Source organism: Martinezella calliandrae (assembly GCF_030272695.1).
Taxonomy (GTDB): domain Bacteria; phylum Pseudomonadota; class Alphaproteobacteria; order Rhizobiales; family Rhizobiaceae; genus Rhizobium; species Rhizobium calliandrae.
Window position 1 is genome coordinate 1 of the sequence record NZ_JARFYN010000003.1, and the last position, 56653, is coordinate 56653.

At 59.8% G+C, this 56653-nt stretch carries 56 protein-coding genes (1 of these 56 cut by a window edge); 19 read left to right on the forward strand and 37 right to left on the reverse strand.

Annotated features, from left to right (window positions below):
• Window positions 1–155 precede the first annotated feature (155 nt).
• On the reverse strand, window positions 156–1100 hold the full coding sequence (locus tag PY650_RS02930) for a nucleoside hydrolase (RefSeq protein ID WP_285877573.1): 945 nt from the start codon (window positions 1098–1100) through the stop codon (window positions 156–158).
• Window positions 1101–1327: 227 nt separating this feature from the next.
• Between PY650_RS02930 and PY650_RS02935 the strand changes: the two genes are divergently transcribed.
• Entirely contained in the window at window positions 1328–1759 is a 432-nt protein-coding gene (locus tag PY650_RS02935) for an Hsp20 family protein (protein ID WP_285877574.1), read from the forward strand.
• 45 nt (window positions 1760–1804) lie between these two features.
• The gene (locus tag PY650_RS02940; RefSeq protein WP_285877575.1) at window positions 1805–2062 is read left to right on the forward strand and encodes a BQ00720 family protein; all 258 of its coding nucleotides are present in this window, start codon (window positions 1805–1807) and stop codon (window positions 2060–2062) included.
• Window positions 2063–2267: 205 nt separating this feature from the next.
• On the opposite strand, the gene trmB is transcribed toward PY650_RS02940, so the two are convergent.
• The 20 genes from trmB to mutS all read right to left on the reverse strand — a co-directional run bounded on the left by trmB (window position 2268) and on the right by mutS (window position 24066).
• The gene (trmB, locus tag PY650_RS02945) at window positions 2268–2969 is read right to left on the reverse strand and encodes a tRNA (guanine(46)-N(7))-methyltransferase TrmB (RefSeq protein ID WP_285877576.1); all 702 of its coding nucleotides are present in this window, start codon (window positions 2967–2969) and stop codon (window positions 2268–2270) included.
• Entirely contained in the window at window positions 2966–4219 is a 1254-nt protein-coding gene (metK, locus tag PY650_RS02950) for a methionine adenosyltransferase (protein ID WP_285877577.1), read from the reverse strand. The genes trmB and metK overlap by 4 nt, the downstream gene beginning before the upstream one ends.
• A 187-nt stretch (window positions 4220–4406) precedes the next feature.
• Complete coding sequence (locus PY650_RS02955) at window positions 4407–4826, reverse strand: helix-turn-helix domain-containing protein (protein ID WP_120706223.1); 420 nt, start codon at window positions 4824–4826, stop codon at window positions 4407–4409.
• 151 nt (window positions 4827–4977) lie between these two features.
• Window positions 4978–6576: an apolipoprotein N-acyltransferase gene (gene lnt / locus PY650_RS02960; RefSeq protein WP_285877578.1), complete on the reverse strand. Its 1599-nt coding sequence runs from the start codon at window positions 6574–6576 to the stop codon at window positions 4978–4980.
• Window positions 6577–6655: 79 nt separating this feature from the next.
• Entirely contained in the window at window positions 6656–7837 is a 1182-nt protein-coding gene (locus tag PY650_RS02965; RefSeq protein WP_285877579.1) for a hemolysin family protein, read from the reverse strand.
• 25 nt (window positions 7838–7862) lie between these two features.
• On the reverse strand, window positions 7863–8369 hold the full coding sequence (ybeY, locus tag PY650_RS02970; RefSeq protein ID WP_285877580.1) for an rRNA maturation RNase YbeY: 507 nt from the start codon (window positions 8367–8369) through the stop codon (window positions 7863–7865).
• Window positions 8369–9427, reverse strand: a complete 1059-nt coding sequence (locus PY650_RS02975; RefSeq protein WP_285877581.1) for a PhoH family protein — start codon at window positions 9425–9427, stop codon at window positions 8369–8371. Before PY650_RS02975 ends, ybeY begins: the two co-directional genes overlap by 1 nt.
• 30 nt (window positions 9428–9457) lie before the next feature.
• A complete protein-coding gene (gene miaB, locus PY650_RS02980; RefSeq protein WP_285877582.1) occupies window positions 9458–10870 on the reverse strand; it encodes a tRNA (N6-isopentenyl adenosine(37)-C2)-methylthiotransferase MiaB in 1413 nt (470 codons plus the stop codon).
• Between the two features lie 60 nt (window positions 10871–10930).
• Window positions 10931–11728, reverse strand: a complete 798-nt coding sequence (gene olsA, locus PY650_RS02985; protein ID WP_285877583.1) for a lyso-ornithine lipid O-acyltransferase — start codon at window positions 11726–11728, stop codon at window positions 10931–10933.
• Between the two features lie 30 nt (window positions 11729–11758).
• Window positions 11759–12187: a Fur family transcriptional regulator gene (locus PY650_RS02990; RefSeq protein ID WP_285877584.1), complete on the reverse strand. Its 429-nt coding sequence runs from the start codon at window positions 12185–12187 to the stop codon at window positions 11759–11761.
• A 38-nt stretch (window positions 12188–12225) separates the two neighbouring features.
• The gene (locus tag PY650_RS02995) at window positions 12226–12720 is read right to left on the reverse strand and encodes a GNAT family N-acetyltransferase (RefSeq protein ID WP_285877585.1); all 495 of its coding nucleotides are present in this window, start codon (window positions 12718–12720) and stop codon (window positions 12226–12228) included.
• Window positions 12721–12722: 2 nt separating this feature from the next.
• Window positions 12723–13379 carry a tRNA (adenosine(37)-N6)-threonylcarbamoyltransferase complex dimerization subunit type 1 TsaB gene (gene tsaB / locus PY650_RS03000; protein WP_285877586.1) on the reverse strand — a complete coding sequence of 219 codons (657 nt, stop codon included), beginning with the start codon at window positions 13377–13379 and terminating at the stop codon, window positions 12723–12725.
• A 124-nt stretch (window positions 13380–13503) separates the two neighbouring features.
• On the reverse strand, window positions 13504–14070 hold the full coding sequence (locus PY650_RS03005) for a NifU family protein (RefSeq protein ID WP_285867997.1): 567 nt from the start codon (window positions 14068–14070) through the stop codon (window positions 13504–13506).
• A 131-nt stretch (window positions 14071–14201) separates the two neighbouring features.
• A complete protein-coding gene (locus PY650_RS03010) occupies window positions 14202–14693 on the reverse strand; it encodes a universal stress protein (protein ID WP_104821831.1) in 492 nt (163 codons plus the stop codon).
• 73 nt (window positions 14694–14766) lie between these two features.
• Window positions 14767–15831, reverse strand: coding sequence for a tryptophan--tRNA ligase (gene trpS / locus PY650_RS03015; protein ID WP_285877587.1), 1065 nt, complete (start codon window positions 15829–15831; stop codon window positions 14767–14769).
• A gap of 111 nt (window positions 15832–15942) precedes the next feature.
• Window positions 15943–16335, reverse strand: a complete 393-nt coding sequence (locus PY650_RS03020; protein ID WP_285877588.1) for a VOC family protein — start codon at window positions 16333–16335, stop codon at window positions 15943–15945.
• 79 nt (window positions 16336–16414) lie between these two features.
• The gene (gene murJ / locus PY650_RS03025; protein ID WP_285877589.1) at window positions 16415–18019 is read right to left on the reverse strand and encodes a murein biosynthesis integral membrane protein MurJ; all 1605 of its coding nucleotides are present in this window, start codon (window positions 18017–18019) and stop codon (window positions 16415–16417) included.
• Complete coding sequence (locus tag PY650_RS03030; RefSeq protein WP_285877590.1) at window positions 18016–20931, reverse strand: [protein-PII] uridylyltransferase; 2916 nt, start codon at window positions 20929–20931, stop codon at window positions 18016–18018. Before PY650_RS03030 ends, murJ begins: the two co-directional genes overlap by 4 nt.
• A gap of 156 nt (window positions 20932–21087) precedes the next feature.
• Complete coding sequence (locus PY650_RS03035) at window positions 21088–21381, reverse strand: hypothetical protein (protein ID WP_285877591.1); 294 nt, start codon at window positions 21379–21381, stop codon at window positions 21088–21090.
• 27 nt (window positions 21382–21408) lie between these two features.
• Window positions 21409–24066, reverse strand: coding sequence for a DNA mismatch repair protein MutS (gene mutS, locus PY650_RS03040; RefSeq protein WP_285877752.1), 2658 nt, complete (start codon window positions 24064–24066; stop codon window positions 21409–21411).
• Window positions 24067–24263: 197 nt separating this feature from the next.
• Between mutS and PY650_RS03045 the strand changes: the two genes are divergently transcribed.
• Both PY650_RS03045 and PY650_RS03050 read left to right on the forward strand, forming a co-directional pair.
• On the forward strand, window positions 24264–26552 hold the full coding sequence (locus PY650_RS03045) for an NADP-dependent malic enzyme (protein WP_285877592.1): 2289 nt from the start codon (window positions 24264–24266) through the stop codon (window positions 26550–26552).
• A 78-nt stretch (window positions 26553–26630) separates the two neighbouring features.
• Window positions 26631–28040, forward strand: coding sequence for an adenylate/guanylate cyclase domain-containing protein (locus PY650_RS03050; protein WP_285877593.1), 1410 nt, complete (start codon window positions 26631–26633; stop codon window positions 28038–28040).
• Window positions 28041–28075: 35 nt separating this feature from the next.
• On the opposite strand, the gene olsB is transcribed toward PY650_RS03050, so the two are convergent.
• The 5 genes from olsB to PY650_RS03075 all read right to left on the reverse strand — a co-directional run bounded on the left by olsB (window position 28076) and on the right by PY650_RS03075 (window position 34057).
• Window positions 28076–28954: a l-ornithine N(alpha)-acyltransferase gene (olsB, locus tag PY650_RS03055; protein ID WP_432761481.1), complete on the reverse strand. Its 879-nt coding sequence runs from the start codon at window positions 28952–28954 to the stop codon at window positions 28076–28078.
• 232 nt (window positions 28955–29186) lie between these two features.
• Window positions 29187–31475 (reverse strand): ATP-binding protein, encoded by a 2289-nt coding sequence (locus PY650_RS03060; RefSeq protein WP_285877594.1) that lies wholly within the window; start codon window positions 31473–31475, stop codon window positions 29187–29189.
• A 55-nt stretch (window positions 31476–31530) separates the two neighbouring features.
• Window positions 31531–32034, reverse strand: a complete 504-nt coding sequence (gene lspA, locus PY650_RS03065; RefSeq protein ID WP_285877754.1) for a signal peptidase II — start codon at window positions 32032–32034, stop codon at window positions 31531–31533.
• Window positions 32035–32045: 11 nt separating this feature from the next.
• A complete protein-coding gene (locus tag PY650_RS03070; protein ID WP_285877595.1) occupies window positions 32046–32906 on the reverse strand; it encodes a TrmH family RNA methyltransferase in 861 nt (286 codons plus the stop codon).
• A complete protein-coding gene (locus PY650_RS03075; RefSeq protein WP_285877755.1) occupies window positions 32903–34057 on the reverse strand; it encodes a class I SAM-dependent methyltransferase in 1155 nt (384 codons plus the stop codon). The genes PY650_RS03070 and PY650_RS03075 overlap by 4 nt, the downstream gene beginning before the upstream one ends.
• A gap of 114 nt (window positions 34058–34171) precedes the next feature.
• Here PY650_RS03075 and PY650_RS03080 point away from each other — a divergent pair, with 114 nt between their 5' ends.
• Both PY650_RS03080 and PY650_RS03085 read left to right on the forward strand, forming a co-directional pair.
• Window positions 34172–34624, forward strand: a complete 453-nt coding sequence (locus tag PY650_RS03080; protein ID WP_285877596.1) for an SRPBCC family protein — start codon at window positions 34172–34174, stop codon at window positions 34622–34624.
• An 87-nt stretch (window positions 34625–34711) separates the two neighbouring features.
• Window positions 34712–35110, forward strand: a complete 399-nt coding sequence (locus PY650_RS03085; protein WP_432761482.1) for a GNAT family N-acetyltransferase — start codon at window positions 34712–34714, stop codon at window positions 35108–35110.
• Between the two features lie 29 nt (window positions 35111–35139).
• Here PY650_RS03085 and PY650_RS03090 read toward each other — a convergent pair whose 3' ends face one another.
• The 3 genes from PY650_RS03090 to sppA all read right to left on the reverse strand — a co-directional run bounded on the left by PY650_RS03090 (window position 35140) and on the right by sppA (window position 36911).
• Window positions 35140–35472 carry a LapA family protein gene (locus PY650_RS03090; protein ID WP_285877598.1) on the reverse strand — a complete coding sequence of 111 codons (333 nt, stop codon included), beginning with the start codon at window positions 35470–35472 and terminating at the stop codon, window positions 35140–35142.
• Between the two features lie 156 nt (window positions 35473–35628).
• Window positions 35629–35934: an integration host factor subunit beta gene (locus PY650_RS03095; protein WP_004120746.1), complete on the reverse strand. Its 306-nt coding sequence runs from the start codon at window positions 35932–35934 to the stop codon at window positions 35629–35631.
• A 26-nt stretch (window positions 35935–35960) separates the two neighbouring features.
• The gene (sppA, locus tag PY650_RS03100; RefSeq protein WP_285877599.1) at window positions 35961–36911 is read right to left on the reverse strand and encodes a signal peptide peptidase SppA; all 951 of its coding nucleotides are present in this window, start codon (window positions 36909–36911) and stop codon (window positions 35961–35963) included.
• 328 nt (window positions 36912–37239) lie between these two features.
• Here sppA and lptC point away from each other — a divergent pair, with 328 nt between their 5' ends.
• The 6 genes from lptC (at window position 37240) to ptsN (ending at window position 42538) form a co-directional block, all read left to right on the forward strand.
• Entirely contained in the window at window positions 37240–37926 is a 687-nt protein-coding gene (gene lptC / locus PY650_RS03105) for an LPS export ABC transporter periplasmic protein LptC (protein ID WP_285877600.1), read from the forward strand.
• Complete coding sequence (locus PY650_RS03110) at window positions 37923–38585, forward strand: LptA/OstA family protein (RefSeq protein ID WP_285877601.1); 663 nt, start codon at window positions 37923–37925, stop codon at window positions 38583–38585. The genes lptC and PY650_RS03110 overlap by 4 nt, the downstream gene beginning before the upstream one ends.
• Window positions 38586–38631: 46 nt before the next feature.
• A complete protein-coding gene (gene lptB / locus PY650_RS03115) occupies window positions 38632–39411 on the forward strand; it encodes an LPS export ABC transporter ATP-binding protein (protein WP_285877756.1) in 780 nt (259 codons plus the stop codon).
• A gap of 193 nt (window positions 39412–39604) precedes the next feature.
• Window positions 39605–41161, forward strand: a complete 1557-nt coding sequence (rpoN, locus tag PY650_RS03120; RefSeq protein WP_285877602.1) for an RNA polymerase factor sigma-54 — start codon at window positions 39605–39607, stop codon at window positions 41159–41161.
• 250 nt (window positions 41162–41411) lie between these two features.
• A complete protein-coding gene (gene hpf, locus PY650_RS03125) occupies window positions 41412–41987 on the forward strand; it encodes a ribosome hibernation-promoting factor, HPF/YfiA family (RefSeq protein ID WP_285867978.1) in 576 nt (191 codons plus the stop codon).
• Between the two features lie 86 nt (window positions 41988–42073).
• Entirely contained in the window at window positions 42074–42538 is a 465-nt protein-coding gene (gene ptsN / locus PY650_RS03130; RefSeq protein WP_285877603.1) for a PTS IIA-like nitrogen regulatory protein PtsN, read from the forward strand.
• A gap of 86 nt (window positions 42539–42624) precedes the next feature.
• On the opposite strand, the gene grpE is transcribed toward ptsN, so the two are convergent.
• Window positions 42625–43266 carry a nucleotide exchange factor GrpE gene (gene grpE / locus PY650_RS03135; RefSeq protein WP_285877604.1) on the reverse strand — a complete coding sequence of 214 codons (642 nt, stop codon included), beginning with the start codon at window positions 43264–43266 and terminating at the stop codon, window positions 42625–42627.
• 221 nt (window positions 43267–43487) lie between these two features.
• On the opposite strand from grpE, the gene PY650_RS03140 reads away from it, so the two are divergent.
• The gene (locus PY650_RS03140; RefSeq protein ID WP_285877605.1) at window positions 43488–43922 is read left to right on the forward strand and encodes a GFA family protein; all 435 of its coding nucleotides are present in this window, start codon (window positions 43488–43490) and stop codon (window positions 43920–43922) included.
• A gap of 46 nt (window positions 43923–43968) precedes the next feature.
• On the opposite strand, the gene hrcA is transcribed toward PY650_RS03140, so the two are convergent.
• Complete coding sequence (hrcA, locus tag PY650_RS03145) at window positions 43969–45057, reverse strand: heat-inducible transcriptional repressor HrcA (protein ID WP_285877606.1); 1089 nt, start codon at window positions 45055–45057, stop codon at window positions 43969–43971.
• Window positions 45058–45229: 172 nt separating this feature from the next.
• Between hrcA and rph the strand changes: the two genes are divergently transcribed.
• The 4 genes from rph (at window position 45230) to hemW (ending at window position 48440) form a co-directional block, all read left to right on the forward strand.
• On the forward strand, window positions 45230–45946 hold the full coding sequence (rph, locus tag PY650_RS03150) for a ribonuclease PH (RefSeq protein ID WP_285877607.1): 717 nt from the start codon (window positions 45230–45232) through the stop codon (window positions 45944–45946).
• Between the two features lie 208 nt (window positions 45947–46154).
• Window positions 46155–46571 carry a VOC family protein gene (locus PY650_RS03155; RefSeq protein WP_285877608.1) on the forward strand — a complete coding sequence of 139 codons (417 nt, stop codon included), beginning with the start codon at window positions 46155–46157 and terminating at the stop codon, window positions 46569–46571.
• A gap of 11 nt (window positions 46572–46582) precedes the next feature.
• Window positions 46583–47227, forward strand: a complete 645-nt coding sequence (gene rdgB, locus PY650_RS03160) for an RdgB/HAM1 family non-canonical purine NTP pyrophosphatase (protein WP_285877609.1) — start codon at window positions 46583–46585, stop codon at window positions 47225–47227.
• Window positions 47228–47246: 19 nt separating this feature from the next.
• Window positions 47247–48440: a radical SAM family heme chaperone HemW gene (hemW, locus tag PY650_RS03165; RefSeq protein ID WP_285877610.1), complete on the forward strand. Its 1194-nt coding sequence runs from the start codon at window positions 47247–47249 to the stop codon at window positions 48438–48440.
• 87 nt (window positions 48441–48527) lie between these two features.
• On the opposite strand, the gene PY650_RS03170 is transcribed toward hemW, so the two are convergent.
• On the reverse strand, window positions 48528–49454 hold the full coding sequence (locus PY650_RS03170; RefSeq protein ID WP_285877611.1) for a DMT family transporter: 927 nt from the start codon (window positions 49452–49454) through the stop codon (window positions 48528–48530).
• Window positions 49455–49610: 156 nt separating this feature from the next.
• On the opposite strand from PY650_RS03170, the gene gcvA reads away from it, so the two are divergent.
• Window positions 49611–50495 carry a transcriptional regulator GcvA gene (gcvA, locus tag PY650_RS03175; protein WP_285877612.1) on the forward strand — a complete coding sequence of 295 codons (885 nt, stop codon included), beginning with the start codon at window positions 49611–49613 and terminating at the stop codon, window positions 50493–50495.
• Window positions 50496–50512: 17 nt separating this feature from the next.
• Here gcvA and PY650_RS03180 read toward each other — a convergent pair whose 3' ends face one another.
• The 5 genes from PY650_RS03180 to mutM form a co-directional block, all read right to left on the reverse strand.
• The gene (locus PY650_RS03180) at window positions 50513–51595 is read right to left on the reverse strand and encodes a saccharopine dehydrogenase family protein (RefSeq protein ID WP_285877613.1); all 1083 of its coding nucleotides are present in this window, start codon (window positions 51593–51595) and stop codon (window positions 50513–50515) included.
• Window positions 51596–51730: 135 nt separating this feature from the next.
• Window positions 51731–53284, reverse strand: a complete 1554-nt coding sequence (gene dnaA, locus PY650_RS03185; RefSeq protein ID WP_285877614.1) for a chromosomal replication initiator protein DnaA — start codon at window positions 53282–53284, stop codon at window positions 51731–51733.
• Window positions 53285–54164: 880 nt separating this feature from the next.
• Window positions 54165–54440, reverse strand: a complete 276-nt coding sequence (rpsT, locus tag PY650_RS03190) for a 30S ribosomal protein S20 (protein ID WP_285877615.1) — start codon at window positions 54438–54440, stop codon at window positions 54165–54167.
• Between the two features lie 192 nt (window positions 54441–54632).
• Window positions 54633–55406: an enoyl-CoA hydratase gene (locus PY650_RS03195; protein ID WP_285877616.1), complete on the reverse strand. Its 774-nt coding sequence runs from the start codon at window positions 55404–55406 to the stop codon at window positions 54633–54635.
• Window positions 55407–55423: 17 nt separating this feature from the next.
• Window positions 55424–56314: a bifunctional DNA-formamidopyrimidine glycosylase/DNA-(apurinic or apyrimidinic site) lyase gene (mutM, locus tag PY650_RS03200; RefSeq protein WP_285877617.1), complete on the reverse strand. Its 891-nt coding sequence runs from the start codon at window positions 56312–56314 to the stop codon at window positions 55424–55426.
• A gap of 246 nt (window positions 56315–56560) precedes the next feature.
• Here mutM and ubiE point away from each other — a divergent pair, with 246 nt between their 5' ends.
• Window positions 56561–56653 carry the beginning of a bifunctional demethylmenaquinone methyltransferase/2-methoxy-6-polyprenyl-1,4-benzoquinol methylase UbiE gene (ubiE, locus tag PY650_RS03205; RefSeq protein ID WP_285877618.1) on the forward strand. Its footprint extends 684 nt past the window's final position, so only the first 93 of its 777 coding nucleotides appear in the window; it begins with the start codon at window positions 56561–56563; its stop codon lies beyond the right edge, outside the window.

Sequence of the window (56653 nt, forward strand, 5' to 3'; positions counted from 1 at the left end):
CGGTCGCCCTTCCGCAGTTGCGCTTCTCTTCGCTCGCCATGACCAGCTCACGGTGGGACTTCCACCCACAAGAATGCGCCCATGCTGGACGCACCAACATAAAGGCCGCCGGAGCAATCCGGCGGCCTCTCCATTTTTAAGCTAAAGCGCAAACGTCAGATGCGCGCAAAACGCTCGGTCAGCAGCGCGAAGAAGCCGTCGGCGTCGACGAAACGCATGACCTTGGCGTTGTGCTTACGGTCGGTAACGTGCCACCAATCGACGACAGTCATGCCAACGGTAAGTTCGGACGTCACCTCAATCTCGACGTTGCAATCGCGGCCCTTGAACAATTCCGGCTTCAGCAGATAGGCAATGACGGTCGGGTCGTGCAGCGGACCGCCATCTGAGCCGTATTTTTCGATGTCGAAGCGCTCGAAGAATTCCAGCATCTCGACCATGGCCTTGGCGGGGGCGGAGCCGATTGCGGCGATGCTCGCCACGCGATCCTTGCGGGTCAAAAGTTGATGGGTGACGTCGAGCGGCATCATGACGATAGGCACACCGGAGCGCAAGACGATATCGGCAGCCTCTGGGTCGACATAAATATTGAACTCGGCGGCCGGCGTGATGTTGCCGCCCTCGAAAAAGCCGCCGCCCATCATCACCAGCTCGCGGACACGGGCGACGATCTCGGGCGCCTTCTGGAAGGCGAGCGCAATATTGGTGAGCGGGCCGAGCGTGCAAAGCGTGACCGCGCCCGCCGGCTCGTTACGCAGGGTCTCGATGATGAAATCGACAGCATGGCCAGGCTGAAGGTCCATCGTCGGCGCCGGCAGGTCAGGGCCGTCGAGGCCGGTCTTGCCGTGGACATGTTCGGCGGTGACCAGCTTGCGCTTGAGCGGCGCTTCGGCGCCGGCGAAGACCTTCACATCACGGCGATTGCAGAGCTCACAGACGATGCGGGCATTGCGGCTCGTCAGCCGTAGCGGCACATTGCCGGCAACCGCGGTGATGCCGAGCACGTCGATCTCCTCGCGGCTCCCGAAGGCGAGCAAAATCGCGGCGGCGTCGTCTTGGCCGGGATCGGTATCGATGATAATTTTTCTGGGCTCTGTCATGTCAGTGGCTTTCCTCGGGTGCAGATCCGCAGTCTTGATGCGAGCCCGATTGAGCTTTGTCAAGCAGCGCATGCGGCACCACAATTGACACTTTCGCAGGACCTCAATCTCGCAAATGCGAAAGCACTACCTTCTTGCACTCCTCTGCCCATGTTCCCATATTATGTGTAACCGGATGCTGAAAGATCAGGTCCGGAGAGGTCGCTTGCTACCAAGGACTTGAGACGATGAGCCGGACGACTCCCTTTGCCAGCCCACTGCTTTTGGGCTTTGATACCATGGAAAAAACGCTGGAGCGGATTTCCAAGGCCAGTGACGGCTATCCCCCTTACAATATCGAACGCATGCGCGCCGACCGGGTGTCGGGCGAGCCCGAGCGCCTGCGCATTACGCTTGCGGTTGCCGGCTTCTCGGAAAACGAGCTCGACATCACCACGGAAGAAAATCAGCTTTTGATCCGCGGGCGACAGGTGGAGCATGAGGAACGCGATTATCTCTATCGTGGCATTGCGGCCCGCCAATTTCAGCGCGTCTTCGTTTTGGCCGACGGCATGCAGGTGCTTGGCGCCGTGCTGAAGAACGGCCTGCTCTCGGTCGATCTCATTCGGCCGGAAGCGGACCGCATGGTAAAGAAAATTAACATTTCGGTCTCACAGTAAGACAACGGCAGATTGCCGCTGGTCCCTCACACTGGAGGTACGAATATGCTATTGCGAGAAGCCACTGCCCGCCTGACCCAATCGGAATTCGCCGATATTGGTTCCGGCGAGGTTGCCTATGTCAGGAAAATGCATTCGGACGAAGTTTCCCGTTGCTTCCCGGAGGCCCCGGAAATCGATCCGAACGTCGACCTCTGGGCGCTCTTCGGCGCCGACGGCACCCCGATCCTTCTGACCGACAATCGGTCCAGCACGTTCTATAAGGCAGCCGAGGACGAGCTGAAGACGGTCAGCCTACATTGAGAAGCCGAATTGGCCTTCAGTTTAGCTCTTTTACGGTTGCTTAATTGCTGCGCGCCCTGAATTGATCAAGACAGCCAATTGCGGCTGTCGCAGCCGGATCACACCCGATTGCCGGACGTGAGAATGCGAAATCGGCAATCGTCCGCGCCACGCGCCTACGGCACCAGCCGGCATTGCAACCCGATCACAGTGAGCGAACGGCCACTCAAATCCTCTTGAACGTCAGATAGGCCGAGGGCCGTCCTTCACGCCGCGCCTTCGCCTCATAGCGTGTGCTCGGCCAACCCTCGTAGGGTGTCAGCCAGTCGGCGGCGTTTTCCGCCATCCATTCGAAGCCGCCATGAGCCTGGCAATGCTGCAGCGTCCAGTTGACATAGGTATCGATATCGGAGGCGAAGCAGAACAGAGCGTCTGGTTTCAGGACGCGGTGGAAGCGATCGAGGTTCACCTGTGAAACGAAACGGCGCTTCCAGTGCTTTTTCTTCGGCCATGGATCGGGATAGAGCAGATCGATGTGGTCGAGGCAGGCCTCCGGCAGCCAATCCAGCAATTGCGTAGCATCGTCGTTATAGACGCGGATGTTGCGCGCGCCGGTCTCGTCGATCCGGGCGAGCAGCTTCTGCATGGAATTGACGAAAGGCTCAACGCCAATGAAGCCCGTCGCCGGATATTCCAACGCCCGATGGATAAGGTGCTCGCCGCCGCCGAAGCCTATTTCCAGGCGCAGACGTTCGGTCGGCACCGGAAATAGCGCATTCAGCGGCCGAGGCGCCGGTGCGGAGAGGTCCACAAGAAATCGTGGCAGTAGCGCTTCCAGCCTTTCGGCCTGTTGGCCACGCAAGGCCTTTCCCTTGCGCCGGCCGAAGAATGCTTCCGTCGCCCGCGACCGGCGCTCCGTATCGGTCATGCAGCTTCCCGGGTCTTTACGGCTTCCTTGAGCGCCTTGACCAGGTCCGTGCGCTCCCAGGAGAACGAGCCGTCACGGCCCGCCTTGCGGCCGAAATGACCGTAAGCCGAAGTCTTCGCGTAGATCGGCTTGTTGAGGTCGAGATGGCGGCGGATGCCGGTCGGCGACAGGTCCATGTTCTTGCGGATCGCCGCCTCGATCTGGTCTTCGCTGACGCCCTTGCCGGTGCCATGCAGGTCGACATAGATCGACAGCGGCTGGGCAACGCCGATGGCATAGGAGAGCTGGATCGTGCAACGGTCTGCGAGAGCAGCGGCAACGACGTTCTTGGCGAGATAGCGCGCAGCATAGGCGGCGGAACGGTCGACCTTGGTCGTGTCCTTGCCCGAGAAGGCGCCGCCGCCGTGCGGTGCAGCGCCGCCGTAGGTGTCGACGATGATCTTGCGACCGGTGAGGCCCGCGTCACCATCCGGACCGCCGATGACGAACTTGCCGGTGGGGTTGATATACCAATTGCAGTCGGCCGCGATTTTCAAGTCGCCGAGAGCTTCGCGGATATAGGGTTCAACGACGGCACGAACCTTGTTCGAATCCCAGCTGTCATCGAGATGCTGGGTGGACAGTACGATCGAGGTCACCTCGTGCGGCTTGCCATCGACGTAGCGAACGGTCACCTGGCTCTTGGCGTCCGGACCAAGCTTGGCGACCTCGCCGTCGCCCTTCTTGCGGGCGGCCGCAAGCAACTGCAGGATCTTGTGCGAGTAGTAGATCGGCGCCGGCATGAGGTCCGGCGTTTCGCGGCAGGCGTAGCCGAACATGATGCCCTGGTCGCCGGCGCCCTCGTCACCCTGCTGGTCAGCGGCGCTGTCAACGCCCTGCGCAATGTCGGCCGACTGCGAATGCAGAAGCACGTCGATGCGCGCCTTCTTCCAGTGGAAGCCGTCCTGCTCGTAGCCGATATCCTTGATGGCGCGGCGGGCCGCGGCCTTGAATTTCGATGGATTGATGACGTCTTTGCCGTCCTTGTCCTTCTTCATCAGGCTCGGCGGCAGACGAACTTCGCCGGCGATGACGACGCGGTTGGTGGTGGCAAGGGTCTCGCAGGCAATGCGCACGCCCCAGGGATTGACGCCGGTCTTTGCCGCTTCGCGGTAGACCAGATCGACGATTTCGTCAGAGATGCGGTCACAGACTTTATCCGGGTGACCTTCGGCAACAGACTCACTGGTAAACAGATAATTCGCGCGCATGTGGGATTCCCCTCAAAGAACAAACTCCGCTTTTGATATTCGCGTCAGGCCCGAAAAACAAGTCGCAGAAGGACATAAATATATCTTTATATCCCACCCAAAGTGATAAAATTTTGCCATAGACATGCAAAAGGCGGCCAAAATGACCGCCTTTCAACTTTGACGCCGCAGCGCAGTCTTGAGACGCTTATTCGGCGTCGGCTTCGGCTGCGAGCGCCTTGACGAGTTCCACCACCTTGCGGCGGACCTTGCCGTCGGAAATCTTCACGAACGCGCGGTTGAGCTGCAGCCCCTCGGAGGATGAAAGAAAGTCGACCACGTAGTTGGAGCTGGAGGCCTCGGCCATGCCGCCCGCGGTGGTCGCGTGCTCACCGGGAGCATCCTCGAAGAAGAAGGAAACGGGAACGTTAAGAATACTGGAAATATTCTGAAGACGGCTGGCGCCAACGCGGTTGGTACCCTTCTCATATTTTTGAATCTGCTGGAAAGTGATTCCGAGACTCTCACCGAGCTTCTCCTGACTCATGCCCAGCATGGTGCGGCGGAGGCGGATACGGCTACCGACATGGATGTCGATAGGGTTCGGCTTTTTTTTGTTCTCAATCATCATATAGCCCTAACATAGGTTGAATTCAGGTCCTGCCATCCGGTGCCCTTAACCACCCCTATAACGCCACGTTGCAGCCGACGCCCACTCGGTATCTAGTTTACGTTCAAAAGGCGGACAGCAACCACTATGCAATTTTAGGGTTTTTTGGTCAATTCGCCCTTGAAATAAAACCCATGCGTGAAATCACAGCGATTATACCGACCACCCACACGATCAACCAGAAGTATGCTTTTCGTACGCTATCGTCGATACGCGATACGGTTGCGCCACTCAAAGTGGCGTCTACGAATCCTTGCTGACTAAAGTCAATTCCGGAAATCAAACGTCCGTGAGCGTCGACATAGGCGGAGATCCCTGTATTCGCGCTGCGAATCAGCGGCAGCCCCTGTTCGACAGCCCTCACCCGCGCCTGCAGGAAATGCTGATAGGGTCCCGGCGTATCACCAAACCATGCATCGTTCGTAACGTTTAGAATAGCGTCAGCCTGCCGGATTTCCGTTGTCATTTCGTTCGGAAAGATGATCTCGTAGCAGATCAGTGGATAGAGTTTGATGCCGCTCGGCAGCGTCAGCAACTGCCGGGTGGCGGCGGCTGAAAAGCCGCCGGGCAGCTCGATGACATTCTGAATTCCGAGATAGCCGAGGATGTTTTCGAAGGGCACGTACTCGCCGAAAGGCACGAGATGGGTTTTATCGGTGGCACCGATAATTTGGCCTCGCCCGTCGATGACATAAATCGAATTGTAATAACGCGGCTCGAGACCAGGCCCCATATCCTCGACGCGCACCGCACCGGTGATCAGGATCTGGTCGTCGTCGAGCTGGTCGGCAATGCGGGTCAGTGCGTCCTGATTATCCGTCAAAATGAAGGGGATAGCGGTTTCCGGCCAGACGATGATGTCGGGCCGTTTACCGCCATTGACCGGTGGCTGGACCGAAAGCGAGAGATGCTTGTCGAAGATGGCAGCGCGATCGGCATCCGTATCCATCTTGGCTTCCTGATCAATCGCGGGCTGGACGATGCGCAGCACTGGCGCCGTCTTCTTGCCCGCCGGTGGTTCCGGGAGGTGGAGCGCGTAATAGCCATAACCGAAATGAACGGCGGCGATGAACACGGCGAGCCCGATCCCCGGCACCCGACCTTGACGTGTTCCGAGCAGCGCCGGAGCGGCAAAGACAAAAACGGCAAGCACGGTGACGCCGAGCACGCCGATCACATGGGCGGACTGCATCATCAGCGGTATCGGCATGGCGCCATAGCCGATCGCATTCCAGGGAAAGCCAGTAAAAAGGAAGCTGCGCACCCATTCCAGCAGTCCAAAGGAGAAGGCGAGTGCGGCAATACGCCCCACGCCATCGGACCAGAGCAGGCGGGCTAACACTGTAGCCACACCGTAAAAGATCGCCAGAAAGGCCGGCAGGCCGAGAATCGCCAGCGGCAGCGCCCAGGCAAATTGATCGGCGTCGATCAGAAGCGCATGGCCGAGCCACCAGAGACCGGCGACGAAATAACCGAAGCCGAACAGCCAGCCGATGGCAAAAGCCGGCCAGAGACGGCCAAGAAAACCGCTATCGGGACCGGCGGCAGTACCATCCAGCAACCAGACAAGCAGCGTGAAGGAGATGAACATCGCTGCGAAGAAGCCGAAGGGCGGCAGCGCGAGGACACCGATGGATCCCGCCAGGATGGCAAGAAATGCGCGCTTGAAACCCCAGACGAGGATTACCCTGCCCGAAAGCCGTTCCATGCGCGCGCTCCGTCCAAACTGCGAATCAATTGGCCGCAGTCTTTCAAAAAAGCAGCGATTTGTCCTGTCGAAGCGCCATTCATTGGCTGGCGGTGTTCTGTTCGGCCGCGGGCTCGTCCGGCAGCGTATCCGGTGAAGGCAAGTCACGCTCTAGCGTGCCCCCTTCGCCTTCTGACTTGGTCGGGCGGCGGCGCAAGGCATGACGCTTGCGAGTGATGCGCACCCGTTTGATGCGGCGCGGATCGGCATCGAGAATATGGAATTCGAAGCCCGGGAGCGCCTGGACGAGCTCACCGCGTACCGGGATGCGGCTGAGCGCTGAGAAGATCAAGCCGCCGAGCGTGTCCACTTCGTCCACCTGCTCGCTGATGTCGAAATCCGGGCCGATGGCGGCCGCGATCTCCTCAAGCTCAACGCGGGCATCTGCGACGAAAACGTCTTCGGAGACGCGCTTGAACATGACTTCTTCGTCGTCATGTTCGTCGTCAATGTCGCCGACAACCATTTCAACGATATCCTCATGCGAGGCGAGACCGTCGGTGCCACCATATTCGTCGATGACGAGCGCCATCTGCGTACGGTTGACCTGCATGCGGCGGAGCAGATCGGATGCCAGCATGGAAGGCGGCACGAACAGGATTTTTCGAATGATGCCGGCTTCGGCCAATGTCTTCTGCAAGTCGACGCGCGAAAGGTCAAAATTCGGCTTGGCCGAGCGCGGCGGCTTTTCAGCCGAACCCGCAGCCGACGCGGACGCCGCAGCGGCTGCAGACGCCTTGCCATTGCTGCCGCGGCGCTTGTTGCGCGCCTGCTTGGCGACGTAGGACAGGAGATCGCGGATATGCACCATGCCGCGCGGATCATCGAGCGTATCGGCATAGACCGGCATGCGTGAACGGCCGCTCTCCTCGAACAAGATCATCAATTCGCCGATGGTGATGTTCTGATCAACCGCCTCGATATCGGCGCGCGGCACCATGACGTCCTCGACGCGCACCTCGCGGAAGCGGAGGATGTTATGCAGCATAGCCCGCTCGTCGGGCGAGAACGCATCATCATCGCTGGCGCTGGTCATCAACGCATCGGCCAGATCCTCGCGCAGGCGCGCTGATCCTTGAGCTGGGCGCAGAATGCGCGCAGCACGGGCCCAGAAGGAAGAATGTGATCGCTTGCTGCTACTACTGCCTGCCTCATCAGAGGAGGAGGCGGTTTCAGCACCATCTTTGGCCTCGGCGGCCGGTCTTGTCGTAAAGTCGCTCATTGTTCCTGATCAGACAGGGTTCAAGTCAAATGGGATCCTGCCCCGCATAGGGATCAGATAGGCCAAGCCCCGCCAAAATGCGAGTCTCCAGCCCCTCCATTCTTTCGGCTTCGCTATTATTCATATGGTCGTAGCCGAAGAGATGCAAGAAACCATGCACCATCAAATGGGTCAGATGATCATCAAAACTCTTTTCCAGCTCGACGGCTTCCCGCTCCACAGTCTCTTTGGCGATAATGATGTCGCCGAGCATCGGGCCGGGTTTACCGCCGGGGACCAGCGGAAAAGCGGGGAAAGACAGTACGTTAGTCGCCTTGTCCTGATCACGCCATTCGGCATTGATCTCACGGATCGCGGCATCGTCGGTAAAGACCAGCGACAATTCCGGCGCCATTTTCGGAAAAGGCTGCTTCTCATTTCTCTCAAGATAAATTGCGGCCGCGCCCAGCACGCGCTCGGCCAGAGCCTGCAACTCTTCCTCGGAGGGCCAATCGCCCTCCTCGACGCTGATCTCTATATCGAGTTCGGCCATCAGATCTGCGGATCGGCCTCGCTGCCCTCAACGGGAGCGGCATAGTTCGAGTCGTAAGCCCTGACGATGCGCGCCACCAGCGGATGGCGGACGACGTCCGTGTCCTTGAAGCGGACGATGGTGATCCCTTCAACGCCGTTGAGGAGTTGCAGGGCTTCCACCAGCCCGGATTTGACGCCGCGCGGCAGGTCGATCTGGCTGGGATCGCCGGTGATGATCATGCGTGAATTCTCGCCGAGACGTGTCAGGAACATCTTCATCTGCATCGAGGTCGTGTTCTGCGCCTCGTCGAGGATGACGGCGGCGTTGGCAAGCGTACGGCCGCGCATGAAGGCAAGCGGGGCGATCTCGATGACGCCGGCGGTGATGGCGCGTTCGACCTTGTCGCCCGGCATCATATCGTAGAGCGCGTCATAGAGCGGACGAAGATAGGGATCGACCTTCTCCTTCATGTCGCCGGGCAGGAAGCCGAGACGCTCGCCGGCTTCGACGGCTGGGCGCGACAGGATGATCTTCTCGACCGCGCCTCGCTCCAGAAGCTGGGCGGCATGGGCGACCGCGAGATAGGTCTTGCCGGTACCGGCCGGACCCACGCCGAAAACCATTTCGGAACGATCCATCGCCCTGATGTAGGCGTCCTGAGTCGGCGTGCGCGCGATGATCGTCTTCTTGCGCGTCGAAATCTGCGCCATCGTCAGCTTGGCTTTTTTCTCCATGGTCGGCAGCGTCAGTTGGTCATCGGCGGCAACCGCCATGCGGATTGCGCCTTCCACGTCGGAGCGCTCCACATGCCCGCCTTTCTGCAGCTTATCATACAGATAGTCGAGAGTGCGGCGCGCCTGATTGGTGGCCAGCACATCGCCAGTGATGAGAACGGAATTGCCGCGGGCACGCGCGTCGATGCCAAGGCGCTCCTCGAGCAGCTTCAAGTTCTGATCGAACTGTCCGAAAAGTTCGCTGGCGAACCGATTGTTCTCGAACGTCAGGATGAAGTGATTGGCGTCGCTCGCGGTGCGTGGCTGGCGCGATGAAGAAGAAACCAATTCCTGTCCGTTCAAGCGGTCCGGCTCCTTTGCCTCGTCCGGAACCTAAAGCAACTCAGCAAAAAGGCTGTTCGTGCTGGTTCCGATGATTCGTACATTGATAATGTCACCGATTTGCGATGCTTTTGCATCAAGATTCACAGATTGCAGCCAGGGGGATCGGCCAATCAACTGACCCGGCATGCGGCCCGGCTTTTCCAGTAGGATATCGACCACCTTGCCGACACAAGCATCTGCGAACGCGTGCTGCTGCTTCAAAAGCAGCGCCTGCAACCGTTCCAACCGTTCCGCCTTGATCTCTTCCGGCACCTGGCCCTTCAATTCCGCACCGGGCGTTCCAGGGCGTGTCGAATATTTGAACGAGAAGGCTTGCGCATAGTTCACCTCCTCTACCAACCGAAGTGTATCCGCAAAATCCTGCTCTGTCTCCCCCGGGAAACCCACAATGAAATCACCCGAAAGGGCGATATCTGGCCGTGCGGCGCGGATTTTTTCGATTAGAGCAAGATATTCCGCAGCTGTATGCCGCCGATTCATCGCCTTGAGAATGCGATCGGAGCCGGACTGAACCGGCAGGTGCAGATAGGGCATCAACGTGCGCAGATCGCGATGGGCCGATATCAGCCGGTCGTCCATGTCGCGCGGGTGGCTGGTGGTGTATCGCAGCCGAGCGAGATTCGGAATTTCAGCGAGCCTATAGAGCAAATCGCCGAGGCTCCAGGCTTCGCCCGCCGGTCCGGTTCCATGCCAGGCGTTGACATTCTGGCCGAGCAGGGTGATTTCGCGTACGCCTCCATCCACAAGTTTCTGAGCCTCTTCGACGATCTGGGCGACCGGACGGGAGACTTCGGAACCGCGCGTATAGGGCACGACGCAGAAAGTGCAGAACTTGTCGCAGCCCTCCTGCACCGTCAGGAAGGCCGTGACGCCGCGGGCGCGGATCTTCGTTGCCTCGGCGATCGGCAGATGTTCGAACTTATCCTCGATCGCATATTCCGTATCGACAACGCGCTGGCCTTCCTTGGCCCGACGCAACGCGACCGGCAGGCGATGATAGGTCTGCGGGCCGATAACTACATCCACGGCCGGCGCGCGGCGGAGAATTTCCTCACCTTCCGCCTGGGCGACACAGCCGGTGACGCCGATCATCATATCGCGGCCGTCAGCGGCCTTGCGCTTCTTCATCTCGCGCAGGCGCCCGAGCGCGGAATAGACCTTTTCGGCAGCCTTCTCGCGGATATGACAGGTGTTCAGCAGGACGAGATCGGCTTCTTCCATGTCCTCGGTCGGCTCATAGCCATCGCGGGCAAGCGCGTCGCTCATCCGCGCCGAGTCGTAGACATTCATCTGGCAGCCATAGGTCTTGATGAAGACCTTACGGCTGATGGAGCCATCGCGAAGACCAATCTCTAATGTATCGGGCTGCGGGGCATCGGGAAGTGCACTGTCCTTGTTCATGGCCGCTATGTAGTGACTTTTGCTTCCGGAGAAAATGGAAAAGTTAACATCGCTTGAATATCAGGCGATCTCGCGGCCAAGCAACCGGCTGGCCAGCATGGTGCGGATGCGTCTCGTGACGGTGGCGCTGACCTCTTTGCGGTTGGTATCCGCACGATAATCCACCGCCTCGCCGAAGCAGACATCGACATCGATCGCCCCGCAGCCGAAAATGCCCTTGAGATGCGGCATCAACTTTATATCGCCTGGCCAGGCTGCCAGGGGACGATAGTAGCGGCCCATGGCGATGCCGTGGACGCGCGTATAGGCGACAGCGACCGGCTGGACGTGAACGACGGCATCCGGTGCTTTTGGCAGTGCCGCCGCCGCCGCGCCGAACAATGAGGATTTGACCTCCAGCAGTCGGTTGCCGTCCGATGTCGTGCCTTCCGGGAACAAGACCATGATTTCGCCGTCGGCCATGCGCTCAGCGATCTCGTTCACCTGATCGCCCGTTTTGCGCTTTTGCTCGCGTACGACGAACACGCTCTTTTGCCACCGAGCGAGAAGACCGAAAATCGGCCAATCGCGCACTTCCGCCTTGGCGATGAAAGCGACGTCGGCAATGGAGGACAGCACGAGAATATCAAGCCAGGAGGCGTGGTTCACGGCCAGCATCAGTGGCCGGCGCTGTTCGACCGCTCCGATGACATTGACGCGAATGCCGAGGCAATAGCAGATGATGCGATGCCAATAACGCGGCAGATAACGCCTAAGCTTCCAATCAAAGCGCAGGCAGAGAATCTGCAGCGGCAGCATGACCGCGCTGACGGTGCAGATAACGATGAGAGCACAGGCCACTCGCAGCCAGGTCACCAAGTCATTCGCTCCCGCACGACCGCCGCCACCTCAGCGTTCGTCCTTCTTGAGCGGGATACCGTAGAGCTCCAGCCGATGGTCGACGAGCTTGAAACCGTGTTCGCGGGCGATGCGCTCCTGCAGCGCCTCGATCTCCGGCGAGTGAAATTCGATCACTTCGCCGCTCTTCAGATCGATCAGGTGATCATGATGCTCTTCCGGCACGGTCTCGTAACGCGAACGCCCGTCACGGAAGTCATGGCGAGCGATGATTCCGGCATCCTCGAAAAGCTTTACAGTGCGGTAGACGGTCGAAATCGAGATTTTCGCATCGACCTTGACGGAGCGGCGGTGCAACTCCTCGACATCCGGATGATCCTCCGAACTCTCAATGATGCGCGCAATAACCCGTCGCTGCTCGGTCATGCGCATACCGCGCTCGGTACAAAGCTCCTCGAGGGATTTTACGGGATCGCTCATTGTATAAGGTCTTCGGTCTATTCGTCTAGAACAACGGACTAGCGAAGAACACGGCGCATGACAAGCGCCGTCGATTTCGCGCCGCTTTCATCGACATAATAAGCCTTGCGCTCGCCGACCTTCTCAAAGCCGAGCTTGCGGTAGAGACCGAGGGCCGGCTGGTTGGCGCCGTCGACCTCGAGAAACATGGTTTCGCCGCCGCGGTTGCGCGCCTCGCGCAACGCCGCCTGCATTAGGCGCCAGCCGAGGCCGGTACGGCTAAGCTTGGCATTAACGGCAACCGTCAGGATTTCCGCCTCGCCCGCGGCATGCCGTGCCAGTACGAAGCCTGGAAGCGGCTTCTTCAAGATCGCGTTGGTCTGGCGGGCGACAAAGCCGAAGGTCGTGTCCTGCGACAGAAGATTTTGAAACTCGCTCTCGTCCCAAACGCGCGAAAAACGTTCGCCATGCAGCGCCGCCACCTCGACGCAATCCCGCAACTGCATCGGAACGATCTCGTATTCGGCTTTCAGGGTGAGATAGGATTCGAGCATAGTCATACCCTGGCGACTGCGTACCCTGCCTGCGGTCTGGCGTCGGGTCCGCGAAGATAAAGCGGCTTCGGCTTTTCGCTGACAGATTTGGCAGCGCCCAGCCGGGCGACGGTGGCAATCGGAAAAGCATCAGGCCGCGCCGAGGGCGGCGAGCCGCTGAGCCGAGCAACAGCCGAGCCGGTGGGGACGCCGTCGAAAGCATCGGCGATTGCACGCGCTTCGTCGATCGTTACGGCGCGCGGCTCATCCAACGAATGGCCATCGACATCGAACGACTGGAGATAGATCTCCTCGCGCTTGGCGTCGATGGCCGCCAGAACCGATTTACCCGGATTCGTTTCCCGTGCGGCAGCAGCCATGACCTCAAGGGTCGTGACGCCGACAGCGGGAACGTTCAGGGAGAGCGCGAAACCGCGGGCAGCGGCGACGCCGATGCGGATGCCTGTGAAGGAGCCGGGACCGATGGTCACGACCACGCGTTCCACCGCCGCGAGCGCTATTTCGGCTTCCGCCAGCGCCCGGTCGACAACAGCCATCAAATGTTCAGCATGTCCCCGCCCAATCGTTTCCGTGACCTCCCCAATCACAGAATCACTGCCGCTATCATACACAGCAGCAGCGCAATCCACACCTGCCGTGTCGAGCGCCAGTACGATCATCACAACTTTTCCGAAAAGCCGCGCTCGGAGCGCGGTTGACTTGTCTTCGAACGTCCCAATGCGCCAGCGTCTCGTTCTTGCATAATCCTATCCAAAAACCGCTGTGCATTTTTTGGGATCATGCTTAAACGGCTTCGACTTCCTGCACTTCCGGGACGAAATGGCGCAGCAGATTTTGTATGCCATGCTTCAGCGTTGCCGTGGACGACGGGCAGCCGGAGCACGATCCCTTCATATTGAGGTAGACCTTGCCGTCACGAAAGCCGCGGAAGGTGATGTCGCCGCCATCCTGGGCAACGGCCGGACGAACGCGGGTTTCAAGCAATTCCTTGATCGTCAGCACGATCGATTCGTCATCTGCATCGAAGAACTCACCACCAGCATCCTGCACTTCGGAGAGCACCGAGCTTTCGCCCATGACCGGCTTGCCGGACATGAAATGCTCCATGATCGAACCGAGGATGGCCGGCTTCAGATGCTGCCACTCCTGTCCTTCCTTGGAGACAGAGATGAAGTCGTAACCGAAATAGACGCCGCTGACGCCGGGAATCTCGAAGATGCGAGCGGCGAGCGGCGACACTTCCGCTTCCTCCGCGCTGCGGAATTCAGCTGTTCCGCTTTCCATGACTACCTTGCCCGGCAGGAACTTCAGGGTTGCCGGGTTTGGCGTCGCTTCGGTTTGAATGAACATCTTGATCTCCATGCGGCGGACCGAGCCCATACCGCTTCAGCACTATCCGACTTTAGAATATTTCAAAAGAAAATAGGCTTTTTGGCCGCTCTATTCAAGAGACTGATTCTCAAGAAATAGCCCAAAAGAACTCAACTGAGGGCGTCGATTTCCTCGTTCGTCAGCGTATCCGGCAGCACCGTCACGGGGATCGGAAAGGCTGCGGCACGTCCGGCAATCGAAGACACCAGCGGTCCCGGTCCTTCCTTGGCCGAGCCGGCTGCAAGAACGAGAAGCGCAATATCCCGGTCTTCCTCGATCACCGCATTGATCTGTTCGGCGGCCGCCCCTTCGCGAATGACGATCTCCGGATCGATGCCGATATTTTCACGCACGATCTGCGCCGCCTTGGCCGTTGCCGCCTCGGCCTCCTCGCGCGCTTCGGCCCGCATGATCTCCTCGACACCCAGCCATTGCTGGAAATCACCTTCGGGGATCACAAAGAGGAGCACCAGGCCGCCATTGGAATTCTTGGCGCGCCGACCAGCATAGTGGACGGCACGCTGGCATTCAGGAGTGCCGTCGATAACCGCCATGAACTTGCGGCGATGACCTTCGAGGCGTGAGAGACGTTTTGATACCATGAGCCAAGTCTGACACTTGACCGGGGCGTTTTGCAAGCCCCCGTTTCATACGGGGGCTGCTTTCATAAGATAGTCAATAGATAAAGCCGATAATATCGCGGACCTGCTTCATAGTCACTTCGGCCCGGGCCCGGGCACGGGCACTTCCATCGCGCAGAAGAGTGTCGATATGGCCGGGATCGGCCATTAGGCGGCGCATTTCGCCGGTGATCGGCGAGAGGACATGCACGGCCAGATCGACCAGCGCCGGCTTGAAGACCGAGAACTGCTGGCCGCCGAATGCCGCAAGAACGTCCGACTTCGATTTGTCGGCAAGGGCGGCATAGATACCGACGAGGTTGTCGGCCTCCGGGCGGCCTGCGAGGCCGGCAATCTCGCTCGGCAATCCGTCCGGATCGGTCTTGGCCTTGCGGATCTTCTTCGAGATATTCTCTTCGTCGTCGAGCAGATTGATGCGCGACAAATCTGAGGCATCCGACTTCGACATCTTCTTGGTGCCATCGCGGAGCGACATGACGCGCGGCGCCGGACCGTCGATCAGCGGCTCGACCATCGGGAAATAAGCATGCACCGGCTCGTCGCCGATGGTGATGTCGATGCCATAGCCCGAACGACGAATGTGCTCCATGTAGTCCATGTTGAACTTCATGGCGATGTCACGGGTCAGCTCGAGATGCTGTTTCTGGTCGTCGCCGACGGGCACGTGTGTGGCACGGTAGACGAGAATGTCGGCAGCCATCAGGCTCGGATAGGCGTAGAGGCCGAGGGAGGCCTGCTCGCGGTCCTTGCCGGCCTTGTCCTTGAACTGCGTCATGCGGTTCATCCAACCGATGCGGGCGACACAGTTGAAGATCCAGGCAAGTTCGGCATGCTGCGGCACGGCGGACTGGTTGAAGACGATGTGCTTTTCCGGATCGATGCCGGCGGCGAGGAAGGCGGCCGTGATCGAACGGATCTGGCCCGGCATGTCCTCATGCACGAGCTGAGCCGTCAACGCATGCATGTCGACGACGCAGTAGATGCAGTCATTATTTGCCTGTAGCGCCACGAACTTGCGGATCGCGCCAAGATAATTGCCGAGATGGAGATTGCCGGTCGGCTGAACGCCGGAGAATACGAGCGGCTTGAATTCGGTCATGTCTACCTCAAAAGGCTTGTGGAGGGCCCGGGCGAGCTTGCGCTCGACCCCTGGTGTTCGGCCGGCTTATGCACGGCAGACAGCCAGGGATCAAGAGGATATCCATGCCTCTCAAGAAGAATGCTGGATCAAATCCCAGGTGTTGCCGTAAAGGTCGGCAAACACGGCTACCGTACCGTAAACTTCATGGCGCGGCTCCTCCAAAAAACGCACGCCTTTGGCAATCATCGCCGCGTAATCGCGGGAAAAATCGTCGGTCTTGAGAAAGAAACCGACACGCCCGCCGGTCTGATTGCCAATGGCAGCGCGCTGGCTTTCGCCAGTAGCCTGGGCCAGAAGCAATGTCGCTCCCTCTCCACCCTTTGGCTTAATGACAACCCACCGCTTGCCCTCCGGCTGCACTTGGTCAGACAAGCACTCGAAGCCGAGACAATCGCAATAGAAGGCCTTGGCGCGGTCGTAATCGTCGACGACGAGGGTTACGAGGATAAGGGATTGGGGCATGAATAAGCTCCGCCTTTGGAAGAATCGTTCCTTCTCCCCGCCCTTTCTGCAAGCTCAGGAGCGGGGCAAAGGTGCTTGGTTACTCCCCATTCACCGCTTTTGCGTCGGTAGCTGCAGTCGCTGCAGGCTTGCGGTTGATATTGCGGCGGATCATGCCGAGGTCGGCGCCGCCGATGAGGAAGGCGACTGCGAAGTAAACCACCATAGAAATTCCGATCAGCAGGCCGAGGGTGGCGACCTTGGTCAATAACGACGCGCCGGAGGCAAGCCAAGGCTGCCAGCGATGCTGCAGATAGACGATCAGCGCTGTCATCACCCCGGCAGAGATCAGCAACATAACGGCGCGGCGAGCGAGCCCCCATTCCCAGACGAGATGGCCGCGTCGCAGCAGCGTCGTGAACAGCAGCACGGTGCTGATCCAGCCGGCGGTCGCCTCGGCGACCGCGATACCCGGCGCGCCGAAATAGGGGAAGAGGCTGAGGGCGGTGGCGCAGTTGATCGCCACCGCGATACCGGAAAAGCGCATCGGCGTCCTGGTGTCCTCGCGAGCGTAGAAGCCCGGCTGCAGGGCCTTGATCAGCACGAAAGCGGGCAGGCCGAGGCCATAGATGGCCAGGATTGAGCCGACGAGGAGGGTATTTTCCTGATGGAAGGCGCGGCGCTCGTAGAGCACGCGGATGATGTCGTCCGACAGCACCCAAAGGGCCATGGCTGCTGGTAAGGTCAGGAACAGCACGAACTCGATGGAACGATTCTGAAGATTGCCGGCCTCCTTGAGATGTCCGGCTTTCAGCGCGCGGGCCAGTTCGGGCAGCAGCACGACGCCGACCGCGACGCCAACGACGCCGAGTGGCAGCTGATAGATGCGGTCCGCATATTGCAAGGCGGCGATCGCGCCTTCGCGGCTGGAGGCGATGGCCTGGCCGATCATCTGGTTGATTTGCGTGATGCCGCCCGTGACGGCGGCAGGTACGGCGAGGATGAGCAGCCGCTTCACATTCGGCGTGAAGCGCGGCCAGCGGAAGCCAATGTTGATACCGGCATAGCGCACGCCGATATAGACAACGAGCAACTGCAGGATACCGGCTGCCAGCACGCCCCAGGAGAGATACCAGGCGGTTTCCAACGGCGCGGCCCCGAAATAGAGGGAATAAAACAGAGCGCCAATCATCACCACATTGAGGAAGATGGGAGCCACGGCGGCCGCGAAAAAATGATGCAGCGAATTTAGCATGCCACTCATCATCGCAGTCAGCGACATGCACATGAGATAGGGGAACATCACAGCGGCCATGCGCACCGTGATCGAGAATTTTTCCGGATCGTTGGCGAAGCCGGGAGCGATGACCCAGCGCACGATCAGCGGCATTCCCAGTTCCATGACGACACTGATCAAGAACAGCACGGAAAAGAGGACGCCGAAGACCTCTTCGGAAAAACGCTTGGCGCCATCGATGCCGTTCGCCTCGATCTCCTTGGCGAAGAGTGGCACGAAGGCGGCGTTGAAGGCACCCTCGGCAAACAGGCGACGGAACAGGTTAGGGAAGCGGAAGGCTGCATAGAATACGTCGGCCATTGGTCCCGTGCCGAGAGCAGCGGCCATCAGCGTTTCGCGGGCGAACCCGAAGATGCGGCTTCCAAGCGTCGCGCCGCCGACGGTGATGAATTTCTTGACCAGACTCATGCGGCTGAACCGGCTTTCTTTTCAGTATTAAGTTTTTCAACGGCAGGCGACCGCGTGACAGCGGGCGCGATGATACCGGACGGCATGCGCTCGCGCATCTCGTCCTCTTCACCGGCCATCACCGCCTTCAGGCGCGCGGTGATGTTGGCTCGCTTGTTTTCATTGGAGATTTTCTGCCCAACGAGATCGGTCACATAGAAGGTGTCGATGACCTTTTCGCCGAAGGTGGTGATGCGCGCCGACTGGATGTCGAGCGACAGATCCGAGAGAACCGCGGTGATTTCCGACAGAAGGCCGGGGCGGTCGAGGCATTCGACCTCGATGACGGTGAACTTGTTCGACAGGCTGTTGGAGATCGTCACCGATGGCGGAATGACGAAGGCCTTGTTCTTGCGGCGGTTCTTGGTGCGGGTGGCTATGACCTCCGGCAGGCGTTTGCGGCCGGCAAGCACGTCTTCGATCATTTTGCCGATGGTGGCGGCGCGCCGCAGCTCGTCCGCATCGTCGGCGAATTCGCGGCTTACATGGATGGTGTCCAGCGCACGACCGTCCGACGTGGTGAAAATCTGCGCATCCGCGATATTGGCGCCCGCGGCGGCGCAAGCGCCGGCGATCACGGTCAAGAGGCGCGGATGGTCAGGCGACAGCACGGTAATTTCCGTGATGGCGTGGAAACTGTCCGTGCGCACCATGGTCGCCAGAACCTGACCCGATTTATCGGTCTGGCGAATGAATTGTGTATGGCGGATCTGATCTTCCAGCGGCACAGACAGGAGATAGGGCTGGTAGTGCAGCTTGACATAGGCCTTGCGCTCCTTCTGGCTCCAGTCTCCCAGCGCCTTTTCGAGCGCTTTGGCGGCTTCCTCCGCCCGCTCCTTGCGCGAGACTTCCGAAAAACCGCCGGCAAGCAGCAATTCGGTCTCGTAGTAGAGCGTGCGCAAAAGCTGGCCTTTCCAGCCGTTCCAAACACCCGGGCCGACGGCGCGAATGTCGCAGACGGTCAAGATCAGCAGCATCTTTAATCGATCGAGCGACTGCACCCGGTCGGCAAAATCGATGATGGTCTTGCGGTCGGTGAGGTCACGGGTCTGAGCCACCATCGACATGGTCAGGTGCTCCTGGATCAACCAGACGACCAGCTCGGTCTGCTTCGGCGACAGGCCGAAACGGGGGCCGAGCTTGCGCGCCACCCTGGCGCCGGCATCCGAGTGATCCTCTTCCCGGCCCTTGGCGATATCATGCAACAGCACAGCGACGTAGAGCGCATCGCGGTCTTCAATGCCGGGCATCAGCTTGTTGACCAGCGGATGGATCTCCTCGGCCTTGCCCTTGTCGATCTCCGAGAGCACGTCGACGGTGCGGATAAGATGCTCGTCGACCGTATAGTGATGATACATATTGAACTGCATCATCGAGACGATCTTGCCGAATTCCGGAATGAAGCGGCCGAGCACGCCGGCCTCGTTCATGCGGCGCAGGATCAACTCCGGATCGCGCTTCGAGGTGAGGATGGCCAGGAACAGGCGGTTCGCCTCTTCGTTCTCGCGCAGGTCGTTATCGATCAGCCCCAGCGAACGGGTGACACGCTTCAGGGCGTCAGGATGAAATTCCAGCCCGTTGATGTCGGCGACGAAAAACAGCCTGATGAGGTTCACCGGGTCGCGTTTGAAAACATCGGGATGGGCGAGTGCGATGCGGCCACGGTCCTCGACGAACTCGAGCGTGCCTGGGATCTTGCGCGAGCGATGCGCGAAGCGGCTGATGACGCCGGTCAGCCCCGGCGTCGCCTTGGCCTGCTGGTCCTCAAGCGCCGCACAAAGGATGCGCGTGAGATCCCCCACGTCCTTGGCGACAAGGAAGTAGTGCTTCATGAAGCGTTCAACAGCGGAAAGGCCGGGGCGGGCATGATAGCCAAGCGCCTCGGCAATCTCGCGCTGGATGTCGAAGGACAGCCGCTCCTCAGCCTTGCCGGTCAAGAAGTGCATATGGCAGCGCACGGCCCAGAGGAAATCCTCTGCCTTCTGGAAGAGGCGATATTCCTGCTTCGACAGCACCCCGAGCTTTACCAGATCGGCCGCATCGCGGACATGGTAATAATATTTCGAGATCCAGAACAGCGTATGCAGGTCGCGCAGACCGCCCTTGCCTTCCTTGACGTTCGGCTCGACCAGATAGCGGGTGTCGCCTGCCTTGCGATGGCGTTCGTCGCGCTCGGCGAGTTTGGCGGCGATGAATTCCGGGCCAGTATTGGTGACGATTTCCTTGTCGAAACGCGTTTCCAGCTCGCGCGCCAAGGGCTCATTGCCGCAGATATAGCGCGTTTCGAGGATGGCGGTGCGCACCGTCATATCGGACTTTGCTTGGCGGATGCATTCTTCAAGCGTGCGCGTGGCATGGCCGACCTTCAAGCCCATGTCCCAAAGCATGTAGAGAATGAACTCCACCGCCTTGTGGGTCTCCTCCGCGGGCTTCGGCTTGAAGAGGAAGAGAAGGTCGATATCCGAGCCCGGCGCGAGCGTGTCACGGCCATAGCCGCCGACGGCAGTGATGGCAAAGCCGCCCTTCTGCTTCGGATAGACGTGGCGAACCGTGAAGTCATAGAGGGCGGTAATGATCTGATCCTGCAGCCAGGAAATGCGGTACGCGCAATCGAGCCCGCCGCCTTCTTCGGAGAGCAAGCGGCGCGCCTTTTCGCGGCCCTCCTGGCTTGCCTTCTTCAACAGAACAAGAAGAGCGGAGCGCTGGTCCTTATTGTCCTCATGGCACTTGGCGAGGGTCTCGCATTCCGCCCACAGCGCGGGGACGTCGAGAATGGCGGAAAAATCGATGTCATGCGTCACCATGCTCTGCCGACCGGGATCCTGTTCATTGACCGCGGCCCATTTCCGGCGCGCCTGTCTTTTCGTCTGCATGCGCTATAGCCTCTTTGCCCGGCGATTTACACAGGCATTCTACGCCCGAATCCTCATAATTCAGCCTGAGCCAAATTCCCGAATCAGTGGCTTCGGGACTTCTATCGGGCCAAAGTAGACGAAGGATGACGGCTGTTGATGCAGAAATCGGCAGTTTTAGGGCTGCGGCGCCTCAAGCGACCGTCTGAGTTCGGTTATGCTATATAATATATTTCGCGATTGGGCGCCGATCTGCACCAACATTTCCCGTTCACATTCCCAATAGCCGGCCTTGGCGATGTTTGAGCTGATGTCGGAAATCCGGCTGCAGGACAGGGCGATATTGAGGAGCCCGCGATCGGATTCGCAGTCCGGCGGATCGCCCTCGCCGCAGATCTTGCCGCGGGCCGCTATGGGAGAAAAACGCTCGGCAAGGATGCGGACCTCGGCGAGAAGATGTTCGATATGCATCGGATTATCCTTGGAAATCGCCTGTTGTCAGCCGGCCTTGTTCAGAGTCTTCTTCAGTTCATAAAGCGTATCGAGTGCGGCGCGCGGCGTCAGGTCGTCAAGATCGAGCGCCTTCAGCGCCTCCTCGACCTTGGACGGCCCTCGCGCGCCGGCCGCTTCCTCGCGGCGGACCGCGACCTGGAAAAGTGGCAGGTCGTCGATCAACTGGCTTGCGGGATTCTTGCGGTCGGCATCCTCCAGACGCGTCAGAACGTCGCGGGCACGCGCCACCACCGAAGCCGGCAGGCCGGCGAGCCGCGCCACCTGAATACCGTAGGAACGGTCGGCAGCACCCGGCCCAACCTCGTGCAGGAAGATCACGTCACCGTCCCACTCCTTGACGCGCATCGTGGCATTTGAGAGCCGGCCAAGCTTTTCCGACAATACCGTCAGTTCGTGAAAATGAGTGGCAAAGAGACCGCGGCATCTGTTGGCCTCGTGCAAGTGCTCGACCGCCGCCCAGGCGATCGAGAGACCGTCGAACGTCGCGGTACCACGGCCGATTTCATCGAGAATGACCAGCGACCGGGCGGTCGCCTGGTTGAGGATCGCCGCCGTCTCGACCATCTCGACCATGAAGGTGGAGCGACCCCGCGCCAGATCGTCCGAAGCACCGACCCGTGAGAACAGCCGATCGACGATGCCAATGTGCGCGGAATCGGCGGGCACGAAGGACCCCATCTGCGCGAGGATGGCAATCAGCGCATTCTGGCGCAGGAAGGTCGATTTACCGCCCATGTTCGGCCCGGTCAGTAGCCAGATCGCGCCGTCCTTGCCATCCGCCGTCGGCGATAGGTCGCAATTGTTGGCGACGAAGGGGCCGCCGGCTTGCCGGCGCAGTGCCTGCTCGACCACAGGATGGCGGCCACCGCCGATCGCAAACATCCGGCTATCGTCGACCACCGGCCGGCAATAGCCCTGTTCCTCGGCAAGCAACGCCAGCCCGGCCGCGACATCGATCACCGATAGCGCACGAGCGCCGGCCTTGACCACCTCGGCCTCCGCCACTACGGCTATCACCATGCGATCAAAGGCCTCCAGCTCGATCGCCAGCGCCTTGTCCGCGGCGTTGGCGATGCGGCTTTCAAGATCGGCAAGCTCGGTCGTGGTGAAGCGCATAGCATTGGCCATGGTCTGGCGATGGATGAAGCGCGCCTTCGCCTCGGCAGTATCGGTCATCGGACCGGCGTTGCCGGCCGTGACCTCGATGAAATACCCGAGGATGTTGTTGTGCTTGATCTTCAGCGATTTGATGCCGGTTTCCTCGGCATATTGCAGTTGCAGTCCGGCAATGACCCGGCGCGACTGGTCGCGCAGCGCGCGGACTTCGTCCAGCTCGGCATTCGCGCCCTCCCGCAGGAACCCGCCGTCGCGCTTCAACTGCGGCAATTCATCAGAGAGCATGCCGGCAAGCAGCGCTTCGAGCTCGGCGGGCAAGGCCCGGAGCCCGGCAAGTGCCGCCGCCAGTTCCTCGGGAAGCAATGCGCCACCCAGCAGATCGGCAACGCCGGCAGCTGCGCCAAGCCCTTGGCGGATCGCCCAAAGATCGCGCGGGCCACCGCGGTCAAGCGCCAGACGCGAGAGCGCACGAGGCATGTCCGGCACATGTTTGAGTGCGGTCCTGAGATCGCCGCAAAGCGAAGGCTCTTCGGCGAAAAAGCTGATCGAATCCAGCCGTTCGTTGATGCGCGCCGGGTCTGTCAGCGGTGACATCAGCCGCTCGGCAAGCAGACGCGCACCACCGCCGGTTACCGTGCGGTCGATTGCCTTCAGGAGCGAACCGTTGCGGTCACCGGAAAGAGTGCGCACCAGTTCGAGATTGGCGCGGGTGGCGGGATCGACGAACAGCGTCGATGCGCCACTTTCGCGCTCCGGCAGCCCGAGCGGCGGTCGCTCGGCAAGCTGGGTCCTTTCGACATAGGCGATGGCGGCAGCGGCGGCGGCAAGCTCGGCGCGGCTGAAAGAGCCGAAACCGTCCAACGTCGAGACGTCAAAATATCTGGTAATGCGGCCCTCGGCGCTGGCGCTGTCGAAAAGCACGGCCGGTTGCGGCACGGCGGTGCGGCCGAGCACGTCCAGGACCGGCTTCAGCTCGGGATCGTGGAACATCGTGTCGGGCAGGATCAGCTCGCGCGGATCAATGCGCAGGATATCGGCGAGCAGCCGGGAGGCTTCCGTCTCGGCCAATCGGAAAACGCCCGTCGAAATATCGATCCAGGCGAGCGCCAGTTGTGGCTCCGCGCCGCCGCGAATGCGGGCGAGCGCCATCAGATAGTTGGATTCCGAGGGCGACAGCAGCTTTTCCTCGGTAATCGTGCCCGGCGTCACCAGACGCACGACATCGCGCCGGACCACCGACTTGCCGCCGCGCTTCTTCGCCTCCGCCGGGTCCTCCACCTGTTCGCAAACGGCGACTCGGAAACCAAGCGAAATCAGCTTCTGCAGATAGTCGTCGGCGGCATGCACCGGTACGCCACACATGGGAATATCCTGCCCCATATGCTGTCCGCGCTTGGTGAGCGTGATGCCGAGCGCGCGCGACGCATCAACGGCGTCCTCGAAGAACAGCTCGTAGAAATCGCCCATGCGATAGAATAGCAGCGAACCGGGATTGTTCGCCTTGATCTCAATATATTGCTCCATCATCGGCGTGGCCGAAGCGCGACTTTCTTCCGAGGCAAGCTCGGTAGCCGAGAAAGCATCGATGCTGGCAATTATTCGTTCGTTCACGGAGGTGCAGTTTTTCCCAAAAAATGAGGTGCCACCCTACCCGCGCGCCGCTATAGAAGACAACAGCTATCGGGCAAGAGGGACCGGTCGCCCACAGGAGGTTTGGAGGATACATGTCTGATACAACCAGCACGCCGCGTCCGGGAACAGGGGTCACCGATCAGGAAGCGCTCGACTTCCACAAGCAAGGTCGCCCCGGTAAAATTGAAATCAATCCGACCAAACCGATGGCGACCCAGCGCGATCTTTCGCTTGCCTATTCGCCGGGCGTCGCCGTACCGGTGAAGGCGATCGCCGCCGATCCGGGAACGGCCTACGACTATACGTCCCGCGGCAACATGGTAGCCGTCATCTCCAACGGCACGGCCATTCTCGGCCTCGGCAATCTCGGAGCACTGGCCTCCAAGCCGGTCATGGAAGGCAAGGCCGTTCTCTTCAAGCGCTTTGCCGATGTCGATTCGATCGACCTCGAAATCGATACCGAAAATGTCGACGAGTTCATCAACTGCGTCCGCTACCTCGGCCCCTCCTTCGGCGGCATCAATCTCGAGGATATCAAGGCTCCTGACTGTTTCATCATCGAACAGCGCCTGCGTGAGCTGATGGATATCCCCGTATTCCACGACGACCAGCATGGCACCGCGATCATCGCCGCCGCCGGCCTGATTAATGCGCTGGAACTGACCGGTCGCGACCTCAAGACCACCAAGCTCGTCTGCAACGGCGCAGGCGCTGCTGCGATCGCCTGCGTCGAGCTGATCAAGGCGATGGGTTTCAACCCTGACAACATCGTGCTCTGCGACACCAAGGGCGTGATCTACCAGGGCCGCAGCGAAGGCATGAACCAATGGAAATCGGCGCATGCGGTGAAAACCGACAACCGTACGCTGGCGGATGCAATGAAAGGCGCCGATGTGGTTTTCGGCTTGTCGCAGAAGGGTGCCTTTTCCGCCGAGATGATCCGCTCCATGGCCGAGAGGCCGATCATCTTCGCCATGGCCAATCCCGATCCAGAAATCACGCCGGAGGAAGTCGCCCGCATCCGCGATGACGCCATCATGGCGACCGGGCGCTCCGACTATCCGAATCAGGTCAACAACGTCCTCGGCTTTCCCTATATCTTCCGCGGTGCGCTGGATGTGCGCGCTTCGACGATCAACGATGAGATGAAGATCGCCGCGGTGAAGGCCCTGGCCAACCTAGCACGCGAAGATGTGCCGGACGATGTGGTCGCCGCCTATCAGGGCACGAGACCACGTTTCGGGGCGCAATACATCATCCCCGTGCCCTTCGATCCGCGCCTGATTTCGGCAATCCCAGTCGCCGTCGCACAAGCCGCGATTGAGAGCGGCGTCGCCCGTCGGGCCATACCCGACATGGCCGCCTATGCCCGCGAACTCTCGGCCCGACGCGACCCGATCGCCTCGACGCTGGCGCAGCTCTACGAACGCGTGCGCCGGCATCCAAAACGCATCGTCTTCGCCGAGGCTGAAGAAGAGCAGGTCATGCGCGCCGCTTTGTCCTATGCCAATCAAGGGCTCGGCACCGCCATCCTGCTCGGCCGCGAGGATCTGCTCCACGCCACTGCCGAACGCGCCGGGATCGATCTTACCCGGCCTGGCCTCGAGATCGTCAACGCCCGCATTTCCAAGCGTGTGGAGGCCTATATCGACTACCTCTACGCCCGTCTGCAGCGCAGAGGCTATCTGCACCGCGATGTAACGCGTCTGATCCACAACGACCGCAACCATTTCGCCGCCTGCATGGTGGCCCTCGGCGATGCCGACGGCGTGGTGACAGGCGTGACACGCAACTATTCGACCGCGCTCGACGACGTACGCCGCTGCATCGACGCCAAGCCGGGGCACCGGATCATCGGCGCGTCGCTGGTGCTTGCCCGAGGCCGCACGGTCATCGTCGCCGACACCGCCGTGCACGACATGCCGACAGCAGAGGAACTTGCCGATATAGCCGAGGAGGCCGCCGGCTTTGCACGACGCTTGGGCTATGAACCGCGCGTCGCCATGCTCGCCTACTCCACCTTCGGACATCCCTCGGGCGAACGCTCCGAACGGGTGCGCGAAGCGGTGAACATTCTCGACAGGCGCTATGTCAATTTCGAATTCGACGGCGAAATGGCGGCCGATGTGGCGTTGAACCGCAAGATCATGCAGACCCAGTATCCGTTCGCCCGCCTCTCCGGGCCTGCCAACGTGCTGGTGATGCCGGCCTTCCACTCTGCGTCGATCTCCACGAAGATGCTGCAGGAACTCGGCGGCTCCACCGTCATCGGCCCGCTGCTGGTCGGCTTCGACAAGCCGGTGCAGATCACCTCGATGGGGGCAAAGGATTCGGATATTGTCAACATGGCCGCCATCGCCGCCTATGGGGCTGGAGCGTAGTCGGGAGCTCTCAGGCGGCGGAGCCGGCGGCCGGAGAAAGGCGATGGCCGCCGGGTCAATTCGGTGTAAAATGTGCCAATGAGTGAAGCTCAGCCCCTATTCGGAGTGCTGCGCCATTCGGCGCGGCCGGAAATTGTCGATGCCATTGAGCGGCTCGTCCTTGAGGCACCCGACCGCAAGCTCAACCGCGTGAACGCGCTTGCCTTCGCGGCCGACCATGGTTTCGATGAAGAGCAGACAATCAACGCTTTCCTGCATGCATCTCGTCTCGGCCTCTTCGAGATATCCTGGAATGTGCTTTGCCCCGGTTGCGGTGGAGTGTTAGATGCCAACACCTCGCTGAAAACTGTTCAGAGCGACAGTTATAACTGCGCGCTTTGCGCCGCCGGCTATGAGCCGACGCTCGATGAGATGGTCGAAGTCACGTTCACCGTCAGCCCCCGCGCACGCCACATCGAGGCCCATAATCCACACGAATTGCCGCCGATCGAATATTTTCGCCAGATCTATTGGGGCTCGGGCGTCGATCTTCCCGATGAAGGTTACGGGGAGACGGTCGACCAATTCATTCTGGAGGCGCTGGAACTGCCGGCCGGAGAAAAAGCTGTCGTGTCGCTTCAATTGCCGGCGGAATACGTCATCATCTTCGAGCCGGTCACGCACGCGGCACTATTCCTCGACGTGAAAGGCGAACCGTCGAAGGAGCGGCAATCCATCTCACTGGTGTTCGATCGGATGCACCGGCACAGTGAGCCCATGACCTTGCGACCCGGCCCCCTACGCGTTCTGATGGAAAATCATACGGACGTTCGCACATTGCCGTCGATCTGCGTGGCCAATGACGCGCTTCACGGCCTGCTGGGTAAGCGGCGCCCGTTCCTGACGGCCAAACGATTGCTTTCCAACCAAACCTTCCGCGATATCCATCGCACGGACACGATCGACGTGGACCAGCGGCTGAAGATCACCAGCCTCACCTTCCTTTTCACCGATTTGCGCGGTTCGACCGCGCTGTACGAAAGGGTCGGCGACCTTGCGGCCTTCGATTTGGTGAGGACCCATTTCAGCATCCTGCAAGAGATCGTCGGCGCAGAAGCCGGTGCGGTCGTCAAAACCATCGGGGATGCGGTCATGGCGACGTTCCCAACTCCAGACCGGGCATTGGTCGCGGCGACACGGATGCGCGAAGCCATGCTCAGCCTCAATAAGGAGCGCGGCAACGACGATCTTCTTCTAAAGATCGGTATCCACGAGGGACCATGCATTGCGGTAAGCCTCAATGAGCGGCAGGACTATTTCGGACAAACAGTCAACATCGCCTCTCGCGTGCAGCATCTTGCCACTTCGCACGAAATATTCGCCACCGGCTCCGTACTCGACAACCCTAGCGTCGCGAAATTTCTGACGACGCGCGGCCTGAAGCCGCAATCACATCACGTCTCGCTCCGCGGCATTACGGATGAGATCGATATTTTTGCCATTCCCTGAGGATGTGCGTTGCCTGCCAACCGGGCATGCGACGATTAGCTCGCGAAGCGACCGGCGTCGGCGCCGTAATAGTTGACGTAGCGGTCCGAAATGCTTTCGATCGGCAGGACGATCAGGACGTCGGTCGTGTTGAATGCGTGATCGACGACGGCCGTGGAGCCGACCATCGCGCCGAGCCGAAGATAACCCTTGATCAGCGGCGGCAGCGCCATCAGCGCCTTCTTGGAATTGACGGCTTCGACCGGCATCAGGTCCATTGTGCGGGCGAGCGAGGGCAGCGCGCCGACAGCCCATTCGTCCTTTGCGCTAACGTTATGGTAGAGGAAGGATAGAGCCAGGGCGTGCTGCTCCGGACGTATGCCGGGGAAAGAGGCGCAGCCGAACATGGCGTTCATGCCGTGTTTCAGCGAATAGGCCCAATTGCCCTGCCACAGCAGTTCCACAGTGCGCTTGGTGCGGTATTCCGGCAGCACGCAGGAGCGGCCAAGCTCCATGAAACGCTTGTCGGGGTGACGGGCGAGCAGGGCGTCAATGTCGAATTCCGAAGAGGAATAGAAACCGCCATTTGCCATCGCCACATCCTGACGCAGCAGGCGATAGGTGCCGACGATCTGGTCTTCCGAATCACCTTCCAGCGAGCAGTCCAGCACCAAGAGATGGTCGCAGATCGAATCCCAGCTATCGATATCGCGCTGCCGACGCATAGCGTCGGCCGGCAATTGGGCGTTCATCTCCTCGACAAAGACGCGATAGCGCACGGCCTGAGCCGCGTCGATCTCCCGCGCCGTGCGAGCAAGGCGTGTTTCTAGATTTCCGATGCGTCCGAACACATCGCTGGCAACCGGCGCAACCGTTGCCTTAGAGGACTGAACCATTTCGCCCTGAGCTTCGCGATTCAAAATTTCGATGGACATGGCGATTCCCCCCGTGCGGGTTGATATAGCGCCATAAAGCAAATTCGTGCGACAGGAAAGTGACATGGTGCTTCGCGAAAAGCAAGAACCGTGCCTGTTTCAATTGTCAACCCGGAGCGAAGTCCTGGAGTTTCAGGGGATCCGCTTAAAAAGTGCGCGGCTGCTTCCGAACAAGACCGTCGTCAGTCAAACAAGCGATCCGGAATGGTGATTCAATGGCCGATTATTTGCTTTAAGCGCGTCCGATAGCCTGCTTCGACAGGCCTTGCACCTCGGCAATCAGCCGCTTGGGGTCGACTGGCTTGACGATGACGGCGTCGGCTCCGGCCAGCAAGGCCTGGCGGCGGATAGCGTCGCGGCTGTCGGCGGTCAGCACGATTACAGGTAGAGGTGAAAGGCCATAGCGGCGCTCCAGCGCTCTCAGTTGGGCGAGCATCGCCGCCCCCTCGCCGCCGGGCATGGTGAGATCGGTGACGACGACATCCGGGCGATTCTCGCTATTTTCAGCGCGGGCGAGCAGGCCACCAAAATCCTCGACAAGGCGAACCCTGTGGCCAGCTTTGGCGAGCATGGCGCGCACCAGCATGGCATTGACGGGATCATCTTCCCCGAGCAGGACGTTGAGGGCGATATCGGTCGCTTCCGCCGTCACAAGACCGAATTCGGGCGGGCTGTCGTTCAGCAAGTCGCGTTTCTCCATGCCGCGCATGCGACCGCTCAGCACATCGATCAGCGATTGTTCGCGCAGGGGCCGAATCAGCCAGGCATCGAAAAGATCGAGCGGATGCGTATTGCGTTCCTCGGGATTGACGAGAAAGATCTTTCTAAGGCCCGAGGCGGCCAGCTCGGCACCTTCCCGGAAATACCAGGGCGCCATGCGATGATCGACGATGAGGTCCGTCAACGGCCCGTCTTCGCCGCGGGCAGAGCGAACCAGACCTTCCAGGTCGTCGGGGCCGATCAGGCGGCAGCGACCGCCAAGCGTGCGGATGGTCTCGGCGATTGCGGCGCTTGCCGCCCCTTCGGGTGCGAGCAGCAGGACGCGGGACGCTTCGAGCAGGTCATCGCGCCTGCCGCGGTCATCTTCTTCGGCCATCATGGAAACAGGAAAGCGGATGGTGAACGCGCTGCCCTTGCCTCGCTCGCTGGCGACGCTCAATGCGCCACCGAACTCGCGCAGGATGCGGGCTGAGATTGCAAGCCCGAGGCCGGTGCCGGCGCTTCTGTCCAGCACATTGCCGGCCTGTTCGAACTCGCCGAAGATTCGGGCCTGCTCTTCCTCGGTCATTCCCGGGCCACTATCTCGGACCGATATCACCAAATCATTGCTATCGAGGCCGGCACGGATCAGGACGCCGCCGGTTTGCGTAAATTTCACCGCATTGCCGATAACATTGAACAATACCTGGCGTAGCCGGGCGGGATCGAATTCCATGGTTTTGGGAACGTTCGCTGCAACGGTCGCGGCGATCTCGATGCCCTTTTCATGGGCGCGATGCGCGAGCATCTCGACGACGCCTTCCAGCAGCGGCCGTAGATGTTCAGCGCGCGGGCGGAGCTGGAAGCGGCCGACTTCGATCGTCGAGAAATCCAGCAGATCTTCGACGAGCTGCACGAGGGCATTGCCGGACTGGCGGATGCCGGTCAGGTAGTTGGCTTGCTCCGGCGTCAACGGGGTCTGGGCAAGCAGGTGGTTCATGCCGAGAATTCCCGACAGCGGCGTGCGGACCTCGTGGCTGACGGTGGCGAGCAACCGCGATTTGGCGGCGCTGTTATACTCCGCCTTCAGCCGTGCTTCTTCGCGAAGGCGTGCAACTTGTCGCTCCTCGGTCACGTCGCGGGCGACGCTCTGGATCCTCAACTGTCCGCTGGCGGGATCACGGAACATAACATCATGCCAGGCAAAGACACGCGGGCCCTCGGGCGAGGAAATCTCGGCGTCCTGACGCTCGGAAGCTGTCGCGGCGCGGAAGACAAGTCCCGCCTCCTCAAGCGTCAACCCTTCCGGGTTGGACTTGCCGGTCAGTTTGCGGAAGGTGGCATTGGCGTGGATGATGCGGCGTTCGATATCACGCGTCACGGTGATATCGCCAAGCGCATCGTGGATGGTGGCGAGCAGGCTTGTGCTTTCGTTGCTCTCCCAGAGACGGTCGTGCTCGTGTTCGCTGAGCGTCAGCGCATCCGTCACAATCTTGCGGGCAGCATTCCGCCTGCCGAAGATACCGGCAACGACGATCGTCAGGGCAATCAGGCCGAGCAGCGCGGCAAGCGCCAGCGGGCCAACCGCATAGCCGACCGAAATGAGCGCCACGCCGGCGATCAGGCCGCCGCCGTTCAGCCAATGACGCTGCAGCCATTGAGGAAGCGTGGATTGCGACGCATTCCGTATATTAGCCGGCGCAATATCAATCGGATCAGCGGTAATGAGGGGTACGTCTTTGGCCGACCGCTCGCGCGGCTCGGTGTGGTCGTCGGCGATGGCGGCGACAAACTTTTCCTGCAGGTTTGCCAGAGTGCTCATGTAGGCTTGCTAACATGCCCACTCTTCCCGATGCCTTCAGGGATTCGCTAGAATTTTACCCTTTCGCCTTTTTCGGCAGAAGCAGTTCGTCCAGGATGACGCAACCGGCACCTACGGTGATAAAGCTGTCGGCGAGATTGAAGACGGCGAACGACCACGTCTGCGTGTGGAACAGAATATAGTCGATTACATGCCCGTAGAGGAACCGGTCGACCAGGTTGCCGAGCGCGCCGGCAATGATCAACGCAAAGCCCACATGGGCGAGCCAGCGATGATTGGGCGTACGCCGCCAGAGCCAGAGCACGAAAACCACGATGACGAGCCGCATGCCGACGATGAACCAGCCGTCCATGCCCGACAGCATCGAGAAGGCGACGCCGAGATTATAGGTGCGATAAAGCGCCAGCATCGGAATAACCGGCACCATCTCCTGCAAGGGCAACCAAGTGTCGACCATGATCTTGACGGCCTGGTCAAGGACGACGGCGATCATGATGAAAATCAGGATCGGCAAAGGCCGGGAAAACAGCGCTGGTTTTGCGGGCGTCTGTTCGTTCATCTCGCTGTCGGTCATCGCGTCTCACTGAGGGTCAGAAGATGGCGGCGGGCTTCGAACAGCATCACTGCCGTCGCCACCGCTAGGTTGAGGCTGTCGGCGCGGCCCGCCTGCGGGATGCGGGCAAGCGCATCGGCCTCTTTCGCCAGGGCATCCGGCAAGCCGGACTGTTCATTGCCCATCAGCAGCACCACGGGTTTTTTCTTATAATCGATCGTGCGATAGTCGACGGCGCCCGCCAGATGGGTGGCTACGACGGAAACGCCTGCCGTCCTCTTCCAGGCCAGAAATTCGTCCGGCGCCGCCTTGACGACCGGAACTGCGAAGACCGAGCCCATGGTTGCCCTCACCGTTTCCAACGAAAAGGGGTCCGTCGTCTCGCCAACGAGGATGACGCCAGAGGCACCAGCTGCATCCGAAGTGCGGATGATGGTGCCGAGGTTGCCGGGATCACGCACGCGATCAAGCGCCACCCAGGTGTCACCGGCCTTCGGCTTGACATCCCGAAGCGGCCGCCAGCGCTGATCGAATATGCCGACCACCATCTGCGGATTATCGCGGCGGGTGATCGAGGCAATGACCTTTTCACTGACTTCGAGCACCAGCCCGCCGGCAGCGACGGTCTTGGCAGCCACCTGCTCGACCAAAGGCTTGCCCTTGGCAGCCTTGGCATAGACCAGCGTGCGAATGGTCCAGCCGAGCTCCAGGGCGTCGATAACCAGCTTCAGGCCTTCCGCCAAGAAAGCGCCGCTTTCCTCGCGCGACTTCTTGTTGGTCAGCGCCTTGATGTCCTTGATGATCGGATTGGCAAGGGAGGTAACCTCCTTGACATGTCCGACTTTGCGAGGCCCGTCTCTGCGGAAATCGTGGTTCATTTCGGCACCCAACGGCTGAAGAGGGATGTAGAGAGCGCCCGGCTCGGCGATTTGCCGTCAAGGCCCGCCTCGCGGATGACCAGCTCGCCGGACTCGACAACGCCGCCGGCGCCGCGCATGGTTTCGCGCATCAGCTCATGGATCGAATAGAAGCTGGCGCGGATAGAGTATGCCGTCAGCACCAAACCAAGCGCCTTGGGCGACAGGATCTCGCGGCAGATGTCGAGCATCGACGGCAGGTGTTCGAAGAGATGCCAGACCTCGCCGTTCGGGCCGCGGCCGAATTTCGGGGGGTCGGTCAGAATGATGTCGTATTTGCTGCCCCGCCGTTCCTCGCGCAGGATGAATTTCATGGCGTCTTCGCAGATCCAGCGGATCGGCAGTTTTTCCATGCGGCCAAGCGCCTGGTTTTCCCGCGCCCAGCCAATCGCCTTCTTCGAGGCGTCGACATGGGTCACCTCGGCGCCGGCAGCGGCGGCGACCAGCGAGGCGACACCGGTGTAGCCGAAGAGGTTCAGCACCTTCAGCGGCCGCTTCGCCGCTTCGATCTGCTCCTTCATCCAGGTCCAGTGGACGATTTGCTCGGGAAAGACGCCGACATGACGAAAGGCAGTGAAGCGGCCGAGGAAATCGATGCCAAGCAATTGCAGCGGCCAGGTCTCGCCGAGCACTTCGCGCTGAAACCGCCAGCGGCCCATGCCGTCCTCATCGGTATCGCCGGTGAAGATCGCATCGGCATTGTCCCAGACATGGGCGGCGAGCGATGGCTGCCACAGCGCCTGCGCCTCCGGCCGGACGATGCGATGGGGACCGTATTGCTCGAGCTTCAAGCCGTTGCCGCTGTCGATCAGGTGGAAATCTCCGGCACCCAGGGATTCGAGGATGACGGGCACACGCTCAGCCGGACGCTCGCCGTTTCTGACGATCAACGGGCGTTCGGGCGCTGCCGAAACCGATGCAGCAACCCGCGGCTCCGCCGTCCGCTCGTTGCGGTTGCGCGCGGCTGGCGCGGACCTGGTGCCGTCATGCCGTGCGGGTTTTGCCGGTGGCTCGCCGGTCTTGAGGGGCGCGTCACGCCTGACATCCCTTTGGGGCTTTGCGCCGGGGCCGCCCACGGTTTTCGAACCGGGTCGCCGTTCCTTCTGTTTCACCATGCTTGTCTCAAAATTGATATGTGCGTGCAAATAGCATCTGGCCGCTACTTGGCAAAGCGCTTTCCGATCTGCGATTATCCCCGGACGAAATGCCAGATCGGGAGGATTGCCATGGATATGACCGGTGAAGAACGGATTGCCGCGCCGAGGGACGTCGTATGGGCCGCGCTAAACGACCCCGAAATTCTGAAGCAGTGCATTCCCGGCTGTCAGAGCCTGGAAAAGATTTCGCCGACCGAACTGACGGCAACAGTGAAATTGAAGATCGGCCCGGTCTCCGCTTCCTTCAACGGTGAAGTGACGCTATCCAATATCAACGCACCGGAGAGCTATACGATCTCCGGCGAAGGAAAGGGCGGTATTGCCGGCTTTGCCAAGGGCGGGGCTGATGTCACCCTGGAAGAGGAAGGCGGCGAGACGATCCTGCGCTATGAGGCCAAGGCCCTGGTCGGCGGAAAGATCGCCCAGCTCGGCTCGCGGCTGGTCGATTCCAGCGCCAAGAAACTGGCTCAGCAGTTCTTCGCGGGTTTCACCGCGGCCCTCAACGGCCAGGCCACCGCCTGATTGCGGTCGTCATCTGACGCCACATATAGGCCGATCATGATGTCGAAATCAGATCTTTGGACCATCCGGCCGGCATGCGTGCGGGACATGGATGTTCTCGCAGATATTTATCTCCGCGTGCGCCGCATCACCTTTCTTTGGGTCGATCCAGGCGATTTTCACGCTGCGGATTTCGTCATTCATACACAGGGAGAGCGGATCTTCGTCTGCGAGGACCGGAACGGTGTGATCGCCGGCTTCCTGACGCTGTGGGAACCCGATGATTTCATCCATATGCTCTATATCCTGCCAGAATTTCAGGGCTTTGGCGCCGGCAAGGCGCTCCTCGCTGCACTGCCGGAATGGCCCAATCGGCGCTACCGGTTGAAATGCCTGGTGAAGAATACGCGGGCGATCGCCTTTTACCGCACCCTCGGTTTCAAGATCATCGGCGATGGCTCATCGCCGGAAGGCGATTACAAGGACATGCGGCTCAGCGGCGGATAGAATGTTCAAGTGAACACCCGGCGCTATCGTCACTTTGACGGAAGCTGGCCGGCGATCTGTTCGGCGCGGCTGCGATGTTTGTCGGCTTCGGCCTGCCAGCGCACGGCTTCGCGCTCATGGTTGCGGGCGAGCTTTCGGTGTTTGCCCTGATTGAACCAGGTGACCGCTGCGCCGACCAGCATGCCGATGATTAGCGCAACAAACAACAGCACGAAAAGCGGCGCGTTCAGCGACAGCACCTGATCGTCGGGTCTGAATGGATTGAGCGCAAGCGTGACGAACTGGCGGTTGGCCACGCAGAAGATGACGAGGATGATACCGAGCGGCAGCAATATCAGCAGGTTGATGATCTTCTTGGCCATTGCGAACGCTCCTTTGTCCAGGCGCATCCGTGCCATGCACTCCTAACGCCTATAGCCGCAGAATAAGAAAGACCGGGCCGAGTTCAAGTGCCATCCGGTCGCGGCACAATCATGTCCACCGAGGACATTCGCAAGGAGTTTGGTCAAGAACGACTGTTAATTGTCGTCTTCTTCGTCGCCGGCGCCGGGATTAAGGCGCTCGCGTAGTTCTTTTCCGGTCTTGAAAAAGGGAACCCATTTTTCTTCAACGAAAACCGTATCGCCCGTGCGCGGGTTGCGACCGGAGCGCGAGGGCCTGTTTTTGACGGAAAAAGCGCCGAAACCGCGTAGTTCCACCCGATTTCCGGCAGCAAGCGCATCGGTGATCTCGTCGAGGACAGCGTTGACGATATTTTCGACGTCCCGGTGGTAGAGATGCGGGTTACGTGCCGCAACAATCTGCACCAATTCCGACTTAATCACGGTTGCCCCCTTAAATCATTGATTTATCAATTGGCTGCACCCTGCCAAACAGAAAGCAGGCCGTCAAGAAACAACTTCTCGGTCATAAATTTCTGGAGATCCTCTCCCTTCATAAAATCATCATAACCGAGGAGATTTAGCAACCGGGAAGCGGCGCCGGACCATGAGAAGAATGAGGTTTTGTCCTCAGCCTTCCAATCGACGATCGGCAAGTCCTTTTTGACCTTGCGCGTCGCGAGATAGGCGCGAATTTCATCCTCGCCGCCGATTGTGTCGATCAGCTTGTTCTGCAGTGCCTGCCGGCCCGTGAAGATGCTCCCGTCTGCGAGTTTCAGCACGTCCTCGCGCGGCAATTTGCGACGGTCTGCGACGAGATCGACGAACCAGGCATAGCTGTCCATGACCATGTTGCGGATCATGTTCTTGGCTTCCTCGGTCGCCGGATGGAAAGGCGACGGCTCTGCCTTCAGCGGCGCTGACTTGATATCTTCCAACGAGACTCCGAGCTTGTCGAGCAGGTCCTTGGCCTGCGGATACTGAAAGATTACGCCGATCGACCCGGTGATCGAAGTGTCGCCAGCAACGATGTCGTCACCCGCCGTGGCAATCATATATCCGGCAGACGCAGCCACGGTGCGGATATCGGAGACAACAGGCTTCTTCGCGGCAACCGCGCGAATGGCCTTGAAGATACGCTCGCCACCATAGGTGGTGCCGCCGGTCGATGAAATCGACACGATCAGCGCCTTAACCTGATCATTGTCCTGAATCCTCATCAGCCGCTGCAGAAGTTCTTTGTCGTCCAGGATGAGCCCGTTAACCTCGACGCGCGCGATCTGCGGTCCGCGCAGCAGATCACCGGCGACGAAACGGAAAAGCGCAAACCCGAGCGCCACCAGGAGAAGAACGGCGATGACGCGCCAAAAGCCAAGCTTGCGGCGCAATTGTCGCCGATCTGCGATTGCAGAACTGTCCATGACGCCTTATCTCTCCCCTTGTCACAAATTGGATATACGACGAACCGGATATACAACACCTTGAAACGGGCATAATCCTTAGCAAAAATCCACGCTAATTTTCAGGAATATGCTGTGGGCCTTCGGCCCCGCGTTTGGTCAGATAGGGCGATGGTCGACAGGGCGAAACGGCCACGCATTATATTTTTTGCTAAAATTGCTTGTCGCAGACAAAAAATCCATATTGGCAAGCCAATGCAATAATGCGAAACGATCTGGCAGGCTTGTTGGCACAGTCTGTGCATGACTCGAACGTGTTTTTCCGGATCAGAGAAGACGGACCTGTTGCATGCTCAATACTATAGAGACCTCCGGCCAGCCGATCAGCGCCGACCTAGGAAGAAATGCGTATAGGGACGCAATCTTTCATTCTGCGCGCGTGAGAAGACTGAGGATCCTGCTCCCGGTGGCCGCATTGATCATCTCGCTGATCTTCATCGCGGTGTCAGTCGTGCGCGCATATCTGCCGGAGAACATTCAGATCGAGGGCGCTAAGATCGAGGACGGCAAGGTCGTAATGGAGCGTCCGGCCATCGCCGGCCGCAACAAGGACGGCATCAACTATTCCCTGCTTGCAGAAAAGGCGCTGCAGGACATCAAGAATCCCAATATGATCACGCTCAAGACCATCAAGGCCTCGATGCCGGTCAACAACCAGGTGATCGCGCATGTGACAGCCCAAAGCGCGGATTTCGACCGGCAAGGCGACACGCTGAAGCTGACCGCGCCCTTTACGATCCTGATGGACAACGGTTTGCGCGCCGAATTCAAAACAGCGTTCCTCGACGTGAAGAAGGGCGACCTCTCCAGCCAGGATCAGGTTGCAATATATCGAGGAGGCATGTCGGTTGTTGCACAGTCGCTCAAGATGACGGATAAGGGAAGCGTAATCGAATTCGACGGGCAGGTTCAGATGCATATCGAGCCAGCCACACTCCATAATTCAGCTAGCGAGCAACAGCCGGGCGGTTCATGACAAACGATTGGCGACATTCCCTTTTCAATTCCGGCCTGCGCAAGGCTGGCATTTTTTGCGCGCTTGGCGCACTTGCAATTTTTATGGCAACTGAAGCCGGCGCCCAGGCGACGACGAGCAATATGCCCGGCTTGAAGCTTTCCAAGGATCAGCCGATCCAGATCGAAAGTGACAAGCTGGAAATCCACGATGCACAAAGCCAGGCGGTATTTACCGGTAATGTTAAGGTCGTCCAGGGCACCACGACGATGCAGGCCGGCAAGATGACGGTCTTCTACAAGAAGAAGCAGCCCGCCGACGCCAATGCCAAGTCGACAACCGATAATCCGGTCGCAAATGCTGCCAAGCAGCAGAACCAGTCACTGGTCTCCGGCGATGCTGACATCGATCACATTCTGGTCACCGACAAGGTCTACCTGGTCTCCGGGACGCAGACGGCAACGGCTGATGACGGATCCTTCGACATGGCCAACCAGCTCGCCATTCTCAACGGCCAGAAAGTCGTGCTGACCGACGGTCCGAACGTGTTTACTGGCTGTAAGCTCACCGTGCATATGGCCACGGGCGAGGCGCAACTGGATGCCTGCGGGGGCCGCGTCCAGATCCAGCTCGATCCGAAGTCGCAGCAAGTGCAGCAGCAACAGCAAAAAAAGAACTGATCCCGGTCTCCTCGTGACAATATCGACCACACCCACCCTGCCCGGCATGCCCGGATCGACCCATGCGACATCCGGCACCCCGACGGCGGACAAAGCGCGCTACCAGGGCACCCTGATCGCGCGCGGCCTCACCAAGACCTATCGCACACGGCGCGTCGTCAACGGCGTCTCGCTTGTAGTGCGGCGTGGCGAGGCTGTCGGCCTGCTCGGGCCGAACGGTGCGGGCAAGACGACCTGCTTCTACATGATCACGGGGCTGGTACCGGTCGATGAGGGCACGATCGAGATCGACGGCAACAATGTCACGTCGATGCCGATGTACCGTCGCGCTCGCCTTGGAGTCGGTTACCTGCCGCAGGAAGCTTCGATCTTCCGTGGTCTTACGGTGGAGGAGAACATCCGCGCCGTGCTTGAAGTCCATGAAAAGGACAAGAACAAGCGGGAGCGAAAGATCGACGAGCTGCTGGAAGAATTCCACATCCGCAATCTTCGCACGGTGCCGGCAATTGCTCTTTCGGGCGGCGAGCGGCGGCGTCTGGAAATCGCCCGCGCATTGGCCACCGATCCGACCTTCATGTTGCTCGACGAGCCCTTTGCCGGCGTCGACCCGATCTCGGTCGCCGATATTCAAAACCTCGTGCATCACTTGACGGCTCGCGGCATCGGCGTGTTGATCACCGACCATAACGTCCGTGAGACGCTTGGTCTTATCGACCGCGCCTATATCATCCATGCCGGCGAAGTGCTGACCCATGGTCGGGCCAACGATATCGTCAGCAATCCGGAAGTTCGCAAACTCTATCTCGGCGACAATTTCAGCCTTTGATGAGCCTGGGTTGAACGGCAGCGCCTCGTGCCTTACCAGAAGGCGCGAGGCGCCGGAAATTCATCGTCCCGTCACAGTTCCGCTTGACCAAACCCAATAAAAAAGCAATTTTTGGGCCAGTTGGAATTTCGCGGATATTTCTTGACGGAAAACGCGGATTCCCGAAGAGATCAAGGGGAGTCTCGCGTCCGCCATGGCATTATCGGCCAATCTTTTCCTGCGCCAAAGCCAAAGCCTGGTGATGACACCGCAACTGATGCAATCCATCCAGTTGCTGCAAATGACGCATTTTGAACTCACCCAATTCATCGCTCAGGAAGTCGAAAAAAATCCGTTGCTCGAATTTACGTCAAATGACGAGGATATGGGCAGCAATGGCGATCGCGAGGCGAAGGATGAAAGGTTCGACGCTTTGGAGGAGAGCAGCGACGATGGTTTCGACCGCAACAGCGGCGACCTGACAAGTGACTGGTACGAGAGCGGGAATACCGGTCATACCGATCGCTTGAGCGATGAACTCGATACCAATTTCAGCAATGTCTTTCCCGACGACGGCAGCCCGCAGCGCGCGGATGCGCCTGAACTGCTGAGCCAATGGAAATCCATGCCGGGCGGCGAAGCCGGTGAAAGCTACGATCTTGATGATTTCGTCGCCGGCCAGATTTCTCTGCGCGACCACTTGAACGAACAGATCCCCTTTTCCCTGCCGAACATGGCCGACAGGCTGATCGCTCAACATCTCGTCGACCAGCTCGACGACGCCGGCTATCTGCAGGCCGACTTGGGCGAAACCGCGGAGCGCCTCGGCACCACTCCTTCGGATGTCGAGCGCGTACTCGACGCACTGCAATTGCTCGACCCTCCCGGCATCTTTGCCCGTTCTCTTAGCGAGTGCCTTGCAATCCAGCTTCGACAAAAGGATCGTTTCGATCCGGCCATGGAGCGGCTGATCCAGAACCTCGAACTTCTCGCACGGCGCGATTTCGCGACCTTGAAGCGGCTCTGCGGCGTCGACGAGGAAGATCTGCTCGACATGATGGCGGAGATCCGCCAGTTGAATCCGAAACCCGGCAGCGGCTTCGAGACCGGCATGTCCGAGGCGATCATGCCCGATATCGTCGTGCGCCCCTCCTCCGACGGAGGATGGCTGGTGGAACTCAATCCCGATACGCTGCCACGCGTCCTGGTCAGCCAGTCCTATTTCGCCTCTGTCTCCAAGACCAGCCAGGATCACGCCTTCCTCGCGGAATGCCTGCAGAATGCCAACTGGCTGACGCGCAGCCTCGATCAGCGCGCCAAGACGATCATGAAGGTGGCGAGTGAGATCGTCCGCCAGCAAGATGCCTTTCTGATGTACGGCGTTGATCATCTGCGCCCGCTCAATCTGAAGACCGTGGCGGACGCCATCAAGATGCATGAGTCGACGGTCAGCCGCGTGACCTCGAACAAATACATGCTGACGCCGCGCGGCCTGTTCGAGCTCAAATATTTCTTCACCGTCTCGATCGGCTCCGTCGAGGGCGGCGACAGCCATTCAGCCGAGGCGGTACGCCACAAGATCCGCCTTCTGATCTCTAACGAGAGCCCCGATGCCGTGCTCTCCGACGACGATATCGTCGACACGTTAAAGAAAGGCGGCATCGAGTTGGCTCGCCGCACGGTTGCGAAATACCGCGAAGCGATGAATATCCCTTCCTCCGTACAGCGCCGCCGGGAGAAGCGAGCATTGGCAAAAGTCGCCAGCTATTAGCAATTGCCCACACTCTACCCTGACCTGCAAATCCCCTAACGGATCGTTAAGATATAGTTGACTTTCCAATGTGGCGGGGCTAGAAGCCCGCCGCAATCGATGCAGGACATCACTGCCATGAACTTATCCCCATCATCCCCAGGGCGCCTTAATAAACGCAATTTGTCTTTGACCGCGTGAAGTGCTTGGATGAGCTTGAGGCTTGGCGTAAACTGGTACGCGCAATAACCACGACAAGAAGGGAAACTCCATGAGTGTGCGTGTCTCCGGTAAACATATGGAAATTGGTGACTCCTTCCGCCAAAGGATTGAAGACCAGATCGGAACGGCCGTGACGAAATACTTCGACGGGGGGTATTCAGGCCAGGTGACGGTTCAGAAATCCAGTTCCCGCTTCGCAGCCGATTGCAAACTTCATCTCGACAGTGGCGTTGTCCTGCATGCCGCCGGAGAGGCGATGGATCCGCAATTGGCCTTTGATGCGGCGTCCGAGCGCATCGAAAAGCGCCTGCGCCGCTATAAACGCAAGCTCAAGGATCACCAGGCCGGCAACCACACGAACGGCCTCGCCGAAGTCTCCTATACCGTCATGGACGGCGTACCGGATGACGACGATGAGGTCCCTGCCGATTTCGCGCCGGCGATCGTCGCTGAAAGCACGAAACAGCTAAAGACGATGTCGGTCGCGACCGCCGTGATGGCGCTCGACATGACCGACGAGCCGCTGCTGCTTTTCCGCAGCCCTGGCAAAGAACATTTGAACATCGTTTACCGTCGTCAGGACGGCAACATTGGCTGGATCGATGCAGCCAATATCAAAGGCTGAGAAAAGAAGATGAGCGGCGGCCCAACACAACCAACCGGCCGCCGCTCCTCCGTCATCGGATCTCGGCGACACGAAGGATAAAGAGAATGGCATTGGCAGATTTGCTGCACCAAGATGCGATCATCCCCGCCTTGAGGGCAAATTCCAAAAAACAACTGCTTCAGGAGCTGGCAGCCAAAGCCTCCAAATTGACCGGACTGCCCGAGCGCGAGATTTTCGACGTCGTGTTGCAGCGCGAACGCCTCGGCTCCACCGGAGTTGGCAACGGCATCGCCATTCCGCACGGCAAGCTCACCAGTATCAAATCCATCGTCGGTATATTCGCACGCCTGGAAGTGCCAGTTGATTTCGAGGCGCTGGACGACCAGCCGGTCGATCTGGTCTTCCTGCTGCTTGCTCCCGAGGGCGCCGGCGCCGACCATTTGAAGGCGCTGTCGCGCATTGCCCGCGTGTTGCGCGACCAGGATCTTGTCGCCAAGCTTCGTGCCACGGAATCCGCCTCGGCAATCTATGCCTTCCTCAACGAAGAGCAGGCGTCCAACGCCGCCTGACGGATCGACCTGGATCTGAACTTGGATAAAACAAGAGCCGGATGACGAGGTCATCCGGCTCTTGTTTTTTATGCACTGCTTGGGGCTTAGGCGTCTTTTTCGTCGAACGGGCTGTTGGCGCCCGGCTCTGAAATCTCGGCCACCTTCGGGCCGCCCTTGGCAACACCAACCATGGCGGGACGTAGAACGCGCTCGCCGATGACGAAGCCCGCCTGCACCACCTGCACGACCGTATTGTTCGGCACTTCGGTGTTCGGAACCTCGAACATTGCCTGATGGAAGTTGGGATCGAACTTCTGGCCGACGGGCTCGAGCTGGCGGACACCATGGCGCTCCAGCGCCGACAGCATAGAACGCTCGGTCATCTCCACGCCTTCGATCAGTGTCTTCAGGCCGGCATCGGCCTCGGCGCGGGCTTCTGCGGGAATGGCTTCCAGCGTGCGGCGCAGATTGTCCGACACGGCGAGCATGTCGCGAGCGAAGCTGGCGACGGAATAGGACTTGGCGTCCTTGACGTCCCGCTCTGTGCGACGGCGCAAATTGTCCATCTCGGCGGCAAGGCGCAGATAGCGGTCGCGGAGGTCGCTATTTTCGGCCTTAAGCAGCTCGATCGGATCCGGCTGCAAGGGCTGTGCCGTTTCCACGGTTTCAGCATCCTCTTGCGCAAAGCCCGCGGCATTGTCAGTCGCCGTGGCGTCAGGTCCGGTCTTCGTTGTTTCGTCGGTCATGACGGTCTCCGAATTGCTTTGTCTTTTGAATGTGCCCGATATCGAGGTTTGGCCGGAAAAAATCAAGGCTTTGTCGCGAAGAACCGGCGATTCCCGGCAATCCCTTCGCATTTGCGCGAATACCAATCGGGTGAGGGCGCCTCCCCCGTTGGGGCTTCTACTATCGAAAAGCCTTTATCGGTATAGTCGGCGCCTTTTCAACACGGTGTGAGGTATGATCCATGTCCAGCAACAAGTCCTATTCAGGCAAATGTTTCTGCGGCGCGGTGGAGATCGCGGTCAATGGCGAGCCGGCCGCGATGGGCTACTGCCATTGCGACTCCTGTCGGGAATGGTCGGCAGGGCCGATCAACGCCTTCTCGCTTTGGCCACCCGAAGCCGTTCGCGTGACCAAGGGTGCCGAACACATCCGCAGCTATCAAAAAAGCGAAAAGAGCGTGCGCAAATGGTGCGAGATTTGCGGTGGCCATCTGTTGACCGAGCATCCCTTATGGGCTGTGACCGACGTTTACGCCGCCATCATCCCGACCCTCGACTTTCAGCCGATGCTTCATGTCAACTACGGGAACACCGTGCTGCACATGACGGACGGCCTGCCGAAGCAAAAGGACATGCCGGCGGAGATGGGCGGATCGGGAGTCCTGCTTCCCGACTAAGGATCTCCGCGTATCTAAAGCATGCAAGGGCTCCAGCCGCTTTTCGTTAGATCCCGGTGCGTGACAGCCTGGAAATCAGTTGGGCGGTATAGTCCACCATCGGCACGATGCGTGCGTAGTTCAGCCTTGTCGGGCCGATGACGCCGACCGCGCCGATGATCCGGTCATCGTCGTCACGATAAGGCGCTACGATTAGCGAGGAGCCGGAGAGCGAAAAGAGCTTGTTTTCCGAGCCGATGAAGATGCGCACTCCCGGCCCGCTTTCGGCCAGGTTCAGGATCTCGATCAGGCTATCCTTCTTTTCCAGATCATCGAACAAGAGGCGCAACCGATCCAGATCCTCAGCACCTTCTACTTCGGCCAGCAGATTGGCGCGGCCGCGTACGATGAGCTGCGTCGGTTTGCCTTCATCTCCATCGCCCGACCAGACGGCGATCCCGCGTTCGACGAGCACGTGAGACAGTGCATCCAGTTCCTGGCGAACGCTCTCCTTCAGGGTTTGCAGCTGGCGGCGCAGCTCGGGCAGGGTCTGGCCCGTCATGTGGGCGTTGAGAAAATTCGCCGCTTCGGTGAGCTGCGAAGAGGTGACGCCGGCTGGCAATTCGATGATGCGGTTTTCCACTTGGTCGTGGTCGCCGACAAGTACGGCCAGCGCCTTGGTCGGCTCCAGCCGGATGAATTCGACGTGCTTCAGTATCGGATCGCTTTTCGAGGTGATCACCAGTCCAGCCCCGCGCGAAATTCCGGAGAGCATGCGGCTCGCCTCGGTCATGACCGATTCGATCGGCTGATCGCGGTTGCTGCCGCGTACCTGACGGTCGATGGTGGCGCGGTCTTCTGCCGACAGGTCGCCGACTTGCATGAAGGCATCCACGAAGAACCTCAGGCCGACCTGCGTCGGCAGGCGGCCGGCACTGATATGCGGAGAATAGATCAGGCCGAGCTCTTCCAGGTCGCTCATGACATTGCGCACGGAGGCCGGCGACAGGGACATAGGCAACAGGCGCGAGAGATTGCGCGAACCGAGCGGTTCGCCATTCTCAAGGTAACTTTCGACGATACGGCGGAAAATTTCCTTCGAGCGTTCGTCCAGCGCGGCAATGGCATCCGAAACCGACGATGTCGTGAACCCCATTTCGCTGTCAAACCCGTTCTGTTGAGCCTTAGTCAAAATATAATCATTCAGTTAGCAATGGCAAAAGGGAAAAATGCCAACGCTGCCCCAACGCGGCCCTCCATCCTGCTTTTCCTTTGCAAAAGCCGCCGCTGGATCGTAGAAGCGGTCAATAAACGTTCAGGAGAGTAGAATGCGGCCTTCAGGCAGAAAAACCGATCAGATGCGCAAGGTGTCATTCGCGCGCAATTTTTCCAAGCATGCAGAAGGCTCGTGCCTGGTCAAGTTCGGCGACACGCATGTGCTCTGCACCGCGAGCCTGGAAGAAAAGACGCCGCCATGGCTGCGCAATAGCGGTAAGGGCTGGATCACGGCCGAATACGGCATGCTGCCGCGCGCCACCGGCGAGCGCATGAAGCGCGAAGCCGCCGCCGGTAAGCAGGGTGGCCGCACGCAAGAGATCCAGCGCCTCATCGGCCGCTCGCTGCGCGCCGTCGTCGACCTGCAGGCCCTCGGCGAACGCCAGATCACTGTCGACTGTGACGTCATCCAGGCCGATGGCGGCACCCGTACGGCCTCGATCACCGGCGGCTGGATCGCGCTTTACGATTGCCTGAAGTGGATGGAAAACCGCAACATGATCAAGACGGACCGCGTCCTGAAGGATCATATCGCCGCCATTTCCTGTGGCATCTTCGCGGGCCAACCGGTGATCGACCTCGACTATCTCGAGGACTCGTCGGCTGAGACCGACGCAAACTTCGTCATGACCGGGGTCGGCGGCATCGTCGAAATCCAGGGCACTGCCGAAGGCACTCCCTTCAGCGAAGAGGAATTTGCGACCCTGATGCATCTTGCCAGGAACGGCATTGCCGAACTGGTGGAGCTGCAGAAGCAGGCGATTGCCTGAGGATATCGGCAGATGCACATCGTGCGGCTTACCCCTCATCCGGCCCCTGAGTTTATCGAAGAGCGGCCACCTTATTCCGTCTCGACAGGGAGAAGGGCAAGAGGCACCTGCCGCCGTTTCTCCGCTACAGGAAATCGGAGGACGATCGAGATTGCGGTCGCCGCTCTGCGCGCCTGCGGGCAGAGGGCTAGGGTAAGGGGCTAACCCGATGAGCAGTGTGACAATCGAAAGCGTTCTAGAAACCGCGCTCTATGCCGATGACCTCGATGCGGCCGAAGCCTTCTATCAGGGCATTCTCGGCCTGGAGAAGATCACGCGTGCCGGCAACCGCCATGTCTTTTATCGCTGCGGGCCGGCTGTGCTTTTGATCTTCAATAGTCATGAGACGGTGAAGCCGCCGGAATTGAGTTCCTTGCCGGTGCCGCCGCATGGCACGAAAGGCCACGGTCACGTCTGCTTCCGGGTCGGCGGCAACGCAATCGAAGCGATGGCTCAGAAACTGCGGGCCGCCGGCGTCGCCATCGAGGCCGATTTTCACTGGCCGAACGGCGGCCGCTCGATCTATTTCCGCGATCCGGCCGGCAATAGCCTGGAATGCGCCGAACCCCGCATCTGGGGCCTATGACAGGACAGGATATGCGTAAACTAGATACCAAGACCATCGTCGTCGCCAGCCACAATGCCGGCAAGATCCGTGAAATTCAGGACCTGATCGGCCCACTTGGCTTTACCGCAAAGTCGGCCGCCGATCTCAATTTCATCGAGCCGGACGAGACCGGCATTACCTTCGAGGAAAACGCGACCATCAAGGCACTGGCCTCGGCTATTGCTTCCGGCCTGCCGGCATTGTCCGACGATTCCGGCCTGGTGGTGGACGCGCTTGGCGGCGATCCCGGCGTCTATACCGCCAACTGGGCGGAAACACTTGACGGCACCCGCGATTTCTCCATGGCGATGCAGAAGGTCGAGACGGCTCTGGAAAAGATCGGAGCCACATCGCCGGAAAGCCGCACGGCGCGCTTCGTCAGCGTGCTTTGCCTTGCCTGGCCGGACGGGCACACCGAACTTTTCCGCGGCGAAGTTGAGGGCCATGTCGTCTGGCCGCCCCGCGGCACGCAGGGCTTCGGCTACGATCCGGTGTTCCAGCCTGAGGGCTACGACGCAACCTTCGGCGAGATGAGCGCCGAACAGAAGCACGGCTGGAAGCCCGGTGAGCCGCAGGCACTGTCGCACCGGGCCCGCGCCTTCAAGATCTTTGTCGAAACCTGCCTGGAGGCGTAAGCTCAAACTCGTGGACATCATGGATTCGCAAAACCTGACGCGTGAGGGACTGCTGTTGCCCGATACCGGTGAACCCGGTTTCGGCGTCTATGTGCATTGGCCCTTCTGCGCGGCCAAATGCCCCTATTGCGATTTCAACAGCCATGTCCGCCACCAACCGGTCGACCAGGAGCGTTTCGCCGCCGCCTTCCTTAAGGAAATGGCGTCGATGCGGGCAATCAGCGGCCCGAAGACGGTGACAAGCATATTCCTCGGCGGCGGCACGCCCTCGCTGATGAAGCCGGAAACAGTCGCCGCGGTCCTCGACGGCATTTCCAGGTATTGGAATGTGCCAGATGGTATCGAGATCACCATGGAGGCCAACCCCTCCAGCGTCGAAGCAGAGCGGTTCCGCGGATATCGCAGCGCTGGCGTCAACCGCGTGTCGATGGGCGTGCAAGCGCTGAACAATCGCGATCTCAAATTCCTGGGACGTCTTCATGACGTCGCCGAAGCGTTGAAGGCGATCAAACTGGCGCGCGAGATCTTCCCGCGCATGTCCTTCGACCTCATCTATGCCCGCCCAAATCAGACTGTCGAGGAATGGGAGCGCGAGCTGAAGGAGGCGATCGCCTATGCCGTCGATCACCTCTCGCTTTATCAGCTCACCATCGAGGAAGGCACGCCTTTCTATGGCCTGCACAAGGCGGGCAAGCTGATCGTGCCGGATGGCGACCAGTCGGCGCTGCTCTATGAGGCGACACAGGAGATCACCGACCGCGAAGGCATACCGGCCTACGAGGTCTCCAATCATGCCCGCCCGGGCGCGGAGAGCCGCCACAATCTCACCTATTGGCGCTATGGCGACTATGCCGGCATTGGCCCCGGCGCCCACGGCCGCCTGACCCACGGCCCGAAGAAACTGGCGACCTCCACCGAGCGGAAGCCGGAAAACTGGCTGGAGTTGGTCGAGCGCAACGGCCACGGCATGGTCGAGCAGGAGATGCTCGGCTTCGAAGAGCAGGCCGACGAGTTGCTGCTGATGGGCCTGCGCCTGAAAGAAGGTATCGATCTCGTGCGTTGGCAACAGCTCTCTGGCAGGGAGCCGGATCCGAAGCGTGAGCAGCTTCTGCTGGAGCACGGTTTCATCGAACGCCTCGGCAATTCCCGCCTGCGCTGCACGCCTGCGGGCATGCTGATCCTTGATTCCGTGGTTGCGGATCTGGCGTACTGATCACCTCCCTTTGAGGGGCATTGTCGCAAAGTGGCTGAGGGGGTGACCTCACCACAATTCGCTCGAGCAAAGATCACCCCGCCCACACTACGTGCCGACCCTCCCCCTCAAGGGGAGGAGAGTCAGTAGCCGTCCATCGATCGCCGCAAGACCGACCGCGATCATCGCCATGCCGATAAAGTGCTTCGGCTGCAATTGTTCGCGGAGGATCAGCGCGCCGAGCAGGATGGCGCTGACAGGGATGAGGAAGGTGACCAGCATCAGGTTGGTGGCACCTGCCGTCGCCAGGATGCGGAAGAATAGGACATAGGCCACTGCGGTCGAGAGGATCGCAAGGCCGGCCAGTGCCATCCAAGTTTCCAGCGAAGGCATGCTGAGCGTCCAGGGATGGTCCACGAAAAGGGCAACCGGCAGCAGCAAGATGGTGGAAGCCGTTACCTGCCCGGCCGCGGGGATGATGGGTGCGAGACCCATGCGACGGAAGCGGCGCCCATAAATGCCAGCGAGCGAATAGGAGAAGGCGGCGCCCAGCACAGCAAGCTGCGCCAGCACGTTCGAGCCGAGGCTGCTTAGGACCGACGGGCCGATCATCAGTGCGACACCGGCAAAACCGACGGCAACGCCGATTAGGCGATTGCCGGTCATTTTCTCGTCCGTCGTCACGAAATGCGCCACCACGACGGCGAAAAGCGGGGTCGTCGCATTGAGAATGGAGGCCAGGCCGCTGGCGATATGCGTCTGGCCCCACACGATCAGCAAGAAGGGAACGGCATTGTTGAGGACACCCATCCCAAAAAAGGCGGCCCAGGTCTGACCGTCGCGCGGCATCGCCTGCCCGGTCATCCGGACGATGGCATGCAATGCTATTGCCGCCAAGGCGACGCGCGCGGCGACGATGGTGAAGAGCGGCAGCTCGTGTACCAGGATGCCGTTGAACAGAAACGAGCCGCCCCAGAGGATCGACAATCCGAACAGCATGCCCCATTCCGCCGCGCCCATTGATTTCTGCGCCATGGCGATATCTCCTGTTTTTCAAGCTATTAGCGTGGCTCGATCGCTGAGAGGATCCACTTTCTTGTCAACCACCGAGATTGATGGAATAATCTCGCGATTGTAAGGCTCTTTCAAACGAGTCTTTTACGCCCAATCGTTTAGCTGAACTCAATCGTTATGGATCAATTGCCTTCCCTTTTGGCGCTGCGCGCCTTCGAAGCCTCCGCACGGCATCTGAGCATGACGACCGCCGCCAGAGAGCTGCATGTGACGCCCGGCGCGGTCAGCCTGCAGGTGCGCGATCTTGAGACCACGCTCGGTGTGCGGCTTTTCGACCGCCGTGCGCGCGGTCTCACCTTGACGGCTGACGGCGCGGATTATTTCGCGACGCTGCGCACCGCCTTCCGACTGGTGCGAGAGGCGACGGCCGCACTGACGATGCGGGCGCGGGACACGGTTCTCACCGTCACCTGCACCGCCGGCTTCGCCACGCATTGGCTGGTGCCGCGGCTGATGCGTTTCGAACAGGCGTATCCCGAGATCGATCTGCGGATCAGCGCCTCCCACAGGATGATGGATTTTCAGCGCGATGGTATCGACATCGCCATTCGCCATGGGCTCGGCGGCTATGAGGGACTATCGAGCGAACGGTTGCTCGATGACGAATATGTTCCGGTCTGCACGCGTGAGGTCGCCGCCACTCTCGGTCCCTCACCCACGGCAGACGCGCTGGCCGGCCTGATCCTGATTCATGATGTCTACCGGCGCGACTGGCAACTCTGGCTGGAGGCGGCGGGCGCCACAAAGGTCGACGCCACGCGAGGACCGATCTTCACTGACGGCACCGGCGCTTATCATGCCATGAAGGCGGGACTCGGCATGGCGCTGATGCGGCGCTCCTTCATCGAAAAGGAATTGGCTGACGGCACGATTGTCGCGCCCTTCCCGTTGGGGCTTGCCAGCGCGCTGGCCTATCATCTTGTCTATCCGCCGACCGCTCTGGAGCGACCGGCCGTGGCCGCCTTCCGTGCCTGGCTGCTTTCAGAGGTCCCGCATGCTTAGCCCCATAGGGGAACGCATCATCCGTGATGGGTAATGCCGCCCTTGAACAGGCTGCCAGTCCGCGTCTCCAGAAATGTGTCGAGCGGGATATGCTCCTGGTGCAAGAAGCCGGTCGAAAGCAAGCGACCGGCGCGTACAAGCTCGATAACGGCGACAACCGAAGCCGAAGTGGTCCAGGAAATTGCGGTGCGGCTCTCGCCGGCAATGTCGATCGGATAATAGGCTCGTACGAATTCCCGCCGGCGCATGTTGCCGTTGATCGTACCTTCAGCCGAGACATGGACATAGACGACGTCGTCATCGACCGGCGGTTTCGCGTCGGTAAGGATCTCTCCGGCGAGCTGACGGCGGTCGCGCATCAGCAGTTCATGGAAGAAAAAATTCATCAATTCCATATGGCCGGGATAGCGCATCGTTTTGTAATCGAGGTTTTCCACCCGGCTGAGCATGGTGCTGCACATGGTTCCGAGACCGCCCGAGGTGGTGAAGGCTTCAAGCTTAACGCCGTTCACATAAAGCGTCTCGTGCCATTCCATTGGCGAGACCAGCTTGCGCACACCGCCCTCGATGACTTCGCAGTCGTTCAGATATTCGTTGACTACACCTTCCGGCGACCAGTTGAACGCATAACCCAACAGCCCGGTCGGATTCTGCGGCAATGCACCGACGCGCATGCGGATCGAGCGGCAGCGATCGAAGACGTCGGCAAGGCTCGCACCGACAATACCGACGAAACCGGGCGCCAGGCCGCATTGAGGCGCCATCAGGCCACGGGCGCTCCTTGCAAGGTCGATAATGCCGTTCGTGGTCGGCACATCCTCGGTCAAGTCGAAGTAATGAATGCCGGCGCCATGGGCCAGGCGCGCCAGTTCGGCATTCAGATGAAACGGCAGGCAGGAGAGTACGGCGTCAACACGGGAAAAGAGATTGGCGATCAATGCCGGATCGCAGACATTGCCCGCCTCGCAGGCGAAAGGCAGTGCCTCCGCAGGCAAACGGGCATCGACACCAATGACGGCAAAATCGCTTTCATGCAGCAATGTGGCGGCGAGCCGCCCGACCTTGCCGAGGCCGAGTACGGCAATCCTGTCAAAACCCATAGGCATCCTCTCCGTTCGGTGCCCGGCCTCCTCAGACCGGTATCCGATTCTGTATTTCAGACACCTATAGAATAAAAACCGCATAAATGAAAACGGCCGACAATGAAGCCGGCCGTGGATAAAATGCGGATACGATTATTCGTTGATCAGACGCTTCAAGAGCTCGATTTCATGCGACAGCTTGCTGTCGCCGGCGATCAGCTCCTCGATCTTGCGCACCGCATGCAGGACCGTCGTGTGGTCACGACCACCGAAGCGGCGGCCGATCTCCGGGAAGGAGCGCGGCGTCAGCGTCTTCGACAGGTACATGGCGATCTGGCGCGGCTTGACGATGACGCGGGTGCGGCGGTTGGAGACCAGTTCCTGGCGCGAGACATTGTAATGGCGTGCCACGATACGTTGGATGTCCTCGATGCGCACACGGCGCGGTTCGCCCGAGCCGACTAGATGGGCAAGCAGCTCGTCGACGCGCTCAACCGTCAGGTTGGGCTCGAAAGAGCGGCGGAAGATTAGTTGATTGAAAGCGCCCTCGAGCTCGCGGCCGCTTGCCGTCACATTGCGAGCGACATGCGAGAGCAGTTCGGTCGGAATGTCCAGCGACGGATCATCCTGACGGGCGGCATCCAGACGACGCTTGAGGATTTCGAGACGCATTTCGTAGTCCGGAGCCTCGACTTCGATGGCAACACCGCCCTGAAGACGCGAGCGCACGCGCGGATCCAGCGATTCCAGCTCCCAGGGCGCGCGGTCGGCCGCGACGACGACCTGCTTAGCGCTGTCGAGCAGCATGTTGAGCAGGTGGCAGAATTCGTGCTGGATCATCTTGCCCTGCAGGAACTGCATGTCGTCGATGATCAGAAGATCGATATTGCGCAGCGAGTCCTTCAAGGTCAGCGCATCATTGTCACGAATGGCGGTGGCGAAGCGCCACATGAAATATTCCGCCGTCAGATAGACGACGCGCAGCGCACGCGGGTTCTGCACGGCGGCATTGGCGATGGCCTGCAAGAGGTGCGTTTTGCCCAGCCCGACCGTGGCGTGGACGAAGAGCGGATTGAACCGGACGGCGCCGGAGCCGGCTTCGGCAATGGTCTTGGCGGCGGCGAGGCCGACGCGGTTCGAGCTGCCTTCCACGAAGGTATCGAAAGTGAAGCGAGAATCGAGCGGCGAGCCGAACAGCGGCGCGCCCGTGGCCGCCGGTCGAGCGGCAACCGCCGCACTGACCGTTTGAGCAACGACCTGACCAGCCGGCTGGGCGACAGGGCGTCGGATTGGCGCCACCGAAGCCGCGTCAGGAACGGCCACCTGCTCATCCGCACAGGGCTTCGCACCCGGCCGGGTCGCCGTGCGTACCAGAATTTCAACCTTCAGGATTTCAGCATCTTCTGCCTGGAACAGGCTGGTGATCAGATCGAGATAACGGTTGTTGATCCAGGATTTCAGAAAGGTCGTCGGAACAGTCAGACGAACGACGCTCTTCGATACCGAATGCAGCTTAAGCCGTGCAAACCAGCTGGCATATACATCCGGACCGACCTGGGCCTTCAAGCGCGCGCTAACACGCTCGAACAACACGTTATGCTTCATGTCTCCCTTTTCCCCCGCCGCTTCAAGGCAAACCGTACTGAACGCCTGCTGTGCATGGTCCCCATTTTCAAATGCACCCGTCGTTCTCGTAATCATCTGCATAATGCCGCCTTCCACAGTCTCTTTTTATAGGACGGAAATTAGATATTACCGCCGCCCTTAGGTCTACGCCATGGCATAACGGTCGCGCTCGTTGCTGGGAGCTCGCCGCATACCGGTTCATCAGCCTGGTCCCGCCAAATGGACCTTATGCGAAACACCTGTGCGAAAACTGCTCATCGAGCGGCTTTCGCCTCGGCGCCTGCATCTGGAGCAGTCGCTCGGTCCTCGTACTCCGACCGACTGCCCCAAACGGCTGTCAATTTTTCTCCCCTCCCCACAGCCACTCTTGGGACTTAGGCTGCAAAGAGCAGACAAGTTTCCTCGTTCCGCAGGCGTTATCGCCTGTGGCCTTAACTCGTCAACTGTTTGAAAAAACGGAACTGAACCGCTCCGTCACAAGGAACAAAAAACCACCCTCACTGCCGTTAGTGGCAGTGCTTGCAAAAGCCGTTTCAGATGATATCCGCGCCCCTTGTTGGAAGCCATTTAGGCAGGATCGCATGCAGAGATCAACGATGAATTTTACACAAAATTAAGAGGCGGTCCTTGACTCTGGAAGCCGTTTTTGAGTGTCACAACCCCGTCAAAAAAGAATCGCTTTTGAATCAAGGAGATTCGCGTTCAGCGCGATTCACACAGGTTTGAAAACAAAAAAAATAAAAAATCCCTTGACTCACTCGGGAGCCTGCAGCACGTCACGCAGATCACCCAACATTATGGCATCCTGCCATAACTATTTGTTTTTAAACAAACATTTCTGTCACTTCAGTGACATGATCAGCCGGCTACATTTTAACGATACGGGTCGATTTTGACAGAATCCAAAAAGCCCGGCGCAAGGGCCGGGCTCAAGTTTAACGATCAAATCGTTAAGGAAAAATTACGCCGTCGGAGCCGAAAGCGCCTTCACACGCTTGGCAAGACGCGAGACCTTGCGGGAAGCGGTGTTGGCATGCAGGACGCCCTTGGTGGCAGCGCGAGCCAGTTCCGGCTGCGCAACTAGGAAGGCTTCCCTCGCACGATCCGCATCACCCGATGCGATGGCTTCTTCAACCTGGCGGACGAAGGTGCGAACGCGCGAGCGACGAGCCTTGTTGACTTCGGTGCGGCGGGCGATCTTGCGGGTCGCTTTTTTCGCCGAGCTGGTATTGGCCATGTATGCCTCTCTTAGAATTCGAACATAACTCCGTCAATGCAGCGCGGACCTTGCGGCCTCTTCATCCAGCAATACGGGAGCAATTGCGGAAAACCAGATCGGCTTTCCAAACTGTGGCGGGCATATAACCGGAATGAGCGGCGGCGTCAACGCGGATTCTCACGGAACCCGCGCAATTCCAGAATCTCGCTTTCACCTGTTCTTGAAGACAGGTTTGCGCTTTTCGATGAAGGCGGCCATGCCTTCTTTCTGATCCTCGGTGGCAAACAGGCTATGGAAAAGCCGGCGCTCGAAGCGCAGGCCTTCTTCCAAACTCGTCTCCAGTGCCCGGCTGACCGCCTCCTTGGCCATCAACACCGAGGGACGCGACAGCGAGGCGATCTTGGCCGCGGCGGCCAGCGCCTCTTCGATGAGCTTGTCGGCCGGCACGACGCGTGACACCAGGCCGGAACGCTCCGCTTCGGCGGCATCCATCATCCGGCCCGTCAACACTAGATCCATCGCCTTCGCTTTGCCGACGGCGCGCGTCAGGCGTTGCGAGCCGCCCATGCCAGGGATAATACCGAGCGTGATCTCAGGTTGACCGAATTTTGCGGTATCGGCGGCAATGATGAAATCGCACATCATGGCAAGCTCGCAGCCGCCACCGAGCGCAAAGCCGCTGACAGCGGCAATGACGGGCTTGCGTGCTTTGGCGATTTCGTCCCAGCCGCTGATGAAATCGCTTTTGTAGACATCGGCGAAATCGAGCGGTTGCATTTCCTTGATGTCGGCGCCGGCGGCAAAGGCCTTCTCCGAACCGGTCAGTACGATTGCGCCAATCGCCTCGTCGACATGAAAGGCGCCGTAGGCCAGCTTCAATTCGGCGAGCACAGTCGAATTCAGCGCATTCAGCGCCTGGGGCCGGTTGAGCCTGATGAGACCGACAGGCCCATGCGTTTCGACGATCAAGGTTTCATAAGCCATTTGTCTCTCCCTTCACATTAGTTCTGGCAGGAGGCGCAGAAAAAGGACGAGCGCCCCGCCTGGACGATGCGGGCGACCGTACCGCCGCAGCCGGGCGTGCTGCAAGGCTCTGTCTCTCGGTCGTAGACGGAAAAGGAATGCTGGAAATAGCCGAGCGAACCATCCGTCTGGATATGGTCACGCAAGGACGATCCCCCGGCGGCGATCGCATCGGCGATAACCTCGCGGATCGCACCGACCAGCCTCGGCAATTCCTCCTTCGGCTTGCCGGCTTCGGTCACCAAAGTCCCGGCGGCGCGCAGCGGCGATAGATGCGAACGCCACAGCGCCTCGCACACATAGATATTGCCTAGGCCGGCGATATTCTTCTGGTCGAGCAGCGCGCTCTTTAACGGCTGTGCCTTGCCCGCGAACCGTTCGGCCAGATAGTCGGCACTCAATTCATTGCCGGTCGGCTCGGGGCCGAGATCGCGAAAGGACGGGTGGCTGGCGAGATCCGCACGCCGGGCGATATCCATGAAGCCGAAGCGGCGCGGATCATTGTAAATGACGCGCGTATCGCCGCCGGCGCCCTTCAAATGAAAGACGACGTGATCATGCTTCTCGTCCTTGGAGCGCGGATGATGGAATTCACCGGGTGTATTAGCAGCCGTTTCATTCTCGACGCGGAACGAGCCGGACATGCCGAGATGCGATATGATCGTCATGCCGTCGTCGAGATCGATCAGAAGATATTTCGCGCGTCGCGACAGCGACGTGATGCCGCGGCCGGAAACCAGGCGCGAAAACTCAAGCGGGAAGGGAAAGCGCAAGTCGTTGCGGCGCAACTCCAGTTCGGCAAGCAGCGCGCCTTCCATCGAAGGCGCAAGCCCGCGCCGGACGGTTTCGACCTCTGGTAATTCCGGCATTGCTATCCATCTTTATGTTTCAACCGCTTATGATCTGAGCTATAGCCCAAGGCATTGCGGCCGGTGACCTGGCTCATGAGATAGCGTGGCAAACGCGATTTCGCTATGGTCCGCCGCTGATTACTGCATAATTCCTTAGATCGGAATCGATTTAAGAATAAAATTATGCAGCAGATTTAAAGTGCTACAGCGACCTTTGCGTGTCACATGTGATGCGCGGCGCTCTAGTGTAACGGAGTTGAACTGATGGCAGAAAGCCGCACCTCCGCCGAAGGCGGCATGGAAACATCCTATGGCTTCCGCGAAGTGGCCGATGGCGAGAAGCAAAGCCTCGTCAAC

Excerpts from the sequence above, each read along its gene's own strand:
- PY650_RS03180 (WP_285877613.1), bottom strand. The coding sequence starts at position 51,595 with ATGGGTTTTGACAGGATTGCCGTACTCGGCCTCGGCAAGGTCGGGCGG.
- tsaB (WP_285877586.1), bottom strand. The coding sequence starts at position 13,379 with ATGATCGTACTGGCGCTCGACACGGCAGGTGTGGATTGCGCTGCTGCT.
- lptB (WP_285877756.1), top strand. The coding sequence starts at position 38,632 with ATGCCCGGATCGACCCATGCGACATCCGGCACCCCGACGGCGGACAAA.
- lnt (WP_285877578.1), bottom strand. The coding sequence starts at position 6,576 with ATGGAACGGCTTTCGGGCAGGGTAATCCTCGTCTGGGGTTTCAAGCGC.
- PY650_RS03045 (WP_285877592.1), top strand. The coding sequence starts at position 24,264 with ATGTCTGATACAACCAGCACGCCGCGTCCGGGAACAGGGGTCACCGAT.
- PY650_RS03030 (WP_285877590.1), bottom strand. The coding sequence starts at position 20,931 with ATGCAGACGAAAAGACAGGCGCGCCGGAAATGGGCCGCGGTCAATGAA.
- metK (WP_285877577.1), bottom strand. The coding sequence starts at position 4,219 with ATGCGCGCGAATTATCTGTTTACCAGTGAGTCTGTTGCCGAAGGTCAC.
- PY650_RS03035 (WP_285877591.1), bottom strand. The coding sequence starts at position 21,381 with ATGCATATCGAACATCTTCTCGCCGAGGTCCGCATCCTTGCCGAGCGT.
- PY650_RS03070 (WP_285877595.1), bottom strand. The coding sequence starts at position 32,906 with ATGAACCACGATTTCCGCAGAGACGGGCCTCGCAAAGTCGGACATGTC.
- PY650_RS02940 (WP_285877575.1), top strand. The coding sequence starts at position 1,805 with ATGCTATTGCGAGAAGCCACTGCCCGCCTGACCCAATCGGAATTCGCC.
- PY650_RS03080 (WP_285877596.1), top strand. The coding sequence starts at position 34,172 with ATGGATATGACCGGTGAAGAACGGATTGCCGCGCCGAGGGACGTCGTA.
- hpf (WP_285867978.1), top strand. The coding sequence starts at position 41,412 with ATGAGTGTGCGTGTCTCCGGTAAACATATGGAAATTGGTGACTCCTTC.
- PY650_RS03010 (WP_104821831.1), bottom strand. The coding sequence starts at position 14,693 with ATGGTATCAAAACGTCTCTCACGCCTCGAAGGTCATCGCCGCAAGTTC.
- PY650_RS03155 (WP_285877608.1), top strand. The coding sequence starts at position 46,155 with ATGAGCAGTGTGACAATCGAAAGCGTTCTAGAAACCGCGCTCTATGCC.
- murJ (WP_285877589.1), bottom strand. The coding sequence starts at position 18,019 with ATGAGTCTGGTCAAGAAATTCATCACCGTCGGCGGCGCGACGCTTGGA.
- ybeY (WP_285877580.1), bottom strand. The coding sequence starts at position 8,369 with ATGGCCGAACTCGATATAGAGATCAGCGTCGAGGAGGGCGATTGGCCC.
- rpsT (WP_285877615.1), bottom strand. The coding sequence starts at position 54,440 with ATGGCCAATACCAGCTCGGCGAAAAAAGCGACCCGCAAGATCGCCCGC.
- lptC (WP_285877600.1), top strand. The coding sequence starts at position 37,240 with ATGCTCAATACTATAGAGACCTCCGGCCAGCCGATCAGCGCCGACCTA.
- mutS (WP_285877752.1), bottom strand. The coding sequence starts at position 24,066 with ATGATGGAGCAATATATTGAGATCAAGGCGAACAATCCCGGTTCGCTG.
- PY650_RS02955 (WP_120706223.1), bottom strand. The coding sequence starts at position 4,826 with ATGATTGAGAACAAAAAAAAGCCGAACCCTATCGACATCCATGTCGGT.
- hrcA (WP_285877606.1), bottom strand. The coding sequence starts at position 45,057 with ATGGGGTTCACGACATCGTCGGTTTCGGATGCCATTGCCGCGCTGGAC.
- trmB (WP_285877576.1), bottom strand. The coding sequence starts at position 2,969 with ATGACCGATACGGAGCGCCGGTCGCGGGCGACGGAAGCATTCTTCGGC.
- PY650_RS02935 (WP_285877574.1), top strand. The coding sequence starts at position 1,328 with ATGAGCCGGACGACTCCCTTTGCCAGCCCACTGCTTTTGGGCTTTGAT.
- dnaA (WP_285877614.1), bottom strand. The coding sequence starts at position 53,284 with ATGCAGATGATTACGAGAACGACGGGTGCATTTGAAAATGGGGACCAT.
- PY650_RS03050 (WP_285877593.1), top strand. The coding sequence starts at position 26,631 with ATGAGTGAAGCTCAGCCCCTATTCGGAGTGCTGCGCCATTCGGCGCGG.
- PY650_RS03005 (WP_285867997.1), bottom strand. The coding sequence starts at position 14,070 with ATGTTCATTCAAACCGAAGCGACGCCAAACCCGGCAACCCTGAAGTTC.
- rdgB (WP_285877609.1), top strand. The coding sequence starts at position 46,583 with ATGCGTAAACTAGATACCAAGACCATCGTCGTCGCCAGCCACAATGCC.
- PY650_RS03090 (WP_285877598.1), bottom strand. The coding sequence starts at position 35,472 with ATGGCCAAGAAGATCATCAACCTGCTGATATTGCTGCCGCTCGGTATC.
- trpS (WP_285877587.1), bottom strand. The coding sequence starts at position 15,831 with ATGACCGAATTCAAGCCGCTCGTATTCTCCGGCGTTCAGCCGACCGGC.
- PY650_RS02995 (WP_285877585.1), bottom strand. The coding sequence starts at position 12,720 with ATGCTCGAATCCTATCTCACCCTGAAAGCCGAATACGAGATCGTTCCG.
- gcvA (WP_285877612.1), top strand. The coding sequence starts at position 49,611 with ATGGATCAATTGCCTTCCCTTTTGGCGCTGCGCGCCTTCGAAGCCTCC.
- ptsN (WP_285877603.1), top strand. The coding sequence starts at position 42,074 with ATGGCATTGGCAGATTTGCTGCACCAAGATGCGATCATCCCCGCCTTG.
- mutM (WP_285877617.1), bottom strand. The coding sequence starts at position 56,314 with ATGCCGGAATTACCAGAGGTCGAAACCGTCCGGCGCGGGCTTGCGCCT.
- PY650_RS02990 (WP_285877584.1), bottom strand. The coding sequence starts at position 12,187 with ATGAGCGATCCCGTAAAATCCCTCGAGGAGCTTTGTACCGAGCGCGGT.
- PY650_RS03020 (WP_285877588.1), bottom strand. The coding sequence starts at position 16,335 with ATGCCCCAATCCCTTATCCTCGTAACCCTCGTCGTCGACGATTACGAC.
- PY650_RS03085 (WP_432761482.1), top strand. The coding sequence starts at position 34,712 with ATGGATGTTCTCGCAGATATTTATCTCCGCGTGCGCCGCATCACCTTT.
- PY650_RS02930 (WP_285877573.1), bottom strand. The coding sequence starts at position 1,100 with ATGACAGAGCCCAGAAAAATTATCATCGATACCGATCCCGGCCAAGAC.
- PY650_RS03170 (WP_285877611.1), bottom strand. The coding sequence starts at position 49,454 with ATGGCGCAGAAATCAATGGGCGCGGCGGAATGGGGCATGCTGTTCGGA.
- sppA (WP_285877599.1), bottom strand. The coding sequence starts at position 36,911 with ATGGACAGTTCTGCAATCGCAGATCGGCGACAATTGCGCCGCAAGCTT.
- PY650_RS03140 (WP_285877605.1), top strand. The coding sequence starts at position 43,488 with ATGTCCAGCAACAAGTCCTATTCAGGCAAATGTTTCTGCGGCGCGGTG.
- grpE (WP_285877604.1), bottom strand. The coding sequence starts at position 43,266 with ATGACCGACGAAACAACGAAGACCGGACCTGACGCCACGGCGACTGAC.
- olsB (WP_432761481.1), bottom strand. The coding sequence starts at position 28,954 with ATGTCCATCGAAATTTTGAATCGCGAAGCTCAGGGCGAAATGGTTCAG.
- PY650_RS03195 (WP_285877616.1), bottom strand. The coding sequence starts at position 55,406 with ATGGCTTATGAAACCTTGATCGTCGAAACGCATGGGCCTGTCGGTCTC.
- PY650_RS02965 (WP_285877579.1), bottom strand. The coding sequence starts at position 7,837 with ATGAGCGACTTTACGACAAGACCGGCCGCCGAGGCCAAAGATGGTGCT.
- PY650_RS03110 (WP_285877601.1), top strand. The coding sequence starts at position 37,923 with ATGACAAACGATTGGCGACATTCCCTTTTCAATTCCGGCCTGCGCAAG.
- rph (WP_285877607.1), top strand. The coding sequence starts at position 45,230 with ATGCGGCCTTCAGGCAGAAAAACCGATCAGATGCGCAAGGTGTCATTC.
- rpoN (WP_285877602.1), top strand. The coding sequence starts at position 39,605 with ATGGCATTATCGGCCAATCTTTTCCTGCGCCAAAGCCAAAGCCTGGTG.
- PY650_RS03060 (WP_285877594.1), bottom strand. The coding sequence starts at position 31,475 with ATGAGCACTCTGGCAAACCTGCAGGAAAAGTTTGTCGCCGCCATCGCC.
- miaB (WP_285877582.1), bottom strand. The coding sequence starts at position 10,870 with ATGAACAAGGACAGTGCACTTCCCGATGCCCCGCAGCCCGATACATTA.
- hemW (WP_285877610.1), top strand. The coding sequence starts at position 47,247 with ATGGATTCGCAAAACCTGACGCGTGAGGGACTGCTGTTGCCCGATACC.
- lspA (WP_285877754.1), bottom strand. The coding sequence starts at position 32,034 with ATGAACGAACAGACGCCCGCAAAACCAGCGCTGTTTTCCCGGCCTTTG.